Origin of the sequence: Pseudomonas saponiphila (assembly GCF_900105185.1) — a bacterium.
GTDB lineage: Bacteria > Pseudomonadota > Gammaproteobacteria > Pseudomonadales > Pseudomonadaceae > Aquipseudomonas > Aquipseudomonas saponiphila.
Genome location: NZ_FNTJ01000001.1, coordinates 2,337,661 through 2,390,512, shown reverse-complemented (window position 1 = coordinate 2,390,512; position 52,852 = coordinate 2,337,661). Strand labels below are relative to the sequence as shown.

At 57.3% G+C, this 52,852-nt stretch carries 67 protein-coding genes and 2 pseudogenes (1 of these 69 cut by a window edge); 31 read left to right on the top strand and 38 right to left on the bottom strand.

Features of this window, described 5'->3' with window-relative positions:
• The 5 genes in view from BLV47_RS11320 to BLV47_RS11300 are tightly spaced (at most 59 nt apart) and all read right to left on the bottom strand, a layout consistent with a single transcriptional unit that may run on beyond the window.
• Positions 1-158, bottom strand: the beginning of a protein-coding gene (locus tag BLV47_RS11320) for a hypothetical protein (protein ID WP_092313437.1). Its footprint begins 211 nt before the window's first position; 158 of the gene's 369 nt are visible here — the first part of the coding sequence; the start codon lies at positions 156-158; its stop codon lies beyond the left edge, outside the window.
• Positions 159-174: 16 nt separating this feature from the next.
• Positions 175-678, bottom strand: coding sequence for a DnaT-like ssDNA-binding protein (locus tag BLV47_RS11315; protein WP_092313434.1), 504 nt, complete (start codon positions 676-678; stop codon positions 175-177).
• Positions 679-737: 59 nt separating this feature from the next.
• A complete protein-coding gene (locus tag BLV47_RS11310) occupies positions 738-1,328 on the bottom strand; it encodes a hypothetical protein (RefSeq protein ID WP_092317167.1) in 591 nt (196 codons plus the stop codon).
• Between the two features lie 45 nt (positions 1,329-1,373).
• The gene (locus BLV47_RS11305) at positions 1,374-2,324 is read right to left on the bottom strand and encodes a major capsid protein (protein ID WP_092313431.1); all 951 of its coding nucleotides are present in this window, start codon (positions 2,322-2,324) and stop codon (positions 1,374-1,376) included.
• A 12-nt stretch (positions 2,325-2,336) separates the two neighbouring features.
• Positions 2,337-3,065, bottom strand: coding sequence for a hypothetical protein (locus tag BLV47_RS11300; RefSeq protein WP_092313428.1), 729 nt, complete (start codon positions 3,063-3,065; stop codon positions 2,337-2,339).
• Positions 3,066-3,208: 143 nt separating this feature from the next.
• On the opposite strand from BLV47_RS11300, the gene BLV47_RS11295 reads away from it, so the two are divergent.
• Positions 3,209-3,727 carry a hypothetical protein gene (locus tag BLV47_RS11295; protein ID WP_092313425.1) on the top strand — a complete coding sequence of 173 codons (519 nt, stop codon included), beginning with the start codon at positions 3,209-3,211 and terminating at the stop codon, positions 3,725-3,727.
• Here BLV47_RS11295 and BLV47_RS11290 read toward each other — a convergent pair.
• The 18 genes from BLV47_RS11290 to BLV47_RS11210 form a co-directional block, all read right to left on the bottom strand.
• The gene (locus tag BLV47_RS11290) at positions 3,724-4,812 is read right to left on the bottom strand and encodes a minor capsid protein (RefSeq protein WP_092313422.1); all 1,089 of its coding nucleotides are present in this window, start codon (positions 4,810-4,812) and stop codon (positions 3,724-3,726) included. The genes BLV47_RS11295 and BLV47_RS11290 overlap by 4 nt on opposite strands.
• On the bottom strand, positions 4,787-6,205 hold the full coding sequence (locus BLV47_RS11285) for a DUF4055 domain-containing protein (protein ID WP_092313419.1): 1,419 nt from the start codon (positions 6,203-6,205) through the stop codon (positions 4,787-4,789). Before BLV47_RS11285 ends, BLV47_RS11290 begins: the two co-directional genes overlap by 26 nt.
• Positions 6,202-7,503: a terminase large subunit domain-containing protein gene (locus BLV47_RS11280; RefSeq protein WP_092313416.1), complete on the bottom strand. Its 1,302-nt coding sequence runs from the start codon at positions 7,501-7,503 to the stop codon at positions 6,202-6,204. The genes BLV47_RS11285 and BLV47_RS11280 overlap by 4 nt, the downstream gene beginning before the upstream one ends.
• Positions 7,490-7,951 (bottom strand): DUF2280 domain-containing protein, encoded by a 462-nt coding sequence (locus BLV47_RS11275; RefSeq protein WP_092313413.1) that lies wholly within the window; start codon positions 7,949-7,951, stop codon positions 7,490-7,492. The genes BLV47_RS11280 and BLV47_RS11275 overlap by 14 nt, the downstream gene beginning before the upstream one ends.
• Before the next feature lie 30 nt (positions 7,952-7,981).
• A complete protein-coding gene (locus BLV47_RS11270) occupies positions 7,982-8,605 on the bottom strand; it encodes a putative metallopeptidase (protein ID WP_092317164.1) in 624 nt (207 codons plus the stop codon).
• A gap of 460 nt (positions 8,606-9,065) precedes the next feature.
• Positions 9,066-9,254 carry a hypothetical protein gene (locus tag BLV47_RS11265; RefSeq protein WP_092313410.1) on the bottom strand — a complete coding sequence of 63 codons (189 nt, stop codon included), beginning with the start codon at positions 9,252-9,254 and terminating at the stop codon, positions 9,066-9,068.
• The gene (locus BLV47_RS11260; RefSeq protein ID WP_092313408.1) at positions 9,254-9,484 is read right to left on the bottom strand and encodes an Acb2/Tad1 domain-containing protein; all 231 of its coding nucleotides are present in this window, start codon (positions 9,482-9,484) and stop codon (positions 9,254-9,256) included. The genes BLV47_RS11265 and BLV47_RS11260 overlap by 1 nt, the downstream gene beginning before the upstream one ends.
• A 57-nt stretch (positions 9,485-9,541) precedes the next feature.
• The gene (locus BLV47_RS11255; RefSeq protein WP_011062053.1) at positions 9,542-9,865 is read right to left on the bottom strand and encodes a phage holin, lambda family; all 324 of its coding nucleotides are present in this window, start codon (positions 9,863-9,865) and stop codon (positions 9,542-9,544) included.
• 83 nt (positions 9,866-9,948) lie between these two features.
• On the bottom strand, positions 9,949-10,452 hold the full coding sequence (locus tag BLV47_RS11250) for an SHOCT domain-containing protein (protein WP_092313405.1): 504 nt from the start codon (positions 10,450-10,452) through the stop codon (positions 9,949-9,951).
• Between the two features lie 281 nt (positions 10,453-10,733).
• Complete coding sequence (locus BLV47_RS11245; RefSeq protein WP_092313403.1) at positions 10,734-11,429, bottom strand: hypothetical protein; 696 nt, start codon at positions 11,427-11,429, stop codon at positions 10,734-10,736.
• Positions 11,426-12,037, bottom strand: coding sequence for a recombination protein NinG (locus BLV47_RS11240; protein WP_092313400.1), 612 nt, complete (start codon positions 12,035-12,037; stop codon positions 11,426-11,428). Before BLV47_RS11240 ends, BLV47_RS11245 begins: the two co-directional genes overlap by 4 nt.
• Entirely contained in the window at positions 12,034-12,621 is a 588-nt protein-coding gene (locus BLV47_RS11235; RefSeq protein ID WP_092313397.1) for a DUF1367 family protein, read from the bottom strand. Before BLV47_RS11235 ends, BLV47_RS11240 begins: the two co-directional genes overlap by 4 nt.
• Positions 12,614-13,399 (bottom strand): hypothetical protein, encoded by a 786-nt coding sequence (locus BLV47_RS11230; RefSeq protein ID WP_092313395.1) that lies wholly within the window; start codon positions 13,397-13,399, stop codon positions 12,614-12,616. The genes BLV47_RS11235 and BLV47_RS11230 overlap by 8 nt, the downstream gene beginning before the upstream one ends.
• Positions 13,389-14,291 (bottom strand): helix-turn-helix domain-containing protein, encoded by a 903-nt coding sequence (locus tag BLV47_RS11225; RefSeq protein WP_092317158.1) that lies wholly within the window; start codon positions 14,289-14,291, stop codon positions 13,389-13,391. Before BLV47_RS11225 ends, BLV47_RS11230 begins: the two co-directional genes overlap by 11 nt.
• On the bottom strand, positions 14,288-15,010 hold the full coding sequence (locus tag BLV47_RS11220; RefSeq protein WP_092317161.1) for a Rha family transcriptional regulator: 723 nt from the start codon (positions 15,008-15,010) through the stop codon (positions 14,288-14,290). The genes BLV47_RS11225 and BLV47_RS11220 overlap by 4 nt, the downstream gene beginning before the upstream one ends.
• 83 nt (positions 15,011-15,093) lie before the next feature.
• Positions 15,094-15,546: a hypothetical protein gene (locus tag BLV47_RS35340; protein WP_143038262.1), complete on the bottom strand. Its 453-nt coding sequence runs from the start codon at positions 15,544-15,546 to the stop codon at positions 15,094-15,096.
• Positions 15,536-15,940 (bottom strand): hypothetical protein, encoded by a 405-nt coding sequence (locus tag BLV47_RS35335; protein WP_143038261.1) that lies wholly within the window; start codon positions 15,938-15,940, stop codon positions 15,536-15,538. Before BLV47_RS35335 ends, BLV47_RS35340 begins: the two co-directional genes overlap by 11 nt.
• 2 nt (positions 15,941-15,942) lie before the next feature.
• The gene (locus BLV47_RS11210; RefSeq protein WP_092313393.1) at positions 15,943-16,365 is read right to left on the bottom strand and encodes a phage regulatory CII family protein; all 423 of its coding nucleotides are present in this window, start codon (positions 16,363-16,365) and stop codon (positions 15,943-15,945) included.
• Positions 16,366-16,754: 389 nt separating this feature from the next.
• Here BLV47_RS11210 and BLV47_RS11200 point away from each other — a divergent pair, with 389 nt between their 5' ends.
• The 6 genes from BLV47_RS11200 (at position 16,755) to BLV47_RS11180 (ending at position 23,003) form a co-directional block, all read left to right on the top strand.
• On the top strand, positions 16,755-17,486 hold the full coding sequence (locus BLV47_RS11200; RefSeq protein WP_092313391.1) for an XRE family transcriptional regulator: 732 nt from the start codon (positions 16,755-16,757) through the stop codon (positions 17,484-17,486).
• Positions 17,487-17,513: 27 nt separating this feature from the next.
• Positions 17,514-17,942 carry a hypothetical protein gene (locus BLV47_RS35330; protein ID WP_143038260.1) on the top strand — a complete coding sequence of 143 codons (429 nt, stop codon included), beginning with the start codon at positions 17,514-17,516 and terminating at the stop codon, positions 17,940-17,942.
• Between the two features lie 47 nt (positions 17,943-17,989).
• A complete protein-coding gene (locus BLV47_RS11195; protein WP_092313388.1) occupies positions 17,990-19,132 on the top strand; it encodes a nucleoid-associated protein in 1,143 nt (380 codons plus the stop codon).
• A gap of 3 nt (positions 19,133-19,135) precedes the next feature.
• Positions 19,136-20,359: a hypothetical protein gene (locus tag BLV47_RS35325; RefSeq protein ID WP_143038259.1), complete on the top strand. Its 1,224-nt coding sequence runs from the start codon at positions 19,136-19,138 to the stop codon at positions 20,357-20,359.
• Positions 20,360-20,506: 147 nt separating this feature from the next.
• Positions 20,507-21,340: a hypothetical protein gene (locus tag BLV47_RS11190; RefSeq protein WP_092313385.1), complete on the top strand. Its 834-nt coding sequence runs from the start codon at positions 20,507-20,509 to the stop codon at positions 21,338-21,340.
• Positions 21,341-22,151: 811 nt separating this feature from the next.
• Positions 22,152-23,003, top strand: a complete 852-nt coding sequence (locus BLV47_RS11180) for a ParB/RepB/Spo0J family partition protein (protein ID WP_092313379.1) — start codon at positions 22,152-22,154, stop codon at positions 23,001-23,003.
• A gap of 71 nt (positions 23,004-23,074) precedes the next feature.
• Here BLV47_RS11180 and BLV47_RS36845 read toward each other — a convergent pair whose 3' ends face one another.
• Positions 23,075-23,248 (bottom strand): hypothetical protein, encoded by a 174-nt coding sequence (locus tag BLV47_RS36845; RefSeq protein ID WP_167365643.1) that lies wholly within the window; start codon positions 23,246-23,248, stop codon positions 23,075-23,077.
• A gap of 258 nt (positions 23,249-23,506) precedes the next feature.
• Between BLV47_RS36845 and BLV47_RS11170 the strand changes: the two genes are divergently transcribed.
• The 7 genes from BLV47_RS11170 (at position 23,507) to BLV47_RS11145 (ending at position 26,399) form a co-directional block, all read left to right on the top strand.
• Complete coding sequence (locus BLV47_RS11170) at positions 23,507-23,986, top strand: hypothetical protein (RefSeq protein ID WP_244168861.1); 480 nt, start codon at positions 23,507-23,509, stop codon at positions 23,984-23,986.
• On the top strand, positions 23,983-24,174 hold the full coding sequence (locus BLV47_RS11165) for a hypothetical protein (RefSeq protein ID WP_092313370.1): 192 nt from the start codon (positions 23,983-23,985) through the stop codon (positions 24,172-24,174). Before BLV47_RS11170 ends, BLV47_RS11165 begins: the two co-directional genes overlap by 4 nt.
• Positions 24,171-24,371 carry a hypothetical protein gene (locus BLV47_RS11160; RefSeq protein ID WP_041118604.1) on the top strand — a complete coding sequence of 67 codons (201 nt, stop codon included), beginning with the start codon at positions 24,171-24,173 and terminating at the stop codon, positions 24,369-24,371. Before BLV47_RS11165 ends, BLV47_RS11160 begins: the two co-directional genes overlap by 4 nt.
• Positions 24,368-24,541: a hypothetical protein gene (locus BLV47_RS36160; protein ID WP_167365642.1), complete on the top strand. Its 174-nt coding sequence runs from the start codon at positions 24,368-24,370 to the stop codon at positions 24,539-24,541. The genes BLV47_RS11160 and BLV47_RS36160 overlap by 4 nt, the downstream gene beginning before the upstream one ends.
• A gap of 139 nt (positions 24,542-24,680) precedes the next feature.
• Positions 24,681-25,430 (top strand): hypothetical protein, encoded by a 750-nt coding sequence (locus BLV47_RS11155; protein ID WP_092313367.1) that lies wholly within the window; start codon positions 24,681-24,683, stop codon positions 25,428-25,430.
• Positions 25,427-25,990, top strand: a complete 564-nt coding sequence (locus BLV47_RS11150; protein WP_092313364.1) for a siphovirus Gp157 family protein — start codon at positions 25,427-25,429, stop codon at positions 25,988-25,990. The genes BLV47_RS11155 and BLV47_RS11150 overlap by 4 nt, the downstream gene beginning before the upstream one ends.
• 7 nt (positions 25,991-25,997) lie before the next feature.
• The gene (locus BLV47_RS11145) at positions 25,998-26,399 is read left to right on the top strand and encodes a hypothetical protein (protein ID WP_244168860.1); all 402 of its coding nucleotides are present in this window, start codon (positions 25,998-26,000) and stop codon (positions 26,397-26,399) included.
• 49 nt (positions 26,400-26,448) lie between these two features.
• On the opposite strand, the gene istB (BLV47_RS11140) is transcribed toward BLV47_RS11145, so the two are convergent.
• The gene (istB, locus tag BLV47_RS11140) at positions 26,449-27,198 is read right to left on the bottom strand and encodes an IS21-like element IS1474 family helper ATPase IstB (RefSeq protein WP_062838242.1); all 750 of its coding nucleotides are present in this window, start codon (positions 27,196-27,198) and stop codon (positions 26,449-26,451) included.
• Positions 27,086-28,771, bottom strand: coding sequence for an IS21 family transposase (gene istA, locus BLV47_RS11135; RefSeq protein ID WP_062838241.1), 1,686 nt, complete (start codon positions 28,769-28,771; stop codon positions 27,086-27,088). The genes istB (BLV47_RS11140) and istA (BLV47_RS11135) overlap by 113 nt, the downstream gene beginning before the upstream one ends.
• A 473-nt stretch (positions 28,772-29,244) precedes the next feature.
• Between istA (BLV47_RS11135) and BLV47_RS11125 the strand changes: the two genes are divergently transcribed.
• Entirely contained in the window at positions 29,245-29,760 is a 516-nt protein-coding gene (locus BLV47_RS11125; RefSeq protein WP_092313362.1) for a hypothetical protein, read from the top strand.
• A 12-nt stretch (positions 29,761-29,772) separates the two neighbouring features.
• Here the strand turns inward: BLV47_RS11125 and BLV47_RS11120 are convergent, their stop codons facing one another.
• Positions 29,773-30,090, bottom strand: coding sequence for a hypothetical protein (locus BLV47_RS11120; RefSeq protein ID WP_092313359.1), 318 nt, complete (start codon positions 30,088-30,090; stop codon positions 29,773-29,775).
• A 145-nt stretch (positions 30,091-30,235) separates the two neighbouring features.
• Here BLV47_RS11120 and yejK point away from each other — a divergent pair, with 145 nt between their 5' ends.
• The 3 genes from yejK to BLV47_RS36155 all read left to right on the top strand — a co-directional run bounded on the left by yejK (position 30,236) and on the right by BLV47_RS36155 (position 32,503).
• Positions 30,236-31,243: a nucleoid-associated protein YejK gene (gene yejK, locus BLV47_RS11115; protein WP_092313356.1), complete on the top strand. Its 1,008-nt coding sequence runs from the start codon at positions 30,236-30,238 to the stop codon at positions 31,241-31,243.
• A 48-nt stretch (positions 31,244-31,291) separates the two neighbouring features.
• Complete coding sequence (locus BLV47_RS11110) at positions 31,292-32,050, top strand: hypothetical protein (RefSeq protein WP_092313353.1); 759 nt, start codon at positions 31,292-31,294, stop codon at positions 32,048-32,050.
• Positions 32,051-32,326: 276 nt separating this feature from the next.
• On the top strand, positions 32,327-32,503 hold the full coding sequence (locus BLV47_RS36155; protein ID WP_167365641.1) for a hypothetical protein: 177 nt from the start codon (positions 32,327-32,329) through the stop codon (positions 32,501-32,503).
• Positions 32,504-32,530: 27 nt separating this feature from the next.
• Here BLV47_RS36155 and BLV47_RS11105 read toward each other — a convergent pair whose 3' ends face one another.
• Positions 32,531-32,761 carry a hypothetical protein gene (locus tag BLV47_RS11105; RefSeq protein ID WP_025129945.1) on the bottom strand — a complete coding sequence of 77 codons (231 nt, stop codon included), beginning with the start codon at positions 32,759-32,761 and terminating at the stop codon, positions 32,531-32,533.
• Between the two features lie 84 nt (positions 32,762-32,845).
• Between BLV47_RS11105 and BLV47_RS11100 the strand changes: the two genes are divergently transcribed.
• Positions 32,846-34,891, top strand: a complete 2,046-nt coding sequence (locus tag BLV47_RS11100) for a DNA cytosine methyltransferase (protein ID WP_092313350.1) — start codon at positions 32,846-32,848, stop codon at positions 34,889-34,891.
• On the opposite strand, the gene BLV47_RS35320 is transcribed toward BLV47_RS11100, so the two are convergent.
• A complete protein-coding gene (locus BLV47_RS35320) occupies positions 34,888-35,097 on the bottom strand; it encodes a hypothetical protein (protein WP_143038258.1) in 210 nt (69 codons plus the stop codon). The genes BLV47_RS11100 and BLV47_RS35320 overlap by 4 nt on opposite strands.
• Before the next feature lie 47 nt (positions 35,098-35,144).
• On the opposite strand from BLV47_RS35320, the gene BLV47_RS11095 reads away from it, so the two are divergent.
• Positions 35,145-35,822 carry a hypothetical protein gene (locus BLV47_RS11095; protein WP_092313347.1) on the top strand — a complete coding sequence of 226 codons (678 nt, stop codon included), beginning with the start codon at positions 35,145-35,147 and terminating at the stop codon, positions 35,820-35,822.
• A 3-nt stretch (positions 35,823-35,825) separates the two neighbouring features.
• Here the strand turns inward: BLV47_RS11095 and BLV47_RS11090 are convergent, their stop codons facing one another.
• Positions 35,826-36,074 carry a hypothetical protein gene (locus BLV47_RS11090; protein WP_143038257.1) on the bottom strand — a complete coding sequence of 83 codons (249 nt, stop codon included), beginning with the start codon at positions 36,072-36,074 and terminating at the stop codon, positions 35,826-35,828.
• Between the two features lie 178 nt (positions 36,075-36,252).
• Here BLV47_RS11090 and BLV47_RS11085 point away from each other — a divergent pair, with 178 nt between their 5' ends.
• The 7 genes from BLV47_RS11085 (at position 36,253) to BLV47_RS11050 (ending at position 40,914) form a co-directional block, all read left to right on the top strand.
• Positions 36,253-36,699, top strand: coding sequence for a hypothetical protein (locus tag BLV47_RS11085; protein WP_092313341.1), 447 nt, complete (start codon positions 36,253-36,255; stop codon positions 36,697-36,699).
• A gap of 52 nt (positions 36,700-36,751) precedes the next feature.
• A complete protein-coding gene (locus tag BLV47_RS11080; RefSeq protein WP_092313338.1) occupies positions 36,752-36,943 on the top strand; it encodes a hypothetical protein in 192 nt (63 codons plus the stop codon).
• Positions 36,940-37,413, top strand: a complete 474-nt coding sequence (locus tag BLV47_RS11075; protein ID WP_092313335.1) for a class I SAM-dependent methyltransferase — start codon at positions 36,940-36,942, stop codon at positions 37,411-37,413. The genes BLV47_RS11080 and BLV47_RS11075 overlap by 4 nt, the downstream gene beginning before the upstream one ends.
• A gap of 221 nt (positions 37,414-37,634) precedes the next feature.
• Positions 37,635-38,267, top strand: coding sequence for a polysaccharide lyase family 7 protein (locus BLV47_RS11070; RefSeq protein ID WP_092313332.1), 633 nt, complete (start codon positions 37,635-37,637; stop codon positions 38,265-38,267).
• A 53-nt stretch (positions 38,268-38,320) separates the two neighbouring features.
• On the top strand, positions 38,321-38,563 hold the full coding sequence (locus BLV47_RS11065) for a DUF4224 domain-containing protein (protein ID WP_092313329.1): 243 nt from the start codon (positions 38,321-38,323) through the stop codon (positions 38,561-38,563).
• 1 nt (position 38,564) lies between these two features.
• Positions 38,565-39,614 (top strand): tyrosine-type recombinase/integrase, encoded by a 1,050-nt coding sequence (locus tag BLV47_RS11060; protein WP_092313326.1) that lies wholly within the window; start codon positions 38,565-38,567, stop codon positions 39,612-39,614.
• 628 nt (positions 39,615-40,242) lie between these two features.
• Positions 40,243-40,914 carry an SOS response-associated peptidase family protein gene (locus tag BLV47_RS11050; protein WP_092313320.1) on the top strand — a complete coding sequence of 224 codons (672 nt, stop codon included), beginning with the start codon at positions 40,243-40,245 and terminating at the stop codon, positions 40,912-40,914.
• Positions 40,915-41,034: 120 nt separating this feature from the next.
• On the opposite strand, the gene BLV47_RS11045 is transcribed toward BLV47_RS11050, so the two are convergent.
• Positions 41,035-41,742 carry a haloacid dehalogenase type II gene (locus BLV47_RS11045; protein ID WP_092313317.1) on the bottom strand — a complete coding sequence of 236 codons (708 nt, stop codon included), beginning with the start codon at positions 41,740-41,742 and terminating at the stop codon, positions 41,035-41,037.
• 422 nt (positions 41,743-42,164) lie between these two features.
• Between BLV47_RS11045 and BLV47_RS11040 the strand changes: the two genes are divergently transcribed.
• Positions 42,165-42,866: a cyclase family protein gene (locus BLV47_RS11040; RefSeq protein WP_244168859.1), complete on the top strand. Its 702-nt coding sequence runs from the start codon at positions 42,165-42,167 to the stop codon at positions 42,864-42,866.
• A 19-nt stretch (positions 42,867-42,885) separates the two neighbouring features.
• On the opposite strand, the gene BLV47_RS11035 is transcribed toward BLV47_RS11040, so the two are convergent.
• Positions 42,886-44,760: an ATP-binding protein gene (locus tag BLV47_RS11035; protein WP_092313311.1), complete on the bottom strand. Its 1,875-nt coding sequence runs from the start codon at positions 44,758-44,760 to the stop codon at positions 42,886-42,888.
• Positions 44,761-45,675: 915 nt separating this feature from the next.
• Between BLV47_RS11035 and BLV47_RS11030 the strand changes: the two genes are divergently transcribed.
• Positions 45,676-46,071, top strand: coding sequence for a VOC family protein (locus BLV47_RS11030; protein ID WP_092313308.1), 396 nt, complete (start codon positions 45,676-45,678; stop codon positions 46,069-46,071).
• Between the two features lie 160 nt (positions 46,072-46,231).
• Positions 46,232-46,351 (top strand): annotated as a pseudogene (locus BLV47_RS36980) (IS3 family transposase); the annotation flags it as partial.
• A gap of 39 nt (positions 46,352-46,390) precedes the next feature.
• Here BLV47_RS36980 and BLV47_RS11025 read toward each other — a convergent pair.
• The 6 genes and pseudogenes from BLV47_RS11025 to BLV47_RS11000 all read right to left on the bottom strand — a co-directional run bounded on the left by BLV47_RS11025 (position 46,391) and on the right by BLV47_RS11000 (position 51,932).
• Positions 46,391-47,446 (bottom strand): linear amide C-N hydrolase, encoded by a 1,056-nt coding sequence (locus BLV47_RS11025; RefSeq protein ID WP_092313305.1) that lies wholly within the window; start codon positions 47,444-47,446, stop codon positions 46,391-46,393.
• 44 nt (positions 47,447-47,490) lie between these two features.
• Positions 47,491-48,207: a porin family protein gene (locus tag BLV47_RS11020; protein WP_208605254.1), complete on the bottom strand. Its 717-nt coding sequence runs from the start codon at positions 48,205-48,207 to the stop codon at positions 47,491-47,493.
• A complete protein-coding gene (istB, locus tag BLV47_RS11015; protein WP_062838242.1) occupies positions 48,204-48,953 on the bottom strand; it encodes an IS21-like element IS1474 family helper ATPase IstB in 750 nt (249 codons plus the stop codon). Before istB (BLV47_RS11015) ends, BLV47_RS11020 begins: the two co-directional genes overlap by 4 nt.
• Positions 48,841-50,526, bottom strand: a complete 1,686-nt coding sequence (gene istA, locus BLV47_RS11010) for an IS21 family transposase (protein ID WP_062838241.1) — start codon at positions 50,524-50,526, stop codon at positions 48,841-48,843. Before istA (BLV47_RS11010) ends, istB (BLV47_RS11015) begins: the two co-directional genes overlap by 113 nt.
• A gap of 676 nt (positions 50,527-51,202) precedes the next feature.
• Positions 51,203-51,502 (bottom strand): annotated as a pseudogene (locus tag BLV47_RS11005) (transposase domain-containing protein); the annotation flags it as partial.
• Between the two features lie 22 nt (positions 51,503-51,524).
• Positions 51,525-51,932: an acyl-CoA thioesterase gene (locus tag BLV47_RS11000; RefSeq protein WP_092317155.1), complete on the bottom strand. Its 408-nt coding sequence runs from the start codon at positions 51,930-51,932 to the stop codon at positions 51,525-51,527.
• 542 nt (positions 51,933-52,474) lie between these two features.
• Here BLV47_RS11000 and BLV47_RS10995 point away from each other — a divergent pair.
• Entirely contained in the window at positions 52,475-52,798 is a 324-nt protein-coding gene (locus BLV47_RS10995) for a DUF2388 domain-containing protein (RefSeq protein ID WP_092313302.1), read from the top strand.
• The last annotated feature ends 54 nt before the right edge of the window (positions 52,799-52,852 follow it).

Below are 52,852 nucleotides of genomic sequence, written 5' to 3'. Positions count from 1 at the left end.
AGGATGCCCTGGGCCGTCTGCTCGATGATGGTGTCAGGACCGGCTGATCCTGTCTCAGGGTCGTACTCGCCGGGCTTGATGTTGCGGATGGTTACAGGCTGGCCGAACTCTGTGATCATCTCCAGAGCCATCACAGTCATTTCGTCGTAGAAGGCCATGGTGGCTCCGTTTCAACTATGCGCGCACTGCAAACAGCCCGCGCTTCTGGAGATAGTCCGCAAACTGCGTGGCGCTCGGCCGGTCCGGCGCCGCTGGCAACAGACGGCCGCTGGTGTTCGGGATGGTGGCGTACTCGCGGGTTACCGCCCCTTCGACACGCTCCAGGGTTACCGCGCCTTTGCGCTTCTCGATCGGGTCAACATCGTCCTGATGGATCTCGGCAGCCAGAGCCATCTGGCCGTACTGGATCCGAGCCGGCAGGTAGTTGTTGGGCTTGATCTCCTGATCCAGCAGCACTTCCCGGCGCGGCCAAGCCAGAGCCTGCTCGCTGCTGGTCCTGCGCCCCTTCCAGGTCATGCCATCCATTGCCAAGGCGGCCCGGCGAAGAAGCGCTTCTTGTGCAGGCACTTCCACAGGGATGGTGACGCCGAATTTCACGGCGTACATGGCCAGATCCTCGGCGGATGCGTAGCTTTCGGCGTCAGGCTTCCCGGTGCCGTCCTCGATGATGAGTGTCATACGTCAACTCGCTGGAATGGGTGGAGGATTGGCCGCCGGATCACCGGCAGCCAGCAGTATCAGGCCTTGGGCAGCTCGGCAACGAGCTTTTCAAGCGATTCTTTGGAGGCGTTGGCCCGGTACTGCACACCTGCAGCGTCGAGCTTGGCCTTCAGAGCCGCGATTTCGCCAGCCTCGTCATGCGGCGCCGCAGGGGCCGCTTTCTTCAAAGTCTCGAGCTCACCGCGCAGCGCATCGACAGTCAGTAGCAGGCCGTCACGCTCAGTTGTCAGCTCACCGACTGAGGCATGGATGATGCCCAGCGATTCAAACAGGCGGGTCGCCAGCTCGCCAGACCTGGGTTGCTGGATTTCGCCAGCATCCAGACCATCAAGCAGGAGAATGACCGCGCCATTTTCAGCTCGCAGCTTTGCAACTTCGTCTGCCAGCTCACCAGATGCAGGTGCCTTGGCGCTTGGGACAGGTACGGCCGAGGCCTCGACAACCGACACATCAACACCGGCAGCCTCATAGGCAGCGATAATGTCCGGATAGTCGCCGACGACCACCACTGCCGTCGCATCGCGCTCGATACCGCGAAACAGACTTGCAGTCCGGTAGCGCTTGTCCGGGTCGAAGCCTTCAAGCTGGTTCGTGTAAATCAGTTCCATGGAAATCTCCGTAGCGGCCATCGCTGACCGCTTCCAGGGTGGCTATCAGGGCTTAGTGGTCAGCGTAATCATTACGCCGGCGGTGACCTTGTTGCTGTCAGCGTGCTTGACCCAGTTGGCTGCCGAGCCTACGGCGGCCAGGGTTGGGTTGGCACCACCAGCAGACTCTTTCCAGCTGTAGCCCAGAACATCGATGTTCACGGTGCCTTCGGCGCGGTAGCCGATGCCCAGGTTTTCTTCATCGTTCACTGGATACGAGCGGAAGCCCGGGGCCTGGGATTCGGTGATGACCACAGCATTCGGCAGCAGACCGAAGATCACGTCCGCAGGCGCGGTGTCGGTTACCAGTACCGGCTTGCCGAGGGTGCCCGGCAGGCCGCCGTAGATCACGACGCCGGCTTCTTCGTAGATCTTGTTGGTGATGGCCTCGTCGACGATGTCGAAGTAGGCGCTGGAGTGCATGACCCACAGAGCAATTCGGCCGAACTTGTCACCGAACTTGCGCATGCCGCGCGTCAGGGTCTTTTTGCCGTCGGTTTCGATGTTGGCAGTGACCACCATCCCGGCGTTGGAGCCAATCGACGCCCGCAGGGCAGCAGTGGCGTACTGGATGAAACCTTCCAGAGTCGCGTCAGCCACGTCGGCGCCGATGATCTGAGAGAACTCATCCACCGGACGGCCGCGACGCTTGAACGCCTCTTCGGTGGTCTGGTACGGGCCGTACTTCCATGGCGCCTTAACGCCCACAGCTTCGCCGGCGCCGATCTTCTTGGCGGTCACCTTGCCGGTGGAGTTCACGTCGCGGTGTTCCAGCGAGCCGCCGATCTTGTAGAAGGCGCGCTTGCGGAAGTCACCTTCGATCAGCTCGTTGTCGAGGACGATCGCACCATTGGAGGATGCGTTGAACACGTCCAGATTGTCCTGGACACGCTCCAGGTATGCGGTCTGCGCCTCATCGTTGTAGATGATCAGGTCGCTGTTAACAGTGGTTGGCATGGGTGTATCCCCTTACTTGGGCAATGCGAGGTATGCGGTTTGGCCGTGCTTGCGCTGGTAGTCGCGCTTCTGCTCGGCGGTCATTTCGGAGCGCTTGAATGCAGCCTGGCCGCTACCCCCGCCCGGGGCTTGTGTACCTGAAGCCCTTGGCCACAGGTGAGGTGCGCTTTCGCGCAGAGACTCCGCCCATTCGAGTGGTGTCAGAGGGGTCTTGCCGTCCTTGCCGAGGATGACCTCGCCAGATTCATCAACAGCAACAGCTTCGCCCTCCTCGTTCAGGGTGAACACGCCTTTGGCGCGCAGGATGATGTCGTCGGTTGCTTCAGGGAGAGCGCCGGCCTTCAGCGCTGCGCCGCGTACCGAATCGCCCAGGACCTTGCCCTGGAATTTGGCAGCGAAGGCCTCGGCCTTCTCGGCACGCGCGGTGACAGTCTTCAGTTGCTTGTCGTAGTCGCCACGCAGGCGCTCGGTGCGACGGTTGAAGACTTCGTCCACCTTGCCTTCAGTCAGCAGCTTGGTCTCCTCATCCTGGCCGGCCCGACTCAGCAGTCCTTTGACGGCGTCGATGTCGATGCCTTCGAACTGGGTTTCAAACTGGGTCAGCTTGCCGGTGGTTTCCTTCAGCTTGCCCAGCAGCTCGGAGTTCTTGGTTTTCAACCCGGAAACGGATGCCTCAACAGCAGTCGCGATAGCGGCCTTGACTGCCGGGTTTTCCAGGTCGATTTCGTTTTCTTCTGCCACGTTGATGCACCCCTTGGGTATGTGTTGCCCGCTTTGCAGGCATAAAAAAACCCGCCGGAGCGGGTTGGTTTTCAGGTCGAGGTCGTTAAGATCAGTTAGATCTCATTGCGATCAAATGAGCAGTTCATAGTCAAGGAATCCGTATGACGGAAAAGCACGCACACTCACCAATAAAAAAAGGTCGCGTCCCCGAGGCGATATTTGCGGCCGGAATTGCTGCATTCGCGGCACTTCTTGCCACCGCTCTGACTTGGTATTCCTCAGAGCGAGCATTGCGCTTATCCACCACAGAAAGCTGCATCAGAAAGATTGACCAACAAGAGAATGAACTTAGGGAAAAAACCGGCAAGTTTCTGGCGCTGAATGCCGAGTGGCTTGTGACGTCGGAGAATCCAAATTTCAATATCGATGACTACTACAACGCAGGCGCAAAGGCCATTGCCGCTGCTCAAGAGCTTTCCGTAAACGCGCCTCTCAGATTTGGATTGGCCGCAGTAATGGCGGGAGACTCCATCAGCCAGCGCATGAACGCCAAATCTAAAGAAGAAAAAGCTGCCATATTGAAAGAGCTCAAAAGCGACAACTATGACCTCTTTAAATTTTTCTTTGATGAAATGGATACCTTTGAAAAGCAGCGCACAGCGTGTAGCTCACGAGGTTAGGTGATACCTGACCTCTCAAACGCCAGCGGCTCCAACTGCTTCATCTGCACCAAGGTCAGCGGCGCGAAGTTGCGATCAAGCTGCAGCTCTGCGAACCGCTCCACAGTCAAGCCGCCCTCCCGGAACAACTTGCCCCGGACAGGCCCGATTGCCACGTCCTGAAACGCCGCTGGCTGCTGCTGAAGCCACTGGTAGTAGTCCAAGCCTGCGCTGACCTGCTTGGGTCCGTCATCACCGACAGAGGCCCGGGTAGCACCCTTGGCGAATACCGCGCTCAGTTTGGTGATGAGAACGAAGGACGTCCGGCAGTTCGGGTGAAACGGCGGCCTGGGACCGGAGTCAACCGGAAACCGCCGCTTGTCCATCGATCGGCAGGTCTGGCTGGTCTTGCTATCCAGCGTGGCGACCATCTCAACCTCGGACACAATGTCCGTGTTGGCCTTGGCCACCTCCATGCGCGCCTGAGATGACACATGCTGAATCGCGGTGTGAACGACAGTGCTGGCATTGCGGCTGGTTGTGGCCAGGATGCCGTCCTTGTAGCCGGCCGCCTTGGTACCGCGGATGTTACGGATGATCTGGAAGTTCGTCTGCCCTTCGAAGAAGCCCTGCCGGATCGTGCCTGTGACGCGCTCGCGCTCGGCAGTGGTCCAGCTCTTGATGAAGGCCTTCAGCAGCTTCCCGCCACCGGTGCCGCGCACACTGAGCGGTTTTGTCAGGACCGCAGTACGAACAGCGGCAACAGTGGGCGCCGCCACATCCAGCGATACGCCAACCGGCGCGGACCGGGCAAGGCTGGCGGCTTCGAACTCCGCCTCATAGTTGGCAATGTCCACCAGGTCGAGGTTCAGTTGCGCGCTGTAGCGGTCGAAGATGCCCAGCAGCAGGCTATCGACCTCCTTCAGCAGCGTTTCCAGGCGCTTGACGTTGTACTCGGTCAGGTCCGACCGGGTGAGCTGATCCCGGATCGAGCGATCAATCTCCTTGAGGAAGGGAGCGAACTTGCCTACCTCCCCCGCCTTCAACTTCTCGAGAAAGACCGCGTGCCGGATCGTGGCGTCAAGGATTGCTTGGTTTGCCGCCATTGGGTTCGTCCTCGTCGTCCAGGCCCAGGCCGTCGCCCTGCTCCTGCAGCTCGCCATCGATCTGCAGGTCCGTGCGCTCAGGAGCGATCAGCCCCAGCTTGCGCAAGTAGGCTCGCAGGTCAGCCTTCGCAAACCCGCCGTTCTGCCAGAGCCCAACGAGCGCGGTGATCATCTGCGGATCTGCTGTCAGTTCCACGAACTCTTGGTTGACCTGGTAAGCGACCTTCTTGTCAGTGATGCCCATGTACGCGCAGCACCACATGAGCGCCCTGGTGTAGGCCTCACTGACGTTGGCCACGCACCCGGCAAGGACAGAGGTCGATGCAGACTGATCGCCGCGGGCCTCGGTTGCCGTCTTGGACGATAGAGACGCCACGACCATGCGAGCACCCAACTCGATCATCATCTGGTTTTTGTCGGCCATGGCCTCCTTGACCAGAGTGTTGGGTAGAGGCTGTGCGTACCCGAAGGAACCACCAGCAGGCAGCATCATCGGCGCCCTGGAGCCCACATAGACGCCGTTCTTCTCCATCCAGTCGCGCCACTGCTCATCCAAGCCGGAGATCCACGGCTGAGCCTGGCCGCACCAGAAGACGCTGTCTTCATAGTCGGCACTGTTCCGGTAGTGGCCCAGGTTGATCATGGCGATGTCGTAGAGCGGCGATTCATCAATGCTCGGATCATTGTTCTGGGCGCCGACGAAGGTGAACGGGATCTCTTTGAGGCGCCCGGTGCCACCTTCAGGCCTGAACTCCTCAACGATCGCCAGCGGGCCGCCGCCTTTCGGTCCAGATCGCCGCCAGACCCGACAGACGAAGCCATCGGGCTCCAATGCCAGCTCTCGATACTGCTCAATCACCTTGAAGCCGAAGCCGTCTTCCTCCTCCGGCGCTTCTCGCAGCACCACCAGGGTCAACACGCTGTGACCATTCACCATCCCGGTACGCCAGTTGATGATGTCTTCAGCGCAGTAGGACAGGATCACCGAGTGGCCACCGATGCCGTCGTCCTGGTGATAGTCGACATAGAGGCCATGCCGACCCGCCTCCAGCACCTTCTCAAGCGTGCCCTGGGAGTGCTGGTAGATGCTCACGCCGGAGCCATTGGCGTTGTCCTGCAGGTACTCCAGCTTCTTCGACACCGCCAGTGTCGGGTCTTTGTGGAACGCCAGGCCCAGCAACCCGTTTCGGGTGTGCCCGGTGGCGTTTTTGAACACTGCTCGCTCGCGGTAGGCCCGGTTCCGGTCTTGGTTCTCCGGCGACTTGTCATGCGCGTTGATGTACGGCAGCCGGTCGACAACCCGATGCTGGCCGGCACACACATCGCGCACTGTTGCCCATCGGCCCAGGGCCTCGATGTAGTCCGCCCGTTTGAAGGAGACGTCGTTGCTCATCGGGCGTATCCCATTTTAATTGCAGTGACCGGTTTGATGATCGGGTACTCGCGGTGAATGAAGTAACCGCCGCCGTCGTTGGCGTGGTCGTTTCCTTGTGACTTGTCAGGTTCACCATTGGATGCCCATACCTGTTGTTCCAGGCCGTCGGCGTAGGTCGGACAGGTAAAGGGGTTCACCAGGTAACGCCGTTCGCCCTGGGCATTGCAGAACATGGCGTTCATGGCGTTGATCCGGTCCTTTACCGGCGGGTTGGCCGCTGGAGCGATGACCGAGAAGCCGGCCTGCTTGAGCATGGCAATGTCCGTCATGCTGGCGTTGACCGATTTGCGCGAGTCGCCCGAGGCGTCCGGGTAGATCCTGATCTCGCACGTTTTCTTGAAGTCGTTACCGTCGTGCTGCCAGTAGCGCTCCTTGATGCGGCGGATCATGTCCGGCGTGTCGTAACCGTCGATCAGCTCATCGACCGCCCTGGGCAGCCCCTGGTCGCGTTTGACGTGGGTGATCGCGGCCATCTTGCCGACGTTGAAGTCCATACCGATAAACAGCGGCTCGCCAGCCTGGACCGTGTCGAAGCACTGGTTCAACTTGCGGTCGTAGGCGTGGTAGATCGAGCCCGAGGTCAAGTTGACGAACTGGCCGTTCAGATAGGCCCTGATCAGCTGCTCAGGGTACGACTCCATCAGCGATGGGATGTAGTCGTCGGGCAGGTTCAGCTCGTTGTCGAAGGTGCTGGCCTGGACCAGGCCATACATCTCCTTGAGCGCCGGCTTGTCGCGCAGCTGCTTCACGAACTGCTGGAAGACGAACTTGAAGCCCTCAGGCGTCGTGGTGACATCTACCCCGTTCTTCAGGCCCGTCAGGTTGTAGCGCATCCGGGCAATGATCTTGCGCCAGGCCTGCTGAGCCTTGATCGACGTCAGCACGTCCAGTTCATCCACCAAGGCGTGGCCGATCTTGAAGCCGACAATGGTCTGCGGCTTCTCCATCGACCGGCAGATCACAGTGCCGCGGCATTGCCGGCCGCTATAGATGTGAACCTCATGGTTCGCCTGGTTGATCTTGGTCTTCAGCCCCCAGTCGTAGGCCACCTCATCCATGGTCGGATAGAAGATGTCCCGGATCTGCGGATAGGTTGGCGCGAAGTAGCCAGCGTTGACGCCGGGCCACTCCATGAAGTGCTTGCTCAGCGCCGAGCAGCCTACCCAGGTCTTCCCCGAGCCAAAGCCGGCAACGAAGGCGCGGAACTTGTGGGGCAGCGTGAGGAACTGAGCCTGAGGAATGTTAAGGCTCGGCATTCGGCTTCCTCGCATCCACCACGTCGACCTGAATGCGGGTGGGGATCAGCGGCTCATCGTCTGGCTCTTCCTTGCGGGTACGATTGACGTACATATCCCCGCACTCCTTGGCGGCCTGCTCGTAAAGCTGGGCAGTCAGGGCGAGGTTACGCATGCTCTCGGCCTTCTCGGCCATCCTGGCCAGGCCGCGGAGGCGAAACGCGCGGTTGGCGATTGGGATATCAGCAGTGTCCTCTCGGAAGCGCTTGCGGGTCTCCTCGAACAGCTGCTTCCACTTAACCGCGAGCCCTTTCCCGGACACCTTCGTTGGGTCATGCGATTCAATCTGCTGGCGGGTGATAGACAGGCCGAATTCCTTTTGGACCGACTCGACCACCTGGGAAGGCGTATCGAAGCAGGCCAAGGCCTGAATTACGAAGACCTTCACCTCACTTGATAGGGCTGCCATAGGCGTTCATCCGTCCAAACCTGTCCAAAATCAGGCCGACTTGAGCAGACAGGTTCCGCAGGCCCTCGATATGTTCAATTTCCCCACCTCAGCAGGATTGTTTGCAGCGTCTACCAGCGCCTGCACTTCTCGACTCGCACCGTAGCGGCGGACCACACCGACAAACTCTTCGACGTCATGGCCACGCAGCTTCAGCTTGGGCGCGCCTTCTTGGGTGAAGGCTGGCTGGCCGTACTTATCGGTCGCCTGGGCGATGTGGTACAGCTCATGCTCGATCAGTGCACAGAATTCAGCGTCGGAGCACTGAGCACTGTAGTCAGCAGCCAGGGTGATGATGAAGGCCGGCACATCACCGAACCATTCACGCATCTGTTGCTCCATCCGAGCTTTCTGCCAACCTCCGGCGCGGAACGCTACCTGCTCGGCCTGGCCCAGGACTGTGCGGCCTTGCTTCTCGAAGCTCGACGATGCCCACATGACCCGGATGTCTGCATCCAGTAAGTGGGCATGGTCTTCGTTGTGGATGCTACCGGTGTCAGACAGGATCTCGGAGTTCAGCCAATCCCATACTTCGGGGGCTGGAGTCAGGCGGATGCCGAAGCCGGATAATTCAGAAAGCTCAGTTATCGCGATTGGTGGATATGGCCTATTAATGGTCATCTCCCCCACCCGGTGAACTCAAGATATGGCTATGCGTGGATGCAGCCAAGAATTGAAATCAAATCAAAAAGCATAGGGCTGGACGGAGTGTGCACCGTCTACACCCAGCAGCGAACCCGACATCACGACGCCCACAGCAGCATTTCGAAGGAACGATTTGAAGCTGCGGTTTCGTTTTTTCATCTTTGTGCTCCGAGAGCTCTTAGTAGGTGATGTTTTTTTGTTTTCGCTAGGGAGAATTGAACTCCCGACCTGGTTTTTGCATGTACTGACATTGGTCTGCGTGAAAATCACGGGGCCGTTATTCCCAGTGATCGTTGTTACAGGTGCCGTCGTGCAGGCTGCGTTCTGCCAGGTTCGTCCACTCCTATGCTTTCTGGTCGTGCAATGCTACCTCATCAGCACGCCGCAACTAAACATTCGCAAAGCAGTTTTTGGAAAAAAGCAACAACTATTAGTTCACCATGATCACGGCTTGCGAGTGTGCCTGGCCATGAAGCAATGCTACGACCAGGCCCTGTGGCAGGCCGGCAGACTTGGCATCCTCGATAGCCTTAGCGATCGCGCTATCCAGCTCGGTCAGGGCTTTATTGATGTCCTGGCTCAGCGGCAGCGCGTGATGAAGTCGCGTGACATTACCCATCAGCTGAAAGGATCAGCGGGTTTGGCGATCGAGCGCACGAACCACATGAAACCCTGCTGCAAGTAGGTCTTGGCCAGGGCTAGCAGCCGCGGGTCGACACCCTCGATTTGGCCAATCCACTTGAACAGCTTGCCGGCATCCGCCTCCAGGGCCTTAATCGAGTTCATGCCGTCGATTTCGGACTGGCTCAGATCACGGTAGCCGGTGATCTTCTTGTGCTGGTGGTCCACAGGTGACTCCTCATAGTTGCGCGCCACGATTTGGCGCATTCGAAAACGTGGCGCGGATCAGCCCTCGGCCTTGCGGCTCATGAAGCGATCGGAGTAGTCCCGCAGTTTCTCCACCCCTACAAAGCCGACCATGCAGCCAGCGAAGGTGGCCAGGTTGGCCGGGAGCGTGAAGTATTCAAGCAGCGGGATAAGGCTAGAGCCAATCAGGCCGCAGATGACGGCTTCGAGCACCATCTTGCGACCACTGCCACCGCCATAGATCACGCGGAAAACGGCAACAATGGCAGCCGTGCCACCTGCATAGATCTGTGGCTGATGCACAGCAAACCATGCCAGTGCTGCCGCCCACAGGTCAGGGTTCTTTTCTGGCATGTTGGACATACTCGATTCCTCCCTTTCGGGGAGCGAAAATGAAAAAGCCCCGGCAAATGCCGAGGCTCTATTGGGTACAAATGGCCGCTGTTTTAGAGTCGAGCCAACAGTTCCGCTTTCTTGGCGCTGAATTCTTCCTCGGTCAGCACGCCGGCAGCCTTGAGCTCACCCAGCTTAGTTAGCGCTGCCATGGCGTCACCGCCTGCCGGGGGCGCTGCTGGAGCCGCCGGCTGAGCGCCTGCGTGGCGGCCCTCTTCAATTGCGTCAAATAACGCCTGTTCCTTTTCCTTCTTAAAGGTCTTGAACTCAAGCGCGTCATGCGACGTATGCAGGCGGAGCGAACGGTGTCCCATGAAAGACTTCCGCTCGATGGAGGTGATGCCCTTCAGAGGCATAGTCTCGATGACCTCGCCAAAGAGCCCCTTCCGGTAAAAAGCCGCCCTGGAACCAGTGATGATCAATACACCGTTGTGTTGAGCATCCTTCCCTTTGCCCATCATTTCGCCGATGTAGCCTTCACCCCAGGCGACAATTTGCTCACCGCTCTGAAGATGGTTGGCCCTGAATTTTGCGACATGTTTCGACTCATCAGCCACTTCGAAGCTCCTTGTGATTGACCCTTTGCCGGATCATATCCAAGAGCCCAAAGCCCTGCCAGCAAAAAGCCACTACCCTACGCTAGGCGCCACTACCGACTTAGCTCATCCGCTTACATGGCGGCTGCTCTACCGCTGAAGCTATGGCGGCGAATTTCAGGCATAAAAAAACCCGACACGTTGGCCGGGTTTTGCTTGTCACTCCTCGATACGCGCAGGAATGACAGGATGTATAAAATGATGGCGGAACGGCGGATTGATGTCAACACGCTATTTCGTCTTTATGCGGCATCACTCAAAAGAAGCCCTTCATCCCGAATAATGTGACCGGCCTCGACCAGTGATTCATCAATCAAAGCATCGAGTGCCGCGAAGATCTTCTGCCTCCACTCTCTCCTGGTTCGCTCAGGCGTGCCGTCGTTGTCCCAGGTGTTCATGTCGTAGAAGCTGTCTTTCAACACGATCATGTCGGCGGATCGGCTTTCGTCCTTCTTCGCCTTGGCCCGGCCGGCCGCCACTGCCGCCTTCACCATCGACTCCCGGCGCCACGCCGGTGCATCAAGCGGGATCTCGACCGACACGGACGTCGCCACCTTCTGCCGCGCCCCCTTGAGCTGGGGAATGGCCCAGGCGGTGGTCGCCTTGAACAGGAATAGCTTCGGTGCCGGGGTGCTGATCAGAGCCTGCAATGCCGAGATGGCTTGCACCTTCCGCCCCTTGTGGGTGCTGTACTTGGCCATAAGCGCATTCCAGTATTTAGGCTCTAGTCCATGGTGCAGTCTGGCCGATACCCAGCAATCCACCTGGGTACGGTCGATGGTTTCTGCTCCGCGGGAGCGAACCAGGGTGGCCAGATCACCGCCCTCCTCCTCATCGGCCGAGTTGTACAGTTTCTGCCATGCCTGCTTGCTGGTGTTGTCGATAGCTTCGGCGGCGAGGGCCGAAACAACTGCGCTTAGAACGCCTGGGTAGATCATGCTGCAGCCCTCTTCAGTTCTTTGATTTTTTCGCGGTAGTCGGCCTTGATGGCCTTGACCTCTTCGATGGTGTACTTGCGTACTGGATGTGGCCCCTCCAGCCAGGCCAACTTCTCGGCGCCGATTCGCAGCAGGAGCGAAAGCCGGTAGTTCACCAAGTTGCCGGACAGGTGCGTGTTGCACGGGGCGCACTGCTTCCAGACGTTCAAAGGCTCGAAGCGAATTTCTGGGTTCGCACCTACGGTGCGATAGTGGCCAGCGTGGTATTGGCCGTCGTGGTGCCGCCCGCAGCTGACACAAGGCAGATCGGCGTCGCGCAGGCGTACCCATTCGTTGAACACGGCCTGGGCTTCCCGGAGGTGGTCCGCCCTACTCTTCAGCTCCTCCTTGCGGACTTTGACCTCCCGGCGCTCAACATCAGCCAGGGCTTTCCGGGCGCTTGCCCGCCCCCTCTCCGACTGGCCATGAGCGATGGCGCACTCGATCTCCCCACATACAGCCTGGAAGGCGCGCGCAGGCGTGAACATCGCCCGGCAAGATGGACAGCGCTTGCGACGCTTGCCTACGGACGTGAGTGGGGTTTTGCGCTGCAGTGGGGTGCGCTTCATGCAAAGCTCCCAATCTGATCAGCTGCTGCCAGGGCGGCGCCCTCGGTATCAAAGTGCGCGGACAACACCAGGCGCCAACAGGCGTTGAAGACGTCGCGGTACAGGGGCTCGAACTGGGTATCGTCCATGTTCGCCCAACTGATGGACCTGGCCTCTTTACGGACGCCGTCGGGGGTACGCACCAGGTGGAAGTGGCCGGCCTCGATGGTCACCCACTCACGAAAGGCTTCGCGGGATTTGTCGACTGAGGGGAAGCGTTCGGCGCGGGCCTGCTCAAGCCCGGCGATGTAGGCATCCACCGCATTCGATAGCTGTCCTGGCCTGCCGTTTTGCGCTTCGAAGAACTTGGCCAGGCCGCGGATGCCGCGCATCTCCTGGCGCGGGATCAGGCCGCCAACCGGCTCCCAGTATTCCCAGGCCAGATCCAGCATGGCGAAGAACTTGCCGTGGAATCGAGCGTTCCTCATCTTGGTGAACTTGCCGTGAATGACCTGGCCAGCCTTCCAGCACTGAATGGTTTCACGGTCTGCCTCTGTGGCCGGTACCAGGCCCTGGGCGGTGCGAATAAGGGCGAGTTCAGCCATGGTTGGCCTCCTTGCATTGAGCGGCAGCGATGGCCTTTCGAGCCTTGCGCTTGCGCAGATAAATGTCGACTCGCGCCGCCTGGGCCTTCTTGAGGCGCAGGCGCTCATTCCGAGCCTTGGCCGCGTCGACAATCTCGCGAACCTCGGCGATCTTCTTGCGCAGGCTGGGTGATGCTTCAACTGGGGAACCAGTGAGCAGACCGGCTATGGCCTGGCCGTCAGAGGTGATCGGCGCGATGCGCAAGTCGGCCAAGTACTGGGTGCCGGCCTGCTGAGTAATCAACTGCATCCGGACCGCAGACTCGATAGCGAGAACCCGGCGACCTGGATCGAAACCCAGTGACACGGACCAGGACACAGGGGCCGCTTCAGCTCGGGCGGTCTTCACCAGGCGCGCGTATGCGTCAATGAAGGCCATGCGAGCCCCCACCTTGTCGCCCAACCTGAGGATGGGCGTTGCGGCGGTCATGGCCTGTTGAATCTCCGAAGTAATCACCACAGTCTCGATCTCATCGGCAGCGGTAAGGGCGATTGACCAGGCCTCATCCTTTCCCGGGCGCCCATCTGCCGACTGGGCATGCTTCAGGATCGTTGCAACCGTGAGTCGGCCACCTTCGATACGGCAGCTGCGAAGCGCCGCGGTAAGCACAGGCTCGGTGTATTCGCGCAGGTCCTCGACCATCAACAGTGCTGCAGCCTGGGTGAGCTGCTGCCCCATAACCTCGGCAGTGGCAAACAGGGACAAGAGCAATTGGTCTTGCTGTGCGTCATTCAGCATGAGTTGCGGCTCTCCTGGCTCGAAGCGCTTCGAGGGCCTGCTCGGCGGCGCTGAAGTTGGTTTGGGTCTGCTCGATCTGCCGAGCCGTGGTCCCGTTCATCTGACGATTGGTGGCCCATTGGGTGTGGTACGCCTCGGCCTTAGCCAACAGGTCACCGATGCTGTGCATGTTCGAAACAACCCTGGCGTCGTTGATGGTCAGGAAATACGCGGCGACGTGGTGTGCGACGTCAATGCCAAGGCGGTCGATGACCTGGCCCAGCTGCCCGGCGACCTTGGCGTTCCACACTGGCCATGCACCGTGGCGTTTGCGGTAGGCCATGGCATAGTTGGCCCAGGCCTTGAAGGTCTTGCAGGACTGGTCCTTGGGGCCCGGCATATCGGCCGGGATTTCACAGCGCGGCTGCTGGGTAGCGAATGGAACGACCTGCCCCATCGCGGCCTTGGCGGCAGCCTGGGGCGCAATTGGTTCAGTGACCGGTTCATTGACTGGTTCAGAAGAGTGACTGGTTCTGGGTGCAGCTCCTGCACTACCCTCTGGTGCAGGAGATTCACTAGGGGGTGAACCTGCTGCATTACCCTGGTGAATCTGCTGCACTACCCCTGGTGCAGGAGGTGCACCACCATCAAGGGTCAGGAAGTAGACGTTCGACGAGTTGCCCTTCGGGCCGCCCTTACGAATTTCCTTACGCAGCAGCCCCGCCTCACACAAGGCGGAGATGTGGTTCATGACGGAGCGCTTGCTGATCTCGCACTGGTCGGCGATGTGCTGATAGGACGGCCAGCACTCCCCCATATCGCTGGCGTTGTCGGCCAGCTTGATCAGTACCAGCTTGCGCAATGGATTGCCGACGCGAATCTTCATCGCGGCGACCATAAGGCCCATGCTCACGCGGCACCTCGCAGGGCCTTGTCGTGAGTGAACAGACCGTCCCAGGTTTTCTTCATGGGTAGCTCGCCGGCCAGGTACAGGTCGTACAGGCGCACCGCGCCCTTCCTGAGCAAGACTGGCGTGAAGGAAATGAAGGCCTCTTTGCCGTGGGGAGTGACTTCGTGCTGGTGCTCGGTCATGTACTTGTCGCGGGCGTAGGAGGCCACACGAAGGCGCAGGCCGGTCTTGCTCTCGTTGTAGAGCCAGTTCCGGCTCTCCAGGTACTTGCCCACCTGCATGACGTTGACCCCGTTGAGGCCCTTGCAGAATTGGGTGTGGGTCATGCCTTCCTTGAACAGGTTTTCCAAGGAGTGGATTTTTGAGGCCTGGGCTTCGACCTGAATCGTCAACTGAAGTCGGGCCTGCTCAGCCTCAAAGGCCAACTGGATCAGATCCATACGGGATAGCTCGCGGGGCTGGGAAACCTGCCCCTCCAGTTCCTGCCAGCGATCAACGAGTGCCGCGGTGAACTCCGGGCTGAGCTGAGCGACGACTACGAAGCTGTCGCGTTTGCCAACGTGATAGACGCGCTCAGCCCGGGGGCGACCAAGAGAGTCACGGAATTGTTCATCCCCCATTGGGGGCTGGACGATTACACCGCGATCTACCAGGCGCTCGATGGATTGCTTGACCTTGTCGTGGCGGGAACTGACCAGGTCGGCAATTTCGCGGGACGACATAGTCCGCGCCACGTTTTCAGATTGCGAAAAACGTGGCGCGATATTGGTGGGGGTATTGCTTGAGTGGGATTGGGTCTGCATAATCAGCTCCAGATCGTTTTGATTTGCAGTACGAAGAACCACCCCGCCAGGTGGTTTTTTTTCGCCTGCGATTTGGTGTTGCGGGTGAATTGGGTGTCCGGCGCATCCGTGATAGCTTTCTGCATCCACACAAGAAGGCCTGGGAGGCCGGACATATGAAATTGGATAGAGCGCTTCAGAAGCGGATTCTTGAGGCGGCAGCTGAGGCGTACCCGTTCCCTGCCCCGCATGGCCTGTACTTCGATCTTGGCGCGGCGGAGACAAAGGAGAGGGTCGATGCAAATCTCTGCTACCTGGCGGAGCACGGCCTCATCAAAAAATGCATTGAACTCACTGGTGATGGATTTGCCCTGCATACCAACAACGGTATTCAGTGCACGAAGTCCGGAATGGACTTTCTCGCCGATGACGGAGGGCTTAGCGCAGTCCTTGGAGTGGTCACGATCAAGATTCATGAGGACACCCTTCGCGAGCTTCTAGAAAGGAAAATCCTTGAGAGCGATGCGCCGCCAGAAGAGAAGAGCCGCCTTGTTCAAAGTCTGAAAGGACTCTCTGCCGAGGCCATAAAACACCTGACATTGAAATTATTGGATGAGGGGGTTGGGCGTCTGCCGGCAACAGTTGCGCTAATTGGTACGTACCTTCAGCAAGTCCTTCAGTGACATTGGTAGTAGCCAACTCGAACTTGGCATAGCCCATTTTCGAGCGTTGACCACCATCCTCTCCCCACAGCTCCAACCAGAACTCAGGTAGGGTCAATCCGGTAATTGAGGGGATGATTTCCGTGCTCGCAGGACTGCGCCGGCCTGCAATGGAAACCTGCACGACCTGGCTTTGGGTGATTTTCATCACTACGCCGCCTTCACCGAGGCATCCATCACGTCAAGGCTGTGGCGCACATGCTGGATCTCCTGGCGGATCTGGGATTTCTCAAAAGCACTGACGTGGTTGTCATCCAGGGCCTCATGTACCGCGATAGTCAGTTCAGCCACTTCCTTGCCAACGCTGATCAGTGACTTGGTCAGGGCCTGCGGCTTCGGCGCGGTACGAGTCACCAGGTCAAAGCCAAACTCACTGGCCAGTGCCACCAGAGGCCGCATATCCCCGGTGTGAAGCAAGATCCCGAACAGATGCTCAACCGTCAGGTGGTGTGCATCGTTGTCTGGGTTGGCGCGCTGCAGCAGGCTCACATGTGGAACCCCCATCTTGGCGGCCAACGCCTTCGCCTCGTTGTCCAGCACGGCGCTCTGGCAGGACCGCAGAAAATCTTCCATTCGTAAAACCTCAGTTCTGTTTCCGTGGCGCCCTGCCGATGCAGAAGCGATCATTTGCTCAATGGATCAGTGGACAGGGATGTCGCTTAGGCGGCCATCTCGGCCCATGGAAACGACGGACAAAGCTTTTCTTTTTTGAAAGCACCCTCGGTCAACGCCTCCGCTCGCTTAGCAATAACCGGAGACATGCCATGCTTCCCCCGAACCCAACCAGAAACGGTGCTTTGATCAACCTTGAGCTATTCGGCAGTGGCCTCCTGGGTGCCGAAGTAATCAACGAGGCCCTTGTAAATTGCGTTCATGACGCCCCTCCATACGGGAATACCCATATATTAATTTATGGGAATGCCGATTTGCAAGGCTATGGGAGCACCCGTAATACTCGCAAGATGGAATTCAAAGACAGACTCAAAGCGGCCCGCAGACACGCCAAGCTCAATCAAACCGAGCTTGCAGAGCGCGCTGGCCTCACACAAACCTCAATTTCTGACCTCGAGCGCGGCAAGTCGAAGGCGACCGCCTTTGCTGCTCAGATAGCGTCGGTGTGCGGCGTCTCCCCGATGTGGCTCGCTGAAGGCGTCGGAGAGATGCTAAAAGGCACGAGTGCAGAGCTATCAGCGCCCCCTCAGCCAGGCGTCAAACTCTCCAGCATCGAGACCTGGGATGACGCGACCCCGCTCCCTGACGATGAGGTCTACGTCCCCTTCCTTCGCGAAGTAGAGCTGGCAGCCGGCTCTGGCCGGTTTGTGATCGAGGAAAGCGACAGCGCCAAGCTGCGCTTCTTCAAAAGCGATCTGCGCCGCAACAATGTGCAGTTCAGCAATGCCAAGTGCGTGATCGCCCGCGGCAACAGCATGTTCCCCGTGCTACGTGATGGCGCCACAGTCGGCGTGAACACTGGTAAGAACTCGCTTGGCGACATCGTTGATGGCGACCTCTATGCGATCAACCATAACGGTCAGTTGCGAGTGAAGCAGGTTTACCGCCTGCCCACCGGATTGCGACTGCGCAGCTTCAACCGCGACGAACACCCAGATGAGGACTACACGTTCCAAGAGATCCAAGAGCAGCAGATCTCGATCCTGGGTCATGTGTTCTGGTGGGGGATGTTTGCCCGATAATGTCGTGATGCTCCAAGGAAGGAAGCAATGGAAGTTAACGAACGGAAATGTCCAGATTGCACAAAACAAGCGCAGATCTCCATGATCAAGCGCAATACTCGCGGATCTCCCGCTACAGATCCGACTAAATCAAAAACCGTCAAGGTCAGCTCACCGCAGAAAGCTGATCTGTGCCGGCTTACAACAAAAATCAAAACGCCCTCGAATACCTCAAAGACCACGGGTTTGAACGCGGCCAAGCCTAGCGACGACGGACATTTCCACCAAGCGATTGGCTATTTCTGGAAGAGCATCGATAGCAAGACCGAATGCATTACGCAAGTTGCTTGCAATAGATCCCATTCACTTGCATCACCGCAATCAATGTCGGACAACGAATATACGCACAAAGCAACATATTCCGACGAATACTATTGCACACGCCTCATACTGAACCAAGCATGCAAACCAATTTAGTTCAGGGCAAAAAACCAGAAACACGTCTGCCAATATAGGGATAATTCATGGCCTTTAAGCTCATACATGCCGTTATTCATTCTTTCGAAAAAGAAAAAGGCACACTAACCGTTGACAATAGTAAAGTCATAAGAAAGGGACTTTTTGAACCAAGCAAACCAACCGTTATCTCACTTGCCGAAGGAATTAACAGCCTCCTCGGAAAAAAAGGGAACAACGTAGTATGGGGACAATTTGAAAATAATAATCGGCAAGGTCGTTTTCCGAGTGCTGCAGAGCACTTTCTTGGAAATTTAGATGCCGATGAATTTGAGACTCTCACTCACATTGCACTAGACGAACTAATCGAGCAGGCGAAAACGGAAACCTTCGCGACCGGGGGGCATACGCTTTTTGCACATTACACCAGCGAAGCGATCCCATTTGTTCTCATTGCCAATATTAAGCAACGCAATGGCCTACGCCTCGGACCCGACTATATACCAGAAGAAAGTGTGGATATCGATATGTCTGCAGTCCATCAGGCATGCCGAATTAATCTTGCCAGATTTTCAGAGATGATTGCATCGCCCTCTGATGACGAAACATCAGAAGACGAATATGATGAGACGGCAACAGATAAAACATACCTTTGCTTCATAAGCAAAGGGCGAGACAGCGAAGCATCTGCATATTTTATCAAGGGACTTGGCTGCACCCCAGGGATTGCGTCAACACGAGCCACTTCAAACTCAATTGATGTCATTGAAGACTTTTTTCGAGGCAAGACTGAGCTAGCTCCATATAGCTCTCAAGCCAAAGAGAATGTCATTGCATATCTCTCCCAAAAACAGAAAGACCAACAAAAGGCAACTCTGCAAGGGCTGCACGCTGCAGCTTCCTCATCAATCCCTCCAGAACAAGCAGACCTCGTTTCAATCCTTGAAGATCTTTCGGAAACGCTAAACTCCGAAGAAAGTAAAATCCCAGCAGAATTCACTGTAAGCAAGTCGGTGCTTGATCGAAAAACAAAGATAAAAGGGAAGTCTAATAGATGGTCAGCACAGTTTGATAGAAGTGCGCTGAGCACCAGCCCCGACAGCATAGTATGCTATAATTCATCAGAAGGAACTTTGACCTTCTCAGACATCCCAGCCCCAATGAAGAGGATGATTGAGAACGAAATAAATAGCCGCATTGGAAGCGATTGATAAATGTTCGAAGCCGTCGTTGAACTGTATAGAAAAATCGGAAGACCCCCCATTAATACGGAAGGGTCGTTCAGCTTTTCGGGACCGGCAACAAGCGAACTACTAGAGCTACACAACAGAGTCCGTGAATTACCAAGTAGCTTTGGCGAGATGTCTTACTCTCGAATAATTAATTCCGAGATAACATTCGAGTACACTGTAGTTTCTGCTGGCGAAAACAGCTTCTTTGAAAACTTTGAATTACTAGTTCAAAAAACCCCCTCACTGGGAACCGGGAGCCATTTAAAAAATTTCTATGTAATTAGTGATGACTGGGCTTCATTTGATACATCACCGAACGACTCTAACAGTAAAATTATAAAGGTCTGCGAGCTAATCAAAGACCTATCGAAAGTTGCTGCATCCGAACACCCACAAAGCAGCTTCTATAATCTAGTTTTTTCCACTCCAGCCGCACCTAACAAACCTCCAAAAACGATTGTGATTCAAACAAAAATCACAAAAGAGATCTTATTCATCCCCCTGAACAAAACCTCATTAATCCATAGCCTTGCCAATGAAGAGCACAAAGGCCGGATTCATCTAGAGGAAAGGCGAGCGATACTGAACGGCGCTATCTGTGAGTGTTTGGAGTCACTGACTGAAGAGCAGGGCAATAAATTCATGCACATACTTCACTCATGGAACTCAATCATTGACAATTACTGGCGTAACTTTCAGATTTATATCCATTCATTTTCATTCGAAAAAACGAGAAAAGAATTTGCACAGGCCGAACTGGATTACGGCACAAAGCTAAGCTCTGCTTTTAGCGATCTTGCAGGAAAGCTTCTTGCTCTGCCAGTTTCACTTGTAGCACTCCTCGCTCTAAATAAGGCAACAGGAAAACTAGAAATAGCTGTGGCAGCCACTGGGCTATTTATAACCTCTCTAATAATCTTCGGCATTCTGATAAATCAAGCCTTAAACGTTCAAAGGCTCAACAACAGTCTTGAGGCCTCATTTGACAATCTCTCAAAAAAACTTACAACATATCCAAAAAATCTACAAAGACTAATAGAAAGCTCAATAAAAAATATCAGAACACAGAAAAAGGTAGTTTCGGCAACCTTAATTGCGTTCTCAGCCTTATCTTTTGCGCCTTCTATTGGCGCCATAATAGTCCTCTATTTCAAGTACCAAGAACCTATTAATTCCTGGGTAGAGAAACTGATTCAACAGTGCTAATCAGACCATTCAGCCCCCTGCGCTGAGTGCATCCACTATTAGATGATCTTGAACCTTCATAGGGGATAGCCATGCGCCCCCCTGATGTGTCCAGTCCCACACTAAAGACAAATGGTAAAATTCCAGACCTATTTGAGGAGTAGTCCAATGAAAGGAATTGGGACGCTTGCCCTGGTGGTGGGCATTTGCTGGGCTGTGTTCGCACTGAGCATGGACGTGTCTGTCGCTACTGGATCTGGCGGCAGAGTGAACAATCTTGGGCTTATGGCTGATCGCCAACTACATACCATTGTCGGCGGGATGATCGCCCTCGCCGGCCTGCTTATGGTGCTGCTCAGCGGTAAAGGCTCTGCCCAGTCAGCAACCACTGCAACTGATACCCGCCCCTGCCCCGCCTGCGCGGAAACCATCAAGAATGCCGCCATCAAGTGCAGGCACTGCGGGGCTGACGTTGCTGCAGAAATAGGCAGACCTAACCACCCATCACTGGAAGCTCCGACCAGCCCAGCCGTAGCGGCGAGCCCTAACGATCCGGACTCTCCTAAGAAATCCAGCATCGAATTCAAATACCTGTGCTTCGCCCTCATCTGCGTAATAATCAGCGCGGCTGTTTACCACCTAACCAAAGCTTCCCCGATCGCCATCAACCAGCCTCAGAAAAAAGCCTACGAACCAAAGGCTGATGAACAGGTGATTCTTGGCTCTGGCGCATTCGGCTGCATGTCTTTGTCTGATTTTGAGCGCGCGCAGGATCATTACAATCGGGCTGAGTACTCAGCTTGGGCAGAAATCACTGCTGACAAATACTGTTTTTTCCGGAGGGATGGAGAAGCAGATATTGCATGGACGGTACTGCAGGTGCGTGACGATCTCATGCAAATTGGTATAAAGCGAGCGTCCGAGTACTCGAAGAATCCTGATCTAGGCAAATTCAACTATTGGACCCTCAAGCGGTGGGCCTCCCCATCGCCATCGAGATAACACCAGCAAAACTTAATCCAAGCCCGCCCAGCGCGGGCTTTTTTTCACCCATGAATACGGGTACGAGCAATAATATGGGAATACCCGTTGACACACAATATGGGTATGCCTATATTTATTCCCAAGCCAATGCAAACCCGGCCCAGCAGCGAAAGCCGCGCCGCTCTTTAACAACCTGCGCCATTAACGATTACCCAGCGATTCGCCGGGAGGTCAGCCCCGGCCACACCTGTGGGGCGAGAAAAAGTCAGGTGAACAAAAACGCGCTGCCACTACTGGCGACCGGCGATCCGATAGCCCCGAAAGGCTACCAACGCGCAGAACTGCGACGGCGGACGAGGTGTTGACCGAACTGGCGAATGACCCGGTAGGAGGCGCGAGAAAGCAGGAAAGCATCACTGAAGCCCGTTCATTGAGCGGGCTTTGGGATGACAACCGGAGAAAGGCATGGCCAAAAGAATCGGTAGGACCACAAAGACAGAAGCAATTGCTGCTCGCGTAAGTCCGCGAACGCGGCACCTCTTGGATGTAATGGGGCGAAATCAGCGGCGTTCTCTCACCGCAGTCATTGAAGTGGCTATCGAGAGCTATGCCACTGACGCCGAACTGAAGCTAGCGCGCGATACCTGGTCAACTAATGAGGGTGAGCGCTTGCTGAGCTTGTACCGAGAGGCTCCACACCTCTGCTCATTCGATGAAGAGGTCGAAGCCAAAGCTGCTTCAGCGGCGACTGGCAAGTGAAAAACAGACTTTACAGGCTGGCCTTGGCAACAGGGCCAGATGGAGAGTCAATCACCTGGAAATAAATTGCATGGCCAAGTCTTTCAAGCAAATGATCAAGGACGGGGACCTGAAGCGTGCTGACGCGATGAAGGCCCGCCTGGAAGATCTCCACGAAGAGCCCGGCTTCAACCTTCGTGCTGAAGGTGAGGAACTGGAGGAAAGCATCAATGCCCTGGCTGAGTTCATCTTCGCCGGCGGCCAGATTCCGGCACTGGAGGTCAGGCCCCGCGCAGAAGGTGGCATGTGGGTTGTCGATGGCCACCGCCGTCGCCGCGCCTACTTGAAACTGGATCAGGCAGGTCGCCTTCCAAGAGTGCCGAGCAAGGATGACCCCGAACGCCTGGAGGCCTGGATCTCGATTGTTCCTTTCGAGGGCAACGACGCCGAACGGGTAGCAAGGGTCATCACCAGCCAGGAAGGAAAGAAGCTCTCCCCTCTTGAGCTGGCCGACGGCTACAAGCGGCTCACCGCATTTGGCTGGACGTCTGATCAGATCGCCAAGAAGGTCGGCAAGACCCGCCAACACGTCGAACAAGTAATGACGCTCGGCAACGCCAATACCGACGTTCAACAGCTGGTCGCTTCCGGCCAAGTGTCCGCTACAACGGCGGTGCAGGTACTGCGTCAGCATGGCGAGGAAGCAGGCAAAGTGCTCGGCGGCGAGCTGCAAAAGGCCAAGGCCACCGGCAAGTCCAAGGTGACTGCGGGATCGATGCGCGGCCCTACAACTTCCCGTCAACGGCTCGAAGCGATACGTGCAGCAGCACAGGAAATCTTTAAAGCATTGCCTCATGGTTGCCTGGATAGTTCAGGGCCAGAGATCAGCCTTCCTACAGCACTGATCCTGAAGCTCCAGAGTGCAGTGAGCGAATCTGCTTAGCAATTCAATTGCATCCCCAGCCAGCAACTAGGGCCACGCCAGCCTGTCGTTAACTGCCCGAACCCTGGCGCTCACCAGCACCAGAGTTCGTAGGAGATCTGCTTGTGAGCCTTAAGCTGATCAGTCGTCCCTGTCATCATGATCGCGATTGCGATCACGCCATCGATCACCATCGCGGCGATCATGCCTATGGTAATAACCCTGATCGTTGTCATCGCCCTGGTCATATCTCCGATCGTGATCATAGCCCCTATAACGATCACGACCGTACCCTCCTCCGTCGTCCCAGACAGGCACGCAACCTCCCAACAAAAGGGAGCCTGATAGAGCCAAAAGAACGATTGCAGCGCGCTTCATTTTGAATGTCCTGAAAGCCAGTAAGGGCAGGATATTTGACTGCAAATAGGTTCAGAAATTCATTGGCGAAAAGTAAATATCGCCCCCTCCGACACCACCCGCATGCACTTACCTCCGCGCCCATCGGCAACCAGCGGAGCGGATGAGTGCATCCGAGTTTTGTTGGACCAGCACCCGCCACTCTGGAGGCAATCATGTCAGCACTACGCAAGGCTCAGCTCGAATACGACAACCGTATGCCGCCACCGGTGAGCGATGACGACCTGGCCGAATCGGAATGGCTTGAAGCGAACGCCGAGCGCCTGCTGATGGGTTACCGGATTTCCTGGGGCTACCAACTTTCAGAGCGCGGCGAGGTCACCCAGGCCGACTTTGCAAGGGCCGTGCAGGACCACCTGAACCAGCGCCAGATCGACGGTGAGGACCAACAAGACGCTTTCGGCCAGCTGGTGATCAATGCCATGGGCTTTCGCAGCTCGGGGCTCCTGATGGATCTGGCGGTGTACCTGCTGGGTAAGAAATCAGCCTTGAAGGACATCGCGCTTGAGCTTTTGAAGCCTCACGCAGAGGCCGCGGTGGCCTTTGAACAGGAGCAGGCGCGCCTAGAGCAGGAGTGCGGGTTTTGAGCCCTCACATCCTCATCGACCAAGCCCTCGAAGGCGTTGCCGATCCCAACAGCCAGTCCGACATCGATGTCCTGGTGCAGGGACTGATCACCCGCCTGCTCACTGACGGGGCAATCACCACTGACGAATTCACTCACTACTGCAAGCGCCTGATGGAAGCCTGTCACCGGCGCAAGGAGGCAGAATGACCACTTCCCCAGTCAAGTCGCTCATCGAGGAGCAACTGGAAGACATTACCGCCCACAACCTGCGTGATGCCTACAGCCTGGCCGAGCGCCGGGGCTTCTTCGGGCCGCCAGTTGAACAGTATGCAGAGCCAGGTTACCGCGGCCGGGTGCTGCAGGTTCTGCGCTATCGCGTGGCTCAGTTGGAGCAACGGCAATGAGCGGCGCCGGCGCACACAAGCGCGGGCAGCAGTTGGCGATCCGCTGCGCAAAACTTAGGCGCGAAGGCCTTTCTCTCTCAGAGGTTGCAGAGCTCACAGGGATCAGAAAGGAACAGGCCAATGCCAAGATCACCCTGGGCGAGCGCCTGCTCTCGCTGGTCGAGTCGTGATCGCGTTTCTCTACTGGCGTAGCTCCTTCCCTGCCCTCGCGCTCTGCACCGCCGCAATGCTGATCAGCACCCTCGCCGATCACCTCACCCAATAACTCACATCTTTCAAAGCTGCGCACCTGCGCGGCGGGAGATAGTCATGCCTGTACCTAACCTCACCCTGTGGGAGGAGGTCGAAAAGACCGACCCCAAGTTCACCAAGGAATACACCGGCCCCGGTGGTTTCACGGGTACCGCGGTGAATGCCCAGTACCTGGCCAAGCGCGCCACGGAGCAGTTCGGCCCCTGCGGCACCGGCTGGGGTTATGACGTGATTGAGGAGCGCTTCGACATCGGCGGCCCGCTGCTGAGCAAGGAAGGCGTGGTGCTGGCCCACGCCCAGGTGCACACCCTCAAGGTCGCCCTGTGGTACCTGGGCGGCGACGGTGAGCGCAAGACGATCACGCACTACGGGCACACGCCTTTCATCACTCAAAACAAGTTCGGAAGCATCGGCACCGACTTCGACGCACCGAAGAAATCCCTCACCGATGCGATCGGCAAATGCCTCAGTCAGCTTGGCTTCTCTGCCGACGTTCGTCTGGGTCTCTACGACGACATTCACTACGTCAACGAGCGCCTGGGTGAAGCCGAGATCGAGCGCGCCGAGGACAAGATCGAAGCGAAGGAGCGTCTGGCCGCCGAGTACCGCGAATGGCTGGCTGAGACGCTCCATCTGATCGGCACCGCGCAGTCGCTCAACGAGCTGCAGCAGCTCTACAAATCGGCCATGCGCAAGCTGGACCTTCGTCAGAACGATCCAGAACGCGAAGCCCACAAACTCAAATTCACCCGCGCCAAGGACGCCCGCAAAGCGGACCTTGAAGACTCTATGGAAGGTGCAGCATGACCGAGCTCTACGCACTGACTGGCCAGATGGCCGAACTCGCCGCCCTGGCAGATACCGACGACGAAGGGCTGCGCCAGGCCATTCAGGACACCATGGACGGCATCAAAGGCGAGTTCGAAGTAAAGGCCGAAAGCATCGTCATGTTGCGCCGGAACATCGAGGGCGACATCGATGCCATCGACAAGGAAGTCGACCGCCTGAACGAACTCAAGCGCATCAAGAAGAACACCGTGGGCCAGCTCAGCGACTTCCTACGCCTGAACATGGAGGCCGCGGACATCAAGTCGATCAAGCGCCCGCTGTTCACCATCACTCTCGCCCTTTCGCCAGAGAAGGTGATTGTCGATGACGAGAAGGCGGTACCTGATGAGTTCGTGTCGTTGAAGAGCGTAATCACTCCGGACAAGAAAACCATCGCGGTACGCCTCAAAGAGATCCGTGACCACAACGAGGCCGTGCACAAGCGAATCGCCGCCGGAGAAGACTGCGAGCACGAGCTGATGTCGGAACCAACCTGGGCACACCTGGAGCGCGGCGAGAGCTCGATTCGCATCAAGTGAGGTAACCATGACCAACAACTACATCCTGGTCCGCTCCGAGCGCCAGGAAGAACTCGAGGCAGCTAAGGCTGCCTTCTTCATGTCTGGCAACAAGGTCCAGGTGCTGGAATCTTTCAGTTTCCAGCCTCGCCGGCCACGCAAAGACCTGGCTGGCCAGCATGGCAAACGCGCCACCCGCCCGCAGCCCAAGCGCACCTACGAAGACCACTTCGCCGAGCGCAAAGCCTACGTCAACACCATCCGCGAGCTCGCCAAGACCATGACCATCGACCAAGCCATGGCTGCCACCGGAAAGTCAGAGTCAGCCATGCGTCGGGCCGCCCACGAGGGCGGCTTCATGTTCAAGAGCAAGGTCGTTGATAGGGTGCGGATTTCGGTGAACGTGACCGAGCGTTTCGCTAATACGTGACCGGTGCTTCCACCCCGGTTGCGCGGGTTCTGGATTGTAATCGCATCGGTCACGATGCGGCTTGTTCCTCGGCTTTTTTTCGGCGCAGCGACTCGCCTTTCATCGTCAGTCGGTAGGCGTTGTGCACCAGGCGGTCGAGGATGGCATCGGCCAGGGTCGGGTCGTTGATCCAGCCGTGCCAGTGCTCGATGGGCAGTTGGCTCGTCAGGATGGTGGAGCGGCTGCCAGCGCGGTCGTCGATCACCTCCAGCAGGTCATGCCGGGCTCCTTCCTCCAGCGGGGCTAGCGCCCAGTCGTCCAGCACCAGGACGTCGACCTTTGCCAGCTGTTGCAGGGTACGGCCGAAGCTGCCGTCGCCATGAGCGATGCGCAGTTGTTCCAGCAGGCGCGGGGTGCGCAGGTACAGGGTGCTATAGCCCTGGCGGCAGGCCTGGTTGCCCAGGGCGCAGGCCAGCCAGGTTTTGCCGGCACCGGTCGGGCCGGTCAGCAGCAGGTTGTGCTGCTGGCGGATCCAGTCGCCACTGGCCAGGGTGGCGATCAGACGCTCGTCCAGGGCGCGTCCGGTGCGGCGGTCGAGATCTTCCAGGCAGGCGTTGGCGTACTTGAGCTTGGCCTTCTTGCGCAGCCGTACCAGGCGCTGGTTGTCACGCCAGGCCAGTTCGCGGTCGAGCAGTAGGCCGAGGCGTTCATCGAAGCTCAGGCTGTGGCTGGCCGGCAGCGTCCATTGCTCTTCCAGGGCGCGGGCCATGCCGTCCAGGCGTAGCTGGTGCAGTTGATTCAGGGTGTGTTGCGGCATCATCGAACAGCTCCTGTTGCGGGGGTTGGTAGTAGTCGGCGCCACGGACGTTCTCGTGGTCGCCGGGTAAGGTCGTTTCGGCGGCACGCTGGGGCAGCGGCTGTTGATCCAGGCCTTGCTGGAGCAGGTTGCGCACGCTGCGCCCGGTGAAGGCGCGCAGGTGTACGGCACGTTCGGCAGCGGCTTCCAGGCGTGCATTGCCATAGCGCCGGGCCAGCGAGAGCAGGCCGAGGCAGGCGCGGTAGCCCATCTCCGGGTGCGGCTTGTGGGTCAGTTGGTGATCGATCAGTTGGCGCGTGTAGGGGCCGATCCGCGCGCCCCAGTCGAGCAGGCGTTGTGGCGTCCATTCGCGATGCGCCTGGTGCGCCGCGGGCATGTGCTCGCGCTGGGTACTGTAAGCGCCGCGTCGCCCCAGCAGCAGGTGGCTGGCCACCCGCCGGTTGCCATGCAGCACTTCCAGGGTGTGTGCCGTCAGTCGCACGTCCACGTTCTGCCGGGCCAGGGCGGAGGGCACGCTGTAGAAGCTGCCATTGACCTCGATGTGGTAGTCGATGCTGACCTTGCAGCGCTTGAAGGTGGCGACCTCGTAGGGATGCACCGGCAGCGCTCGCAAGGCCGGGCGATCCAGGCGCTCGAACCAGTCGCGCCGGCAGCCATCGAGCCGCTTGAACGGGCGCCGATTCAGATCCTCCAGCAGCTCGGCGATGGCCTGGTTAAGCGCATGCAGGCTGAAGAACTGCCGATGGCGCAGCCGCGCCATGATCCAGCGCTCGACCACCTGCACCGCCACCTCGGCCTTGGCCTTGTCCTGAGGCTTGCGTGGCCGTGCCGGCAGGATCACCGTCTGGTAATGACGCGCGCACTCCAGCGTGGCCCGGTTCAGGCCCGGCTCGTAGCGATCCGGCTGGGCGACCAGGGCGCGCGGATTGTCCGGCACAACCATTTCCGGCACGCCGCCAAAGTAGGTCAGAGCCTGGCCCAGCGAGGTCAGCCAGTCCACCTGGGTTTCGCCTGGCGTCGCGCAGGCATAGGTGTAATTCGAGGCGCCCAGGGCGGCGACGAAGATGTGCGCCCGGCGCACTTCGCCGGTGGCCGGGTCGACCACCGGCAGCGTCGGCCCGGCATAGTCGATGAATAGCTTCTCGCCCGCACGGTGCAGCTGACGCATCGAACGTTTGAGCGTCTGGGCGTAGCGCCGGTAGTGCTCGACGAACTGGGTGTAGCGGTAGGTCGGCTGGCCCGCATGCGCGGCGAGATATTCCTCCCACAGCAGCTGCAAGGTCACGCCCTTGCGTCGCAACTCGCGGTGGATGCTCAGCACATCGGGCAGCACTCGCTCACCGCGCGGCTTGTTCGTCGACGTCGGTGCAAACAAGGCGGCCGCCAGCGCGGCCTCGTCCATGGCCACCAGCGCCGGCCAGTCCAGCCCGGCCACCCGCGCCGCCGCGATGTACTTGCTAACCACGCCCTTGGACAGCTGCAAGGCACGGGCAATCTTCTCGTGGGACAAGCCGGCCTCAAACTTGAGGCGCAGACATTCTTTGATGTTTCGCATGGCTACTCGCGGCGCCGCCATCTTCCTCTCCCGAAATCGGTCGAGGATGGCGGCGCATCAGGTCATGCGCAACGAAGGGGAAGGCTTTCGCTAAGTCGTGACCGGCGATTTCGGTAAGCCGTGACCACCTGTTTCGGAACAGGCGGAAAATCGGTCACGTTGCTACCGAAATGAGCGGTCACGCGTTAGCGAAATGACCGGTCACGATCAACCGAAACGGCCGGTCACGGTGCTCCGAAATCCGCAATAGGGAGCGAGATTTGAAGCTCATCGAGCGCCTAGCTGCCCTGCGGGACGCTGGAGTGTCACGCATCGCTGCCTGCAGGAAGGCCGGTATATCCGACTCACTCCTCCACCGCCTGGAGCTCACCTATGAGTTCAGCTTCCCAAAGCGCTGGGAGAAGCGAGCTTGAAGCGGATCAACAATCGCGTGCAGCAGCGTCGAAGCCAGTTGCATATTCACCTGCCGCCCAGCGGATTGAAGGAGGTGCTGTATGGCGATGTCTCAGCAGGCCCGAGACGAGAAGCGCCGAGCCAAGGCCGAGCGCCTGCAGGAGGAAGACCTGCGCTTGAAGGTTCGGCCAGGGACTAAACAGGCCCTGCTGGAACTGATGGAGTGGGCCGGGATCGAGGAACAGGGCGAGGCGATGACGCTGATGATTCATCACATCGAGGCGCTCGGGCATCACGCACTGTTCAGGATCGCGCGCCACGAAATAGAAGATCACCGATCTGTGGCGCGGACTGAGCCAATGAGGCTGTCAGCCAGGCAGCGAACCGGCCAGCACCTGCGGGCCATCTGTGGATGGGCGGATGCCACCTACAGCCAGATGATCGAGGCGCTGATTCACGGCATCCACGCTCTCGGCCCGCTGCAGGCGGCTAAGTTTCTCACCCCGCCGCGTCACGAGATCAGCATCTCGCCAAGGCTGGCCCTTGCCTTCGACCGGAAGAGCATGCTGATGATTCAGCAGGATCCGGGGGATGAGGTTTTGAAGCCATCTTCTTGAGAGGCGTGCGACCTACAAGCGGGTAAGGTCGAATTCCGAATTCCGGGCGCACTCGAGCGCTTTCTCCAAGTACCTCGGCACATTTGTGTTCTTCTCATAGATTTTTTTGGCGTAATCGCTCTGCGGAATATGGTCCGTATAGCCAATGTAGTTGTCGCCCCGCTCTTTCAGCTCGGTGTAATCAAGATGAGCGTTTCCAAGGTACATGGCGCAGATTAGCTGCTCCTGCACCTTACTACTGTAGCGTGACAATAAATCCGCGGCCTCAGATTCGCTCAGGCGCCCAGCGCTTATAAAATCTTGTATCGCGTCATAAACCGTAGATGCCATGCCTAGCGTCCCTAGTTGAGCAGAAGGATCTGCTTTGTTGTGCTTTCGAACAGCCCGGCCCCATGCCGGACCCCCGTAATACCCCATCCCACCCCAATTTGCCACCACCGGTCACGGAGGGTGGCGGTTGTCTGAGGTAATCGCAATGCCAGTACTTCACAGCATCATCCACAAGATCGACAAGAAGCCTGACGGAAGCCCTGCAGTGCTCCACTACTCGGGCAGCGAACTGGCGGATAGTGAGATCCGCGACGACCTGATGCACCAGGTCAACGAAAGCTACAACGCCAAACAAGGCAAGGCCTGGGGCCTGTTTCATCCTGAATCCGGTGCATACCCCTTCAGCGACTGGCTGACCAAGTACCTGGCCGGCGGGCAAGACTTCATCGAGTTCAGCAATTCTGCGGTCGAGCACCTGACCAAGCTTATGGAGGAATCCAACCTCTCCGTAGGCGGGCACGCCCTCTTCTGCCACTACCAGCAAGGCCTGACCGACTACCTGGTAATTGCCCTTCTGCAGGAAACTGAAGCGGTTACCGTGGCCGACGGCCTCGCCCTGACCTCTGTTCGACGCCTGGACCTGGACCACATCCACCTGGCCGCCCGCATCAACCTGAGCGAGTGGAAGGACAACCCGAAGTCGCGCCAGTACATCTCGTTCATCAAGGGCAAGAACGGTCGCAAGTCGAGCGACTACTTCCGCGACTTCATCGGCTGCCAGGAAGGCGTCGACGGCCCAGGCGAGACCCGCACCCTGCTCAAGGCCTTCAGCGACTTCGTGGAAAGCGAGGACCTACCGGAAGATTCAGCTCGGGAGAAGACCCAGGCCCTCGTCAGCTACTCCATGGCTCAGTCCAAGCTTGGCGAGCCGGTGAGCCTTGAGGAGCTGTCCGAACTGATCAACGAGGATCGCCCCAAGGCCTTCTACGACCACATCCGCAACAAGGACTACGGGCTGTCGCCGGAGATCCCCGCGGACAAACGCACCCTCAACCAGTTCCGGCGCTTCACTGGTCGCGCCGAGGGCCTTTCCATCAGCTTCGAGCAGCACCTGCTGGGCTCCAAGGTTGAGTTCGACCAATCCGGTGGAACCCTCACCCTGCGCGGCCTGCCAACCCAGCTTGTCGAGCAGCTCAAGCGCGCAGGCGCCTGACATCAGCCACGCGCCGCCACCCGGAGCGGCGCATGCATGGAGAGAGCCATGAACGACGAACAACGCCATCAGGAATGGATCGCTAAGCGCAAAGCTGAAGAAGCCAAGCGCCGTGAGCGCGCCGCGGAGTGCCTGAAGGATCACCAGTACACAGTCCTGGCCGATACCGACCAGTTGAAGGCCTGGCGCTGCAAAGCACCTGGAACCAACTGCTACGCCTTCGACATCCTCATGACGCGCTTCGGCATCGCCACTGTCGGCGACATCGATGGTCTGACCTTCAGTGTTGGCCTGTCCTACGGCATCGAGTTCCTCGCTGGTGACGACATCGACTACTACATCCACTCGAAGCTGGAGCGGCACTGCAAAGAGCGAGAGTTCGACGAGGACGCCTTCCGCTCCGCCCTGGTGACTGGCGCGTGCAACAGGATATGTGAACACGTCGACGAGGATGAGGGCGGCGAGCTGCCCGAGTGGGTACAAAACGATGGCGGCCGTTACGAAGCCGGCCGCTGGAGCGAGCTACGGGAGCTGGTCAAAGCGAAGCTGAAACCGCTGGAGTTTGGTGATGACGGGTATGACTTCTGGGATGAGCTAAATGATTGTCTTTACGAGACCCAGCACGTCGAGTACATCGAACAGGCCAGCCTGCTGATGAGCGAGCACCACGAAGAGCTGGGCCTGGGCTGCGACTACTGGGAGATCACCATCGACAAGCCACGCGACAGCCTGATCAACCGGCTGTATCTGATCAATCACGCAGCCAAGGCGATCCTCGCCCAGCAAGACGCAGCGAAAGCCGCCTGACCATCCTGCGTTGCCCGCCGGCACTCCACCCTACCCCATCGATCACGCCAGCCAGGCCACGGCCATCGGCTGCCCGGAGAAACCTATGCAAGCAGTCATCTACGCAGGCCTGCGTAACGGCGCCCGCGACCAGAAGATCCATGATGCCCTGATCTACAAGCGGGTGATCGAGGTAGCCCGGGAGTTCCAGCTTTCCCCGGGCACCATCCGCGCAGCAGAGAAGCGCATCTCCAACACATCTGTTTTCGAGCTGAGCCTACTGGGGGGGGCAACCCGATGCCGATCGGCAAGGTCGTGGCCGACTCCTTCCGCAAGGCCGCGCTTGGTGCGTACCGAAACTATCACGGCACCTTTCGGAACCTTGAGCTGCCCTGCTGGGTGATCACCGACGGCACACAGAAAATCGAAGTGCTCGAACTCCGCAAGATCGATGCTGGCGAAGTCTCACTGTGATGCTTTTTCCATCTTCAATCCGATGGACTATCCATTGCCTCGGTCGTACCAGTTGTTAGCTAGATCAACAGGAATTCGAACAATCTTTGAAGGCTCTAGCTTATTGCAGGCTTCCGGGTATTGCTCGATCTCGATACCGAAATAGGCTAACCAGTCGCCGTTTGCTTGTTGCTTCAGTTCTGCCAAGTGCATTCCAACTTGCACTTCTGTCAAACCAGAAACTTCAGCGATCAGTTTGTTGGTGGGTTTCTTACTCATCTTGCCCTCCTTGAACCGGATTCCTTCCGGCTCTCATAGAAATAGATCAATCCAACCTATTACGCCAGCCAGCGAGGATCCCGCATGTCTGCACGCCAGAAGAAACACCCCTTCGACTTCAAAACCCAGTATGGGCTTGGCTTCAGTACTCAGGACGATGAGATCGTTGTCGACTTCTTCTGCGGGGGTGGCGGCGCCGGTACTGGCCTAGAAATGGGTCTGGGTCGCGCGGTGAACGTGGCGAAGAACCATAGCCCTGCAGCAATCAGCATGCATACCGTGAATCACCCGGGCGCTGTGCACTACACCACCGACGTGTTTGAGGGTGATCCGGACACCGAATGTGGCGGCAAGGCCGTTGGCTGGTTCCATATGTCGCCGGACTGTACACACCACAGCCAGGCTGCGGGCGGACAGCCGCGCAAACGCGAGATCCGAAACTTGTCGTGGATCGGCCTCAAGTGGGCCGGCAAGAAGAAGCCCCGGGTAATCAGCCTGGAGAACGTGAAGCAGATCCTGCAGTGGGGCCCCCTGATCGCCAAGCGTGACAAAGCCACTGGCCGAGTTGTGAAACTCGGCGGCAGTGTGGCTACACCTGGTGAGGTTGTGCCGGTCCACCAGCAGTTCCTGGTACCAGATCCAGCCCGTCGAGGCCGGACCTGGGCCGTGTTCGTCGCCGAGCTGCAACGCCTGGGGTATGCCGTCGAGTGGCGCGTGATCAAGGCGTGCGACTTCGGCGCGCCCACCAGCCGAGAACGTCTGTTCATGATCGCTCGCTGCGACGGCCAGCCCATCGTATGGCCAGAGCCAACTCACGCCAAGAACCCGGCCAAGGGCCAGAAGAAGTGGCGCACCGCCGCCGAGTGCATTGACTGGACAATCCCGAGCAAAAGCATTTTCGACCGGCCGAAGCCGCTGGCACCTGCAACCCTGCGGCGAATCGCCAAGGGCATGAAGAAATTCGTTCTCGATGCTGCTGACCCGTTCATCGTTCCAATTGCTAACTGGTCGGGCGACAGCGTGCAGTCACCCCATGAACCGCTGCGGACCGTGACGTCCTGGCCCCGTGGAGGATCGTTCGCCATGGCCAGCCCAATCATCGCGCCAGCCACGCATCAGGGCAGCGACCGGATCAATGGCCCAGCCGACCCGCTACCGACTGTGACCTGCGCGAATCGCGGCGAGCTGACGCTGATCAGTCCGGTGATGGTTGGGGCCGGTGGCCCGGAATACTCCGGCAAGCCAGTGGGCGTGGAACAGCCGGTGGGTACGCTGATGACGCAGAACCACCGCGCACTGGCTTCCGCCTGCATCGTCCAGGCTGGACACGGCGAGGGCTCTGGCGCAAACAAGCGCCGCTCCCATGGAGTGAACGACATTTGCGGCCCGGTTGGCACCATAACCGCCAGCGGCGGCGGTCAGTCCATCGGCACCGCCGTGATGATCCAGGCCAACGGTGGATTCAACACCACGCATGCCAAGGACATTCTTGATCCAATGACCACGGTGACTAACACCGGTAGCCAGCAGCAGCTGGTGACGGCGACATTAATCACCAACACCACCGGGCACGCCGCAACGGACTTGCGAAGCGCGGTACCAACCGTGACGACTGGACAGCATCACGCTCTGGTCACCGCCTTCATGGAGCGCCAGTTCGGCGCCAGCGTCGGACAGGGAGCGGACGAACAGGCACCAACCATCACTGCCGGCGGTGGCGGGAAGAGCTCGCTGGTCGAGCTGCAGCTCTCGCGTGAAGTTGAAGCTGGGGCCCTGCGGGTCGCGGCATTCCTGATCAGCTACTACGGCACCGAGAACGTGAGCGGGGCCGATGAGCCAGCCCCGACGATCACCACCAAGGATCGCCTCGCCTTGGTCACCGTCACGATCAAGGGAACGCCGTATGTGATCGTCGACATCTGCCTGCGGATGCTGCAGCCCTCTGAGCTGTACAAGGCTCAGGGCTTCCCCGCCGATTACATCATCAGCCACGGTGCCGACGGCAAGCCATTCACGAAGACCCAGCAAGTGCACATGTGCGGCAACAGCGTCAGCCCGCCGCCAATGGCCGCGCTGGCCCGGGCAAACGACCCGTGGCTAACCAGGGATCAGTTGGCCTCAGCAGCTTAAAGAGGAAGCCAGTTGTAATTGTCGTACTGGCGATTCCCGCATTTAAGGCAGATCACATAAAGCTCGCGATCCAGATTGCTACCGTCGGTGGTCCAGCCTGACCGAGATACGCGGCCAAGCCTCATTTTCGAGCATGTTTTGCAAAAGTACTGCGCCAGCTGGTCGACCGGATGTCTCGAAGCATATTGCGGGATTTTCGGCGCCATTCTTATTCCTCCTTGAACGCAAGTTCAGCATAGCTTGAGGTATCCCCATGCCCACAGAAACCCAACACCTGGAGCAGCGAGTAGCTGCCCTTCAGTCAGACCTGAACACCAAGGACGAGCAGATAGACGCTCTGACCTTCAGCGACAACGACCGCGAGCTGTCTCGGCGGTCATGGTTCGATGAAGCGAAGCGGCTGGAGAAGGAGGTCGAAGGGCTGCGCTCCGATGTTGAGAAACAGCGCCGGCTCAAGATGCTTGTTGCCGAGGAACTGCAAAACGCCCTGAACAACTGCTCGGTCTATCGAGTTCAGCTGGCCGAGCGGGATGCGCTGATTTGCGATGTGCTGGAAGCCTTCAAGCTTGAGCCGGATGGTTCCTGCATCAACCCAGGACGCGACTTCATCAGACCCTGGGCCGAGAAGGTTGCCGCCCTATCCGCCAGCGCAGATCCTGCCAAGTCGTGCGGCGCCTGCGGTGGGTGCGCCGATGGCTGCAAACTTGACCGGGAATCGCCGCCGGTTGAGCGCGACGAGCCGAGCTCGCCAGTCAGCACCACAAGCGACAAGTACAAGGCCGAGCTGTACGACGAGGTTTGGCAGCTGGCTCGGGACATGGGCTTTGGCAACGTCACTGATGCGCTGATGAAGCTGCAAAGCCAGATCCAGGGCAAGAAATCCCGAAAAGAGCACATTTGTACTCCTATCGCAAAAACCGAACTCTCATAAGTTTCAACCGCTGAGAAATCGAATGACGGGAGCTAGGAAGCTGATCTTGGCCATCGATTTTACAACTCGGTCAAAGGCCTTTTCGCTAAGGATGAACGCGGGCATGAAGAAGATGCTCGAAGCCACAGCAATCAATAAAGAGGTGACCCAATCAGTCCTAACAAGGGCTACGATCGCTACGCTCAGCATCAATAGCCCCGCTAAAAAGAACAGCCGCCGACCCAGCTTTTGATTTGGATATTGATTGAACATGATGGGGCTACCTTCGCCGCGTTCAATCACAGTAGTTCCAGGGTGGATCTTTGTCGAAGCATGTCCTCTTTCAGCACCCCAATCCCCCCCCTGAGCAGCCCCTGTCACACCCTCCACAGCAGTAACCCTCACCCCTTCCCCACTTTCAATCCAGCCGCAGCAGCGGCAAGGACAAGTCATGCCTGAAGAAATGCAGAAAGCGTGGCCAGACCACTTCCGCTACATCGATACCATCGGTCCAGATGGCCTTGAGGTTCACTGCATCACCTATCAGGTGATTGGCGAAACCGCGCAGTGCTACTACATCGGCGACAAGCACACCTGCGACCTCGTCAAAGGCCCGCAATACAGCTGGACCGACGACGCAGTGAAGAAGCGCCGTAAGCGCGTACTGAAGGAAGGTGGCACCTGGGGGCGGCGCTTCGCCTATACCGACAAGGCGCTTGCTTTGCGCTCGTACAAAGCACGCAAGTCCTGGCAGATGCGGCATGCCCAGTTGTCCCTGGAGCGCGCCCAGGCAGCTCTCGGGTACTTCGGCAATCTTGAAGTCGAAAGCACGATTCCGACCGAGGCCGTGACTATCCCGAACGACTACATCCAGGGCTTGGGCTGGGGGGATTACTGATGATCATCCCCATCCTCTACATGGCCTACCTGATCTACACGGGGCCAAGGCCATGAACAGGTTCTTTCGCAGAAAGGCCGAGGCCTGGTTGATCAGGCTGGCTGCATGGATCTTGATCGGTCGCAACGTTGCCCGCTGCAAGGTCGTATCCCGCCGCGACAACAACGACATGTGGGGAATGGCTGAGAGCCTGGAAGGGATCGCCGACCGCATCAGCAGCGGCTACAAGGAGCCAAGTCCATGAGCGCCACAGCAAAGGTTCTCGACCCCTGCAGCGCCAGCCGCATGATGTGGTTCGACAAGCGAGATCAGCGAGCTCTGTTCGGCGATATCCGCGACGAGGAGCACCTGCTCTGTGATGGCCGGGTGTTGAAGGTTGAGCCGGATGTGCTGATGGACTTCCGGCAACTGCCCTTCGCTGATGGCATTTTCCGCTTGGTGGTGTTCGATCCGCCTCATCTGACCCGGGCCGGCGTCGACAGCTGGATGCGGGCGAAGTACGGGATGCTCACCAGCGACTGGCGCGAGGATATCCGTCAGGGCTTCGCAGAGTGTTTCAGGGTGCTGGAGCAGGAAGGCATCTTGATCTTCAAGTGGAACGAAACCCAGGTGCTGGTCAGTGAGCTGCTGGCACTGACCGACGAAAGACCGTTGTTTGGCCACAAGTCAGGCAAGCGGGAGAAAACGCACTGGATCACGTTCATGAAGCGATAAGAGTCCGCCCGGCCCGGCATAAGCCGGCCGCTGCAGCAGCCTGACAACGAACCGGGCGAACACTGCAAACCATAGCCAGGCGCAACGCCAGACTCAATCAGCAAGATCTGATTTCACTCCTTCAACTCCCCACACCCGCCAGCAAGGCATTTAGCCCCCCATAAATCGTGCGCGGAATCCGTGTGCGAGACACAGACATCAAAAAAACCAAGGAGAAAACCATGAACAACTTCGGCAACATCATCGCTCACGGCATGCTTTATCTTTACCCGGAGCGGCCACCGCAAAACCTCTTCTGGATCGACCAGAACGGCCACACCAACTACTGGTGCTCGGTCAAAGGCGGCACCTCGGGAACCTCCAAAAGCCCCCGCACAGAAAGCCGCCAGACTCTTCCTGACTCTCCTGTCTCATCCAACTGGATTCGCGGCAGCGCCAAGCATTCGATGGCAGGTCGGGTACGAGTCGAAAAAGCCCCATCCAGCGGCAAGGTCATTTTCGGCCAGATCCATGCGCTTAACGCCCCGAACCCGTTCTTGATGGCGATGTGGTGGAACGGCGTGGTTCGGATTGAAACACGTCAGTCGCCGAGTGGATTCGCCCAAACACTATTGGAGAAACCTGTACCGCTGGGCCAGCCATTTAGCTACAGCCTCCAGGTTGATGCCTTTGGCGAGCTAAGCGTCACCCTCGACAACTTGAGCGCCAGCGCAGCAGCGAGCAAGACCTGGGACAAATACCCGTTCTATTTCAAGGCTGGGTCCTATGTGATCGACAACAAGGGGCCGGAGACAGAAGGCGGTTGGGTCGTCTACGAATCCTTCGACGTATTCAACGGTGAGTTGCAAGGCTGAGGTCAACTCCCATTCAACAACAGCCTGCCGCCACGCGCGGCGTGGAGAACCCCATGGAAACCGAGATCCTTTCGGAAGAAGAGCTAGCCGACATCACCGGCTACAAGGGTCGATTCCACCAGCGGCGCTGGCTGGATGACCGTAAGTGGCTGTATGTCGAGAGCCGCGGCGGCCGGCCGCTAGTGGGTCGCCAGTACGCCCGTATGAAGCTGGGCGCTGTGGTTCCGACATTTTTTGACCCCAACCCGCCGCCGGCAGCGCCGGCATGGACGCCAGACTTTTCGCGAGTGAACTGATATGCGCCCCCGCAAGACCGAGAATCGACACCTGCCCCCCAGGATGTACCAGTGGGTCCGGCCACGAAAAGACGGCACAGCATGGATTGCTTATTTCTACCTGGACTCAGCGGGAAAGCGCATCCCACTCGGCAAGGACCTCGACCAGGCTCGGCTCAAATGGGCCGAGCTTGAAGCCAAGGAGAAGCCTCTGGATCTGCGCACTATGAAGGGGATTTTTGATCGGTACATCCGCGACATTATCCCGAAGAAGGCCCCTCGCACGCAGCGCGACAACCTCGCCGAGATCAAGCAGCTGCGCCCTCTGTTCGATAGCGCCCCGATCGACTCCATAACCCCGGCAACCATTGCTGGGTATCGGGATGCACGAACGGCGAAAGTACGAGCGAACAGAGAGATCGCAACGCTCTCCCATGTGTTCAACATGGCGCGCGAGTGGGGCCTTACCACGAAAGAAAACCCTTGCCAGGGCGTACGCAAGAATAAGGAAACTCCTCGCGACTATTACGCAAATGACGTGGTGTGGGATGCGGTTTACCGGAAGGCGTGCCAGGAACTGAAGGATTCTATGGATTTGGCGTATCTGACTGGCCAGCGGCCGGCAGATGTCCTGGTTATGCGCAGGGACGATGTAGAGGGGGACTTTCTGGGAGTTCAGCAGAACAAGACGCACAAGAAGCTTCGCATCCAGGTATCAGCCAACGGAGTCCTCAACAGCCTGGGACTTCTAATTTCGCAGATGAACGAGCGCAATGCTCAGCATCCTTGTAGCTACCTGATTGTGAGCTCGCGAGGTAAGCGCATGACAGCCAAGATGCTGCGCGACAGATGGGATAAGGCGAGGGACAAGGCGAAGACGGAGGCAATTGAAGCGGGCGACACGCTTATGGCGAGCAGGATCGCAAACTTTCAGTTCCGAGATATCAGGCCAAAAGCCGCGTCAGAAATCACCGATATCGACGAGGCAAGCCTGCTCCTGGGGCACACAAAAGGCGACATCACGGAACGCGTATACCGGCGAGTCGGGGCTATTGCCCAACCGTCCAAATAGGAGGAAAAGCCGTTACAAAACGCGAAAGACGCCCCTTGTAGAATGCGGCCTGTAGAGCATTCAAAAAACCAAAGTTTTGCAATGAAAAAACTCTAGACCTCTTGATCTATGGGCCTTTGCATAGCGGTCTTGAAAACCGCCGACTGTAACAGGTCCTAGAGTTCGAATCTCTACGCCTCCGCCAAATCTCAACGAGAAAGCCCTGATTTTTCAGGGCTTTTTTGTGTCTGGCGTTCAGGATTGGCGCCCTTCCACGCAAAGCGTTCCATAACCAGCCCTCCTCCGGCTTCCTGCCGAACGAATTGGCTAGGAATCCCCGCGCCCCTTGAAACCTGCAGGCAACACATCCTGCTGCTTGAGAACGAGGTCGCCGAACTGAACCTGCAACTGCGCGCAGCCCGGGAAAACATTTTCAAACGGGTCAACATGCAGGCGCAGACCGAGAGGGACTGCGACGAGGCCCTGGCGAGGCTGCGTGAAAAGGCCGGAGAAGCTGCGGGTTACGGAAAAAAGTCAGCGACCTTGAGCTGAGTGTTCGGTGCACGGACCGGGAGAACGAGGATCTGCGCAGGCAGATCCCCCACGGAGGCAGGGGAAAGCTACGCTGAGAGCAACCGAGGACACAGCCATGTGCGGACGACTCTCGCAATACCGCGGTATCCACGACTTCGTCGCAGCCCTGAGCATGCCCGGGGCCGTGGTCAACAACATCGGCGATCAACCCCTGGGACGCTACAACGCTGCGCCAACGATGCAACTCGCACTCTTCCATATCGCCAACGACATGCTCTATGCAGATCCTGTGACCTGGGGCTGGCGGCCACACTGGGCTACGGACCGAGCGGCACCGATAAACGCCCGCGTCGAGAAAGTGGCCCATGGCCCATTCTTCCGGCAGATATGGCCACACAGGGCCATATGCCCAGTCGACAACTGGTTCGAGTGGGTGGACGAAGGCGGCCCGAAGAAGCAGCCCTACCTGATCCGGCACCGCAACCGTTCACCTATCCTGTGCGCCTCAATCGGACAACTGCCTGGCCAGGACCGTAGCGAGCACGAAGGGTTTGTGATTATCACGGCAGATAGCGAGGGAGGAATGGTCGACATTCACGACCGCCGGCCGGTGGTCCTGGCGCCGGACCTGGCCCGGGAATGGCTAGACCCAGCAACGCCCAAGGAGCGCGCTGAGCATATGGCGCTGCAGCAGGGCGAAGCGGAAGAGGCATTCGAATGGTTCAAGGTGAGCACCGCAGTTGGCAACGTCAGAAATTACGGGCAGGAACTGATCGAACCTGTATAGCGATACGTGTCAGGAGCCGCAAAAAACGGATTTCGGATCCGTTTTTTGCTCCATATGCCTCACGGTCGCCTCCTCCCCGGCAGCATGGATCATCCAGTATTAGGCCGGCACGGCTATGACTCAGCAGTCGAGTTGATCGGCCAAGTCCAGGAAGTCTCGAGCGTTGATATCGAACCGCTCATCGAAAGCCGTATCGACATTGGCCTGCGGCCCAAACTCCAGCGGCCTGGCCACGAACGCGGTTTTCATGCCAAGGTCCCCGGCGGCCAGCAGATCGTACTTGTGACAGGCAACCATCATGGCATCACCGGCCGCCACGCCCAGATAGCGGAGCGCCATTTCATAAGCCCGCGGATCGGGCTTGAAGGTCCCAACCATCTCGGCAGCGAAGATGGCATCCCAAGGTAATTGTCCGACCTTTGAAATATTGACCACCGCACTGACGTCGGCATTTGACAAGGTCGCTATCTTGAATCGCGCCTTAAGTCGGTTCAGTCCCTGGACGGCATCGGGCCAGGGAGCGATCGCCTGCCAAGCGAAATTGATGCGCTCACGCTCCTCCGGGTTGAGGAATCCTAAATCGTACGTCTCGATGACCTCATCGAGTGCACTGCGATAAAGGCGATCCACAGACGACCATGGCCGCCTGCCGCAAAGAATGTCATCGAGGGCCGGACGATACTTGCCTCGCCAATCATCGACAAAACGGCCCCAGTCGACGCCGGGAGCCCGCGCGCCCGCAATGGCTAACGCCTGCTGCGCGATACTCGAACGAAAATCGGTGACGGTCCCCTGGACATCGAAAATCAATGCTTGAAGCGTATTCATTGCCTCTCCTCCGTCGAGTCGAGGCGCCAGGACTGGCATGCTGCTATCGACGCCTCGTAAGCTCTCGTTCCACTACATCCCTCTGGGCTAAATAGCAACCTGCCAGCCCCACGAAGCAAATCTCACATCAGTTGCGATAACCGAATAATGCGATCATAACCAAAGTTTTAATGAATCACCGAGAACCAAGGCTGCAGGCCAGCTGTTCTATCCGTTATGATCGAGCCCCTCAAAGATTCTCCCTAACATTGCAAGCAGTCGCAAAAATACGAGTCACCTCTTAAGTTAAAGGGAAGTCAATTACAATGGCGACATCAAGGAAGCACAAGGGATATTTCAAATGGACATCCATTGCTATACTGACCACTTTGTCAGCGACAGCTATCGGAGTAAATCTTGAAGAGAGTAAGGATACCAACAAAATGCAGAGCATTCAGTTTCAAAAAGTAATTGATCTAAGCCATATTATTAGTTCCACTATCCCGCTCTGGCCTAACGACCCTCCAGTGGAGTTTGACGTAATAGCCTTACAAGAAAAAGACGGTTATTACCTGCGCCGATTCAGTATTGGCGAGCACAGCGCGACCCACATGAATGCTCCCAATAGTTTTTATCCTAATGCCATTGGAATAGACGCCTATAAACCAGAGTCTTTGATACGCCCAGCCGTCGTGATTGATATACGAGCCAAGGCTAGAGATAACCCGGACTATGTGATTGACCTTCAAGATATCGAGAAATGGGAACAGGCCAATGGCCGTATTCCCCCAAATTCATTGGTTTTATTTTATACGGGATGGCAAGCCCTGTGGAATGATCCCAAGCGTTTTATCAATGAAGACGCGAAAGGCCCGCACTTTCCTGGCGTGGGCGCTGCTACGACCAAATTTCTACTCGAAGAACGCAAGATAGCTGGTGTCGGAATAGATACACATGGTGTTGATCCAGGCCAAGATACGGTTTACGCCACCAACCGCCAAATTTTGGCGGAAAATGGTATCGTCCTAGAGTGCTTAACCAATCTCGATCAACTACCTGCGAAGGGTTCAACTCTGGCCATTGGTATTCTTAGACTTAAAGAGGGGTCAGGCTCTCCTGTTTCCGTAATGGCGTTTTTGCCCTGAGAGCATTTCAACCTGAAGCTCAACCAGCTACCAAATCACTGGCCCGCAATTGCTGATAGTTGGCTGCATGCTGAAGTACTCGGGTCAGACTTTGGAAGTTTGCCGGCTTGGTTAAAATATCATTGGCGCCGGCGGCCTTAAAGCGTTTTATTTCGCTAGAAAACGCGCTTGCGGTAAACGCAACAATGTAACAAGTATCGCCCAATGGTAGGCTACGAATTCTGCGGATAGCTTCTAGCCCATCCATAACTGGCATATTTATATCCATGAAAATAATGTCTGGAGTCCATGTCATACACTGATTGACTGCCTCCAGACCATTTGACGCAAGCGTAGGTGAATAACCAAGCGCATGTAGCATTTCCAAGGCAACTTTTTGGTTAATCGGATGATTTTCCACTAATAAGATATTGAGACAATAACTTCTAGAAAAAGACGAGTCGAAGCTCACCACTAGCTCATGATCATTTCTGGAGGGGATTTCCGAAGCAGGAAAAAGCTCTATGGGGAGAGAGAAGGAAAATGTTGATCCAACACCCAGTTCACTCGTAAAGGATAAAGTCCCTCCTTGCGCCTCGACCAAATTCTTGCAAATCGAAAGACCGAGACCACTCCCAGTAAAGCGTTGACCCGTCGCTCCGTTGAGTTGAGCGAAGGGCATAAATAGCTTGTCTTGTCGTTCCCTAGGGATACCTATTCCGGTATCGCATATAGAGAAGTCCAGCCGAGATTGAGAGGGATAATTGCTGGTCTTGACCTGGAGCGAAACTGTTCCACTTTCGGTGAATTTTACTGCATTCCCCATCAAGTTTATCAATATCTGACGAAGGCAATCGATATCGATTTTTACCAAAGTCGGCACATTCGGTGATACCTCAGCCTCAATGGTTATTGGCTTGTCCTGAACATTTTGCCTGATCATTTCAAGGCTGGAGGACACCAACTTTCTTACTTCAAATACACTAGGCCTCAACTCAAGCTTTCCCGCTTCGATTTTTGCCAGGTCGAGAATATTATCGATAAGAGATAGCAAGACTCGCCCACTAGTATGAATCGTGTTCACCAGACCACTTTGCTCGACACTTAAAGAAGAAGTTGCTAATAATTCCGTCGCACCAATAACTCCGTACATAGGCGTGCGAATCTCATGACTCATAGTAGCTAAAAATCTAGTTTTTGAGCGATCTGCATCCTCGGCGGCATTTTTTGCCTGATTCAAAACCTGTTCATTTACTTTCAATTGCTGGAGATGAGTCCGCATACGAAATAAGTCAATCACAAACAAAAGACTAAAGGCGAGAAATACCAAAATGGCAAGTATGATATGGTGCAAGGAATCCTGCTCAAGTTGCTGGTAGTAGTTGGCCAACAATATTTCTGCACCAGCTACATAAATCGTGCCGTCTTGAGACTTCATTGGGATGAAGACTGCACGAAAATCCCCCCAATGATCCGTGTAATCAATCCAGGTCGGCTCCGTACGATCAAAACTATCGAGCAGAGCCTGACTGGCATCAGGATAGGGATCAAAAAAGCGTACAAAGTTCTGCTCTTGAATTTCCTTTTCCAATGCGCTTGAACTGACCAGATAGGCTTTCCCTGACCGCTTTATTACACTGTAGACAAAGGTAGTACCCATTGACTCGTTGAACTGAGAAAGTCGCTGAATAGTGTTCCAGTCTTCAGCCTCCGATTTGGAATGCTTGTCTACCAAGTTATCATGGTAGCGGTCGCCGAGGATGGCCGCTCCCCCCAATGCGGCATGCCGTAACTTGTCATTAAGATTAGCCGTGAGAATTCCTTTAGTCTCAGCATAGAGGTAATAAATATAGCCGCTAACACCTACGATATAAACCAAGAGAAAAGCCCATGTCTTCCGTCTGATTTTGAACATTCATGACAGCCTCCATACCGTCATTTAGACCATAGTTTGCTTTTTAATATTTTCAAGCCTCGATGAATTTTAACTCACCTGACCGAATATATAGCCCCTCTGAAGCTCCTTATTTTTTTGCCCTGAGAGACAAGTCCAACAGGATCACTCCAAATAAATATTAGGCATTGCTTACATTATCCTTATAAAGCCGAGCACCTATTCACCTTTCAACAAGCCATTCTGGAAACATATTACCTACCGCTTTAAATCCTACAATTAGCCCTCTACACTCAAGATATGTTTACCAAGCCATAACCACAAATAAAATCTCTACCGAACTGCCATCAGCTTCGACGCCTGCTTCCATACAACCTCCAAAGCAAATTAAATAGATCTAACCCACACATTGCCAGACACAGGCAGACGGAATCAAAACTAGATTCTAGAAAATAAAGGAGAGATAAAGCCACTATTCAAATTAAAAATAATTGACCACACATCCCCCATGATGTTAACCAATATAAAAACGACGTCGCTACTTAGAGTAAACTCCGTATAAAGGAACGTCTCGCGACCCAGACTACGAGCGCCACAACTATTTCCTGAGAATAATTTCGATTGCTGGCACCAAGCTTTAATTGCGATTTAGAATAGCCTTATGCCTTAAAACCGCAAGTGAAAGACCTCATAAAATGTCAGCATTCAGAGCAGTGAAAGAAAATTCTTATTTTTCAATTAAATAAGTATTATTTTCCTCTGCGTACTCCTAGCATGGTGTCATCAACTGACGTAAACGAGGTCGCTCAGCTCTCCACCTACTGGCTGGTGAGGTAATACATGGCGACGATAGACAGTAAGCGTCCGGCCAATACACCTTATGCGAGCAAGGTCGGAATCTACTGTCGATGTACCCTGATCCCATCGGAGCGCCTCATGTTCAGCCATGTCACAATCGGCACCAACGACCTCGCCAGCTCCACAAACTTCTATGGGCGGCTACTTGTACCGCTAGGCATCAAGTTGCTTACCCTCAAGCACAATCCTGAACGCGCTCTATTCACCCAAAGCACGACTGACTCAGGTACAGCGTTCTGCATCTATAGCCCTCTAAATGGCGAACGCGCGACACCAGGTAACGGGTCGATGGTTGCTTTCGAAGCCCAAACGCGGGCGCAGGTTGATGACTTCTATGCGATCGCTATGGCTAACGGAGCATCAGACGAAGGTGCACCAGGGCTGCGTCCTCAATACTCTCCGGATTATTACGGTGCTTACATCAGAGACCCCGACGGCAACAAGATATGTTGCGTATGTCACAGCGCTGACTGACCTTCGACTTCTGGTTGCCGACTCAGCAGGTTCTTGAGTCACGCAAGGTGACTTGGGCAGACGCCTACGCAATAGTCGAGCGTGTCGCAATCGTTGTAGAACGCGAGCTCCAACTATAGGCCTTGTAGTGGTCTAATGATTCCGGACACCCATTTAGGCGAGAATGCTCGACAGATACCTGATGCATCGCTACAACTGGATTCGACCGCACCAGTTCAACGATGGGATAGCCCCAACTCAGGCCGAGAAAAAACTTAACGTCGTGTCCGGGATTAGTTGACCACTACACTTTCGAAACACTACGAGTCTTGGCTGAGGTTCATTCAACGGCCATAAAGTCGAACGGTTTTTCCGTAACGAATTGGCCTGATGCCTCCCCGGTAAGAATACGGTTCATGTCCACACCGAGGTCGAGTTTGCGGACAGGTGCACCTTCAGAGAAATCGAGCTTCTTCAGATCCACCCAGAAAATGTTGGGTGAAGTTGCCGACTCACCATAGAAAAGCATGCCTTTCTGGTCAGCCACCACACGCCAGCGGGTCGTGGAAAGGTTCGGTGATTCAGGAAGGCTTACGCCGTAGGGTACCGAAGCGTTGCGGATAACGCTGAACACTGCGGCGGCGGAGATCCGGGGGTCGTCGCTTTGGGTCACTGCGTTAATGTAAAAACCGGCGCGTAGGTAACGGTCTTCGGAGCGGCCACTACCGGGAAGGAAATTGAGAGGGTCTACCGCGCTCCAATATTTCTGGTTAGCGAGTTGGCTGTCGTAGGGCGGGTCGTTCGTCACTACTTGATACTTGCGATCATGATGAATGCTCAGCTTCCCGCCGATCCACTCCAGTACAGCACTGTCGCCAGAAGCATCGGAGAGCGTCAAATGCAGCGGCGCTAGGCTGCCGGGGCGACCGGGTACTTCACCACTTACGACCTGCACGGGATGGCTGCGCGTATATTCGACCGCCTCTGACACCGTCGCGAATTGATCAAGATAGAACTGTGCCCAGATCGAGAGCGACATGCGAGGCGTCTTCCCGTCGTCCTTGGGAAACTCTGTGGCGTTGAGCCATAGCAGGCTGGCGTTGAGGCCGGCTTCATTCATGCCGTCTACCGTCGAAATGTCATAGCCAGACACGGCCAGGCTGCCGAATTTCGATGTCCATTCAAGTGAGCGCGAACCGGCGGCTCCATTGCGCTTCATCCCGCGAGGGAAGACCCAGAAGTTGCTAACCATGGCGTCCTTGAAGTCCATATTGCGGCCGGTGATATTCCTGCCGTCAGGGCCATGATAAACAGCCCTTGTACAGGCCTGGACTTCGGCGCCCAGCAGAGCGACGGCTGCAGTTAAGGTGGCAAGCGTGAGTACGAATTTAGACATAGTGAGTACCAATCCTTGGAACGGCTGTGCGAAGCCTTTGCTGATCAAAACCGATAGGTCATTCCGAGTGCCGGGCCGCTGAGGCGCGTGTCGTAGACATGGCCGTTGTAATCGTAATCGACGTCGAGCAACTTATAGCCTACGGAGGTGGAAAGGTTGTCTCTGAAAGCATAATTGACGGTAACCAGGGTCGACCATGTGAAGTCGGAGCCTGCGCCAAACCCACCGATATCGGCCTGCCCCTGAACGGAGAGCTTTTGCGTGATGGGAAGGAACGCACGCAGGCCGACCAGCGGGTCGACCCAGCCGAAGCTTTCGTGATAGCTGACAGACTTGCTTAGGCCGCCAAGGCTTCCGGTAACCTTCACCCTGTTGGAGATGTGCCAAACGCGGGCACCGGCCAGGGCATCGAGGCTGAACCCAGGTGCATCGATGACCCGGTAGCCGCCCATGAGTGTTGCGGTGAATTGTTTCGTGTCGACCTTCGCATCGATGTTGCCTCCCGGCGGTATTACGCCAAGACCGGGAATTGAGAATGCAGGCAGCGGGCCGACATCATGGATATCTGTTGTATCGACATACATGATGTCGCCCGAGAGAACGAAGCGGTCGTAACGTCCCCAAATATTTATGAAGCCACCAAAGTTCAGATCATCCACCACGTTGCGGATTTCGGTGAACGTGACCGAGCGTTTCGCTAATACGTGACCGGTGCTTCCACCCCGGTTGCGCGGGTTCTGGATTGTAATCGCATCGGTCACGATGCGGCTTGTTCCTCGGCTTTTTTTCGGCGCAGCGACTCGCCTTTCATCGTCAGTCGGTAGGCGTTGTGCACCAGGCGGTCGAGGATGGCATCGGCCAGGGTCGGGTCGTTGATCCAGCCGTGCCAGTGCTCGATGGGCAGTTGGCTCGTCAGGATGGTGGAGCGGCTGCCAGCGCGGTCGTCGATCACCTCCAGCAGGTCATGCCGGGCTCCTTCCTCCAGCGGGGCTAGCGCCCAGTCGTCCAGCACCAGGACGTCGACCTTTGCCAGCTGTTGCAGGGTACGGCCGAAGCTGCCGTCGCCATGAGCGATGCGCAGTTGTTCCAGCAGGCGCGGGGTGCGCAGGTACAGGGTGCTATAGCCCTGGCGGCAGGCCTGGTTGCCCAGGGCGCAGGCCAGCCAGGTTTTGCCGGCACCGGTCGGGCCGGTCAGCAGCAGGTTGTGCTGCTGGCGGATCCAGTCGCCACTGGCCAGGGTGGCGATCAGACGCTCGTCCAGGGCGCGTCCGGTGCGGCGGTCGAGATCTTCCAGGCAGGCGTTGGCGTACTTGAGCTTGGCCTTCTTGCGCAGCCGTACCAGGCGCTGGTTGTCACGCCAGGCCAGTTCGCGGTCGAGCAGTAGGCCGAGGCGTTCATCGAAGCTCAGGCTGTGGCTGGCCGGCAGCGTCCATTGCTCTTCCAGGGCGCGGGCCATGCCGTCCAGGCGTAGCTGGTGCAGTTGATTCAGGGTGTGTTGCGGCATCATCGAACAGCTCCTGTTGCGGGGGTTGGTAGTAGTCGGCGCCACGGACGTTCTCGTGGTCGCCGGGTAAGGTCGTTTCGGCGGCACGCTGGGGCAGCGGCTGTTGATCCAGGCCTTGCTGGAGCAGGTTGCGCACGCTGCGCCCGGTGAAGGCGCGCAGGTGTACGGCACGTTCGGCAGCGGCTTCCAGGCGTGCATTGCCATAGCGCCGGGCCAGCGAGAGCAGGCCGAGGCAGGCGCGGTAGCCCATCTCCGGGTGCGGCTTGTGGGTCAGTTGGTGATCGATCAGTTGGCGCGTGTAGGGGCCGATCCGCGCGCCCCAGTCGAGCAGGCGTTGTGGCGTCCATTCGCGATGCGCCTGGTGCGCCGCGGGCATGTGCTCGCGCTGGGTACTGTAAGCGCCGCGTCGCCCCAGCAGCAGGTGGCTGGCCACCCGCCGGTTGCCATGCAGCACTTCCAGGGTGTGTGCCGTCAGTCGCACGTCCACGTTCTGCCGGGCCAGGGCGGAGGGCACGCTGTAGAAGCTGCCATTGACCTCGATGTGGTAGTCGATGCTGACCTTGCAGCGCTTGAAGGTGGCGACCTCGTAGGGATGCACCGGCAGCGCTCGCAAGGCCGGGCGATCCAGGCGCTCGAACCAGTCGCGCCGGCAGCCATCGAGCCGCTTGAACGGGCGCCGATTCAGATCCTCCAGCAGCTCGGCGATGGCCTGGTTAAGCGCATGCAGGCTGAAGAACTGCCGATGGCGCAGCCGCGCCATGATCCAGCGCTCGACCACCTGCACCGCCACCTCGGCCTTGGCCTTGTCCTGAGGCTTGCGTGGCCGTGCCGGCAGGATCACCGTCTGGTAATGACGCGCGCACTCCAGCGTGGCCCGGTTCAGGCCCGGCTCGTAGCGATCCGGCTGGGCGACCAGGGCGCGCGGATTGTCCGGCACAACCATTTCCGGCACGCCGCCAAAGTAGGTCAGAGCCTGGCCCAGCGAGGTCAGCCAGTCCACCTGGGTTTCGCCTGGCGTCGCGCAGGCATAGGTGTAATTCGAGGCGCCCAGGGCGGCGACGAAGATGTGCGCCCGGCGCACTTCGCCGGTGGCCGGGTCGACCACCGGCAGCGTCGGCCCGGCATAGTCGATGAATAGCTTCTCGCCCGCACGGTGCAGCTGACGCATCGAACGTTTGAGCGTCTGGGCGTAGCGCCGGTAGTGCTCGACGAACTGGGTGTAGCGGTAGGTCGGCTGGCCCGCATGCGCGGCGAGATATTCCTCCCACAGCAGCTGCAAGGTCACGCCCTTGCGTCGCAACTCGCGGTGGATGCTCAGCACATCGGGCAGCACTCGCTCACCGCGCGGCTTGTTCGTCGACGTCGGTGCAAACAAGGCGGCCGCCAGCGCGGCCTCGTCCATGGCCACCAGCGCCGGCCAGTCCAGCCCGGCCACCCGCGCCGCCGCGATGTACTTGCTAACCACGCCCTTGGACAGCTGCAAGGCACGGGCAATCTTCTCGTGGGACAAGCCGGCCTCAAACTTGAGGCGCAGACATTCTTTGATGTTTCGCATGGCTACTCGCGGCGCCGCCATCTTCCTCTCCCGAAATCGGTCGAGGATGGCGGCGCATCAGGTCATGCGCAACGAAGGGGAAGGCTTTCGCTAAGTCGTGACCGGCGATTTCGGTAAGCCGTGACCACCTGTTTCGGAACAGGCGGAAAATCGGTCACGTTGCTACCGAAATGAGCGGTCACGCGTTAGCGAAATGACCGGTCACGATCAACCGAAACGGCCGGTCACGGTGCTCCGAAATCCGCAACCACGTCAGAGAACGGCTTCTCGACGCTAATTGTTGGGCCTCGCTGGAACGGCGAAACGCGACCATCCAGGCGGGCAGCCCAAATATAAGGCGTGACCTGCAATGCCGAATTTTGCTGTTCCAACGGGGCATGCTCTGGCGCCACGTGGAGGGAGGCACCCTCACCATGCGCGGCATGTGCGCTACCGATGGACAAGGCAATGACGACGGCATACCCCGACGATAGAGCCCTGCCGACGCAGGTGAAAATCGCCTTACCTTCAGCCCTGTGACGGGGGTTGTGCCGACGATGGAGCAGACTGCGTAATGGGTTGCCGTATCGAAATGGCATGATGCCTCCTTTTTGCATCTGCGTTAGCTAAACGCCTAATGCTCCTTGGTAAATCAGCGATGTCGAACACTATAGTTTCGAGAAAGCGGTTATACGTCGTGGCATCACGCCTTGCGTGATTAAATCGCTTGCCACTTATACGGCAACAACCAATCGAACTCACTCGGCCGATGTGTCGGCAGGCGCGCGAGGACGTCCTTCAAACAAGCATATGGATCATGCCCATTCATGCGCGCGGACTAGCCCGGGCTCATGATCGCCGTCGCCCGCTTGCCTCTGCGCAAAGCCCCGGCAGACAACCAGTTCGAATCTCAGAGTGCCCATGGTCGTATCTGGCTCTCGACCTGATTGTTGTCGATGGAACTGTAATCGGGGGCTTTGGTCGTGGCTGAGCCGTTGGACAGCAGATCGCGCTGGGCCCTGTCCAGGCAACTACAGCTCTCAAGACAGGAGTAGCGCCCTCAGTTGCTCGGGAACCTCAATCACTTCTCTGGTAACCGGCGAGACGCAAACGTGCGTAAGACTAGAAGTAAATGCCATGACATCTGGCGCTACATAACCCTCGACTTGAAATGTGAACGAGTGAAGCCCAACACTGGAAACACTTACTTTCATCGAGAGTTCTTCATCCCAAGTGACCGGACGAAGAAACTCCAGCGAGAAAGCCCTTGCTGGAGGCAGTAGATTAAAACCCAGCAAGGTTCTTAATCCGGGACCGGAAAGCCACACTGTAAGTGCATCATGAACAGCCTCAACAACGAAGTAAGAAAACCTGGGTGTATAGACTATCCCCTCGGGATCACAGTCGCCGAACAATACCTTTCTCTTGATAATCACAGGGCTCGGCACGCGATCAGTCCTTAATATTGAGTGACAGAGAGCGCAGGACCGCATCGCAACTCCTGCGTGTTCGGCGCGGACGATACCTCCCTCTCTCTTCAAAGTCTGCAGCGGTCAAGGTCAAGTCCTGCCTGAAATAAAAGAGCGCCCGAACTGTTCTCGGTGCCTATGGCGCGCGCCGTCCTGGATGGCCGGAAGAAGGTTACCCGGCGCCAGGTCCAAAACGACCAAGTTTCGCGCGTGCGCGAATGCGGCGGCGAATGGCCTTGGTCGCGGTCGGCCTGCACAATCGGCGCTATGGATTCGTTCTCTCGGCCGAGCCTCAGCCTTCGGAGGCTGTCTCCATGGGTGCCTCGATTATGACTGCGATTACAGTCACTACTTAGCTGCCTGGCGAAACGAGTTATCTGTGCTCGCTGTTCGATGCCGAGGACGCCCAGGCAGGCCACCCCATCGAGCCCGGCCCGGCAGCGGGATTCTTCTATCTGTAGAGCGATCGACCTTGGTATCGTTGCGCCACTATTGAGCAGCCAGCAAGGAAGCGGTGAGGAATGGATAAATGGAAAACTCTGGTGTTCGTCATCCTGGCATTGACCGGCGCTCAAGCCGCGGCGGAAAACAAGGGCTCCTATCAAAACTCGATGATGATGATCACGCTGGCTCCAACCCTGCTCCTTTCAGGAACAACCGGGCTGTCTGAGCTAGCGGTGAAGCAATTCCAGCCTGCCAAGGCTGATGCGCTTGCATTCGTAGGCTCAAATGGTGAGATTCGCGGCGCTCAATTCGAGCAAGCCGTTCGCTACTACCACTCGGCCTATGGCCAGCCGCACATGACCGACGAACAACTGGCCCTGGCAATTGCTACTACACTCTGAAGCCTGTTCTCCTGACAGCATCTCCCGGGACCGTCGCAGGACTGCTCGCACATG

Excerpts from the sequence above, each read along its gene's own strand:
- BLV47_RS11315 (WP_092313434.1), bottom strand. The coding sequence starts at position 678 with ATGACACTCATCATCGAGGACGGCACCGGGAAGCCTGACGCCGAAAGC.
- BLV47_RS11310 (WP_092317167.1), bottom strand. The coding sequence starts at position 1,328 with ATGGAACTGATTTACACGAACCAGCTTGAAGGCTTCGACCCGGACAAG.
- BLV47_RS11305 (WP_092313431.1), bottom strand. The coding sequence starts at position 2,324 with ATGCCAACCACTGTTAACAGCGACCTGATCATCTACAACGATGAGGCG.
- BLV47_RS11295 (WP_092313425.1), top strand. The coding sequence starts at position 3,209 with ATGACGGAAAAGCACGCACACTCACCAATAAAAAAAGGTCGCGTCCCC.
- BLV47_RS11290 (WP_092313422.1), bottom strand. The coding sequence starts at position 4,812 with ATGGCGGCAAACCAAGCAATCCTTGACGCCACGATCCGGCACGCGGTC.
- BLV47_RS11285 (WP_092313419.1), bottom strand. The coding sequence starts at position 6,205 with ATGAGCAACGACGTCTCCTTCAAACGGGCGGACTACATCGAGGCCCTG.
- BLV47_RS11280 (WP_092313416.1), bottom strand. The coding sequence starts at position 7,503 with ATGCCGAGCCTTAACATTCCTCAGGCTCAGTTCCTCACGCTGCCCCAC.
- BLV47_RS11275 (WP_092313413.1), bottom strand. The coding sequence starts at position 7,951 with ATGGCAGCCCTATCAAGTGAGGTGAAGGTCTTCGTAATTCAGGCCTTG.
- BLV47_RS11265 (WP_092313410.1), bottom strand. The coding sequence starts at position 9,254 with ATGGGTAATGTCACGCGACTTCATCACGCGCTGCCGCTGAGCCAGGAC.
- BLV47_RS11255 (WP_011062053.1), bottom strand. The coding sequence starts at position 9,865 with ATGTCCAACATGCCAGAAAAGAACCCTGACCTGTGGGCGGCAGCACTG.
- BLV47_RS11245 (WP_092313403.1), bottom strand. The coding sequence starts at position 11,429 with ATGATCTACCCAGGCGTTCTAAGCGCAGTTGTTTCGGCCCTCGCCGCC.
- BLV47_RS11240 (WP_092313400.1), bottom strand. The coding sequence starts at position 12,037 with ATGAAGCGCACCCCACTGCAGCGCAAAACCCCACTCACGTCCGTAGGC.
- BLV47_RS11235 (WP_092313397.1), bottom strand. The coding sequence starts at position 12,621 with ATGGCTGAACTCGCCCTTATTCGCACCGCCCAGGGCCTGGTACCGGCC.
- BLV47_RS11230 (WP_092313395.1), bottom strand. The coding sequence starts at position 13,399 with ATGCTGAATGACGCACAGCAAGACCAATTGCTCTTGTCCCTGTTTGCC.
- BLV47_RS11220 (WP_092317161.1), bottom strand. The coding sequence starts at position 15,010 with ATGTCGTCCCGCGAAATTGCCGACCTGGTCAGTTCCCGCCACGACAAG.
- BLV47_RS35340 (WP_143038262.1), bottom strand. The coding sequence starts at position 15,546 with ATGAATCTTGATCGTGACCACTCCAAGGACTGCGCTAAGCCCTCCGTC.
- BLV47_RS35335 (WP_143038261.1), bottom strand. The coding sequence starts at position 15,940 with ATGAAAATCACCCAAAGCCAGGTCGTGCAGGTTTCCATTGCAGGCCGG.
- BLV47_RS11210 (WP_092313393.1), bottom strand. The coding sequence starts at position 16,365 with ATGGAAGATTTTCTGCGGTCCTGCCAGAGCGCCGTGCTGGACAACGAG.
- BLV47_RS11200 (WP_092313391.1), top strand. The coding sequence starts at position 16,755 with ATGGAATTCAAAGACAGACTCAAAGCGGCCCGCAGACACGCCAAGCTC.
- BLV47_RS35330 (WP_143038260.1), top strand. The coding sequence starts at position 17,514 with ATGGAAGTTAACGAACGGAAATGTCCAGATTGCACAAAACAAGCGCAG.
- BLV47_RS11195 (WP_092313388.1), top strand. The coding sequence starts at position 17,990 with ATGGCCTTTAAGCTCATACATGCCGTTATTCATTCTTTCGAAAAAGAA.
- BLV47_RS35325 (WP_143038259.1), top strand. The coding sequence starts at position 19,136 with ATGTTCGAAGCCGTCGTTGAACTGTATAGAAAAATCGGAAGACCCCCC.
- BLV47_RS11190 (WP_092313385.1), top strand. The coding sequence starts at position 20,507 with ATGAAAGGAATTGGGACGCTTGCCCTGGTGGTGGGCATTTGCTGGGCT.
- BLV47_RS11180 (WP_092313379.1), top strand. The coding sequence starts at position 22,152 with ATGGCCAAGTCTTTCAAGCAAATGATCAAGGACGGGGACCTGAAGCGT.
- BLV47_RS36845 (WP_167365643.1), bottom strand. The coding sequence starts at position 23,248 with ATGATCACGATCGGAGATATGACCAGGGCGATGACAACGATCAGGGTT.
- BLV47_RS11160 (WP_041118604.1), top strand. The coding sequence starts at position 24,171 with ATGACCACTTCCCCAGTCAAGTCGCTCATCGAGGAGCAACTGGAAGAC.
- BLV47_RS36160 (WP_167365642.1), top strand. The coding sequence starts at position 24,368 with ATGAGCGGCGCCGGCGCACACAAGCGCGGGCAGCAGTTGGCGATCCGC.
- BLV47_RS11155 (WP_092313367.1), top strand. The coding sequence starts at position 24,681 with ATGCCTGTACCTAACCTCACCCTGTGGGAGGAGGTCGAAAAGACCGAC.
- BLV47_RS11150 (WP_092313364.1), top strand. The coding sequence starts at position 25,427 with ATGACCGAGCTCTACGCACTGACTGGCCAGATGGCCGAACTCGCCGCC.
- BLV47_RS11145 (WP_244168860.1), top strand. The coding sequence starts at position 25,998 with ATGACCAACAACTACATCCTGGTCCGCTCCGAGCGCCAGGAAGAACTC.
- istB (WP_062838242.1), bottom strand. The coding sequence starts at position 27,198 with ATGATGCCGCAACACACCCTGAATCAACTGCACCAGCTACGCCTGGAC.
- istA (WP_062838241.1), bottom strand. The coding sequence starts at position 28,771 with ATGGCGGCGCCGCGAGTAGCCATGCGAAACATCAAAGAATGTCTGCGC.
- BLV47_RS11125 (WP_092313362.1), top strand. The coding sequence starts at position 29,245 with ATGGCGATGTCTCAGCAGGCCCGAGACGAGAAGCGCCGAGCCAAGGCC.
- BLV47_RS11120 (WP_092313359.1), bottom strand. The coding sequence starts at position 30,090 with ATGGCATCTACGGTTTATGACGCGATACAAGATTTTATAAGCGCTGGG.
- yejK (WP_092313356.1), top strand. The coding sequence starts at position 30,236 with ATGCCAGTACTTCACAGCATCATCCACAAGATCGACAAGAAGCCTGAC.
- BLV47_RS11110 (WP_092313353.1), top strand. The coding sequence starts at position 31,292 with ATGAACGACGAACAACGCCATCAGGAATGGATCGCTAAGCGCAAAGCT.
- BLV47_RS36155 (WP_167365641.1), top strand. The coding sequence starts at position 32,327 with ATGCCGATCGGCAAGGTCGTGGCCGACTCCTTCCGCAAGGCCGCGCTT.
- BLV47_RS11105 (WP_025129945.1), bottom strand. The coding sequence starts at position 32,761 with ATGAGTAAGAAACCCACCAACAAACTGATCGCTGAAGTTTCTGGTTTG.
- BLV47_RS11100 (WP_092313350.1), top strand. The coding sequence starts at position 32,846 with ATGTCTGCACGCCAGAAGAAACACCCCTTCGACTTCAAAACCCAGTAT.
- BLV47_RS35320 (WP_143038258.1), bottom strand. The coding sequence starts at position 35,097 with ATGGCGCCGAAAATCCCGCAATATGCTTCGAGACATCCGGTCGACCAG.
- BLV47_RS11095 (WP_092313347.1), top strand. The coding sequence starts at position 35,145 with ATGCCCACAGAAACCCAACACCTGGAGCAGCGAGTAGCTGCCCTTCAG.
- BLV47_RS11090 (WP_143038257.1), bottom strand. The coding sequence starts at position 36,074 with ATGTTCAATCAATATCCAAATCAAAAGCTGGGTCGGCGGCTGTTCTTT.
- BLV47_RS11085 (WP_092313341.1), top strand. The coding sequence starts at position 36,253 with ATGCCTGAAGAAATGCAGAAAGCGTGGCCAGACCACTTCCGCTACATC.
- BLV47_RS11080 (WP_092313338.1), top strand. The coding sequence starts at position 36,752 with ATGAACAGGTTCTTTCGCAGAAAGGCCGAGGCCTGGTTGATCAGGCTG.
- BLV47_RS11075 (WP_092313335.1), top strand. The coding sequence starts at position 36,940 with ATGAGCGCCACAGCAAAGGTTCTCGACCCCTGCAGCGCCAGCCGCATG.
- BLV47_RS11070 (WP_092313332.1), top strand. The coding sequence starts at position 37,635 with ATGAACAACTTCGGCAACATCATCGCTCACGGCATGCTTTATCTTTAC.
- BLV47_RS11065 (WP_092313329.1), top strand. The coding sequence starts at position 38,321 with ATGGAAACCGAGATCCTTTCGGAAGAAGAGCTAGCCGACATCACCGGC.
- BLV47_RS11060 (WP_092313326.1), top strand. The coding sequence starts at position 38,565 with ATGCGCCCCCGCAAGACCGAGAATCGACACCTGCCCCCCAGGATGTAC.
- BLV47_RS11050 (WP_092313320.1), top strand. The coding sequence starts at position 40,243 with ATGTGCGGACGACTCTCGCAATACCGCGGTATCCACGACTTCGTCGCA.
- BLV47_RS11045 (WP_092313317.1), bottom strand. The coding sequence starts at position 41,742 with ATGAATACGCTTCAAGCATTGATTTTCGATGTCCAGGGGACCGTCACC.
- BLV47_RS11040 (WP_244168859.1), top strand. The coding sequence starts at position 42,165 with ATGCAGAGCATTCAGTTTCAAAAAGTAATTGATCTAAGCCATATTATT.
- BLV47_RS11035 (WP_092313311.1), bottom strand. The coding sequence starts at position 44,760 with ATGTTCAAAATCAGACGGAAGACATGGGCTTTTCTCTTGGTTTATATC.
- BLV47_RS11030 (WP_092313308.1), top strand. The coding sequence starts at position 45,676 with ATGTTCAGCCATGTCACAATCGGCACCAACGACCTCGCCAGCTCCACA.
- BLV47_RS11025 (WP_092313305.1), bottom strand. The coding sequence starts at position 47,446 with ATGTCTAAATTCGTACTCACGCTTGCCACCTTAACTGCAGCCGTCGCT.
- istB (WP_062838242.1), bottom strand. The coding sequence starts at position 48,953 with ATGATGCCGCAACACACCCTGAATCAACTGCACCAGCTACGCCTGGAC.
- istA (WP_062838241.1), bottom strand. The coding sequence starts at position 50,526 with ATGGCGGCGCCGCGAGTAGCCATGCGAAACATCAAAGAATGTCTGCGC.
- BLV47_RS10995 (WP_092313302.1), top strand. The coding sequence starts at position 52,475 with ATGGATAAATGGAAAACTCTGGTGTTCGTCATCCTGGCATTGACCGGC.